Annotated in this window: 38 protein-coding genes, 1 pseudogene and 1 riboswitch (1 of these 40 cut by a window edge); of the genes and pseudogenes, 11 read left to right on the forward strand and 28 right to left on the reverse strand. The window is 64.9% G+C overall.

The features are described from left to right. The 9 genes from VH499_RS19245 to VH499_RS19285 all read right to left on the reverse strand — a co-directional run. Positions 1-321 carry the 5' portion of an alpha/beta fold hydrolase gene (locus VH499_RS19245; RefSeq protein WP_332054370.1) on the reverse strand. The gene continues 399 nt to the left of window position 1, outside the view, so the window shows 321 of its 720 coding nt (coding positions 1-321); the start codon lies at positions 319-321; its stop codon lies beyond the left edge, outside the window. A 2-nt stretch (positions 322-323) separates the two neighbouring features. Further along, positions 324-1178 carry an NAD(P)-dependent oxidoreductase gene (locus VH499_RS19250; protein WP_332054371.1) on the reverse strand — a complete coding sequence of 285 codons (855 nt, stop codon included), beginning with the start codon at positions 1176-1178 and terminating at the stop codon, positions 324-326. A gap of 227 nt (positions 1179-1405) precedes the next feature. Then, entirely contained in the window at positions 1406-2374 is a 969-nt protein-coding gene (locus tag VH499_RS19255) for a tripartite tricarboxylate transporter substrate-binding protein (protein WP_332054372.1), read from the reverse strand. A 13-nt stretch (positions 2375-2387) separates the two neighbouring features. Continuing rightward, entirely contained in the window at positions 2388-4253 is a 1866-nt protein-coding gene (locus VH499_RS19260; RefSeq protein ID WP_332054373.1) for an acetyl-CoA carboxylase biotin carboxylase subunit, read from the reverse strand. Next, positions 4250-5068 carry an enoyl-CoA hydratase/isomerase family protein gene (locus VH499_RS19265; RefSeq protein ID WP_332054374.1) on the reverse strand — a complete coding sequence of 273 codons (819 nt, stop codon included), beginning with the start codon at positions 5066-5068 and terminating at the stop codon, positions 4250-4252. The genes VH499_RS19260 and VH499_RS19265 overlap by 4 nt, the downstream gene beginning before the upstream one ends. Further along, positions 5068-6228, reverse strand: coding sequence for an acyl-CoA dehydrogenase family protein (locus VH499_RS19270; RefSeq protein ID WP_332054375.1), 1161 nt, complete (start codon positions 6226-6228; stop codon positions 5068-5070). The genes VH499_RS19265 and VH499_RS19270 overlap by 1 nt, the downstream gene beginning before the upstream one ends. Positions 6229-6238: 10 nt before the next feature. Then, a complete protein-coding gene (locus tag VH499_RS19275; RefSeq protein ID WP_332054376.1) occupies positions 6239-7399 on the reverse strand; it encodes an acyl-CoA dehydrogenase family protein in 1161 nt (386 codons plus the stop codon). Between the two features lie 2 nt (positions 7400-7401). After that, positions 7402-9018: an acyl-CoA carboxylase subunit beta gene (locus tag VH499_RS19280; RefSeq protein WP_332054377.1), complete on the reverse strand. Its 1617-nt coding sequence runs from the start codon at positions 9016-9018 to the stop codon at positions 7402-7404. Positions 9019-9021: 3 nt separating this feature from the next. Continuing rightward, on the reverse strand, positions 9022-9885 hold the full coding sequence (locus VH499_RS19285; protein ID WP_332054378.1) for an SDR family oxidoreductase: 864 nt from the start codon (positions 9883-9885) through the stop codon (positions 9022-9024). Between the two features lie 103 nt (positions 9886-9988). Here VH499_RS19285 and VH499_RS19290 point away from each other — a divergent pair, with 103 nt between their 5' ends. After that, positions 9989-10285, forward strand: a complete 297-nt coding sequence (locus VH499_RS19290) for an SCP2 sterol-binding domain-containing protein (RefSeq protein WP_332054379.1) — start codon at positions 9989-9991, stop codon at positions 10283-10285. A gap of 15 nt (positions 10286-10300) precedes the next feature. On the opposite strand, the gene VH499_RS19295 is transcribed toward VH499_RS19290, so the two are convergent. Next, positions 10301-10978 (reverse strand): isoprenylcysteine carboxylmethyltransferase family protein, encoded by a 678-nt coding sequence (locus tag VH499_RS19295; protein WP_332054380.1) that lies wholly within the window; start codon positions 10976-10978, stop codon positions 10301-10303. Between the two features lie 14 nt (positions 10979-10992). Next, a complete protein-coding gene (locus VH499_RS19300) occupies positions 10993-11547 on the reverse strand; it encodes a CGNR zinc finger domain-containing protein (protein ID WP_332054381.1) in 555 nt (184 codons plus the stop codon). 88 nt (positions 11548-11635) lie between these two features. Between VH499_RS19300 and VH499_RS19305 the strand changes: the two genes are divergently transcribed. Next, positions 11636-12007 (forward strand): VOC family protein, encoded by a 372-nt coding sequence (locus VH499_RS19305; protein WP_332054382.1) that lies wholly within the window; start codon positions 11636-11638, stop codon positions 12005-12007. Between the two features lie 72 nt (positions 12008-12079). Here the strand turns inward: VH499_RS19305 and VH499_RS19310 are convergent, their stop codons facing one another. The 5 genes from VH499_RS19310 to VH499_RS19330 are packed head-to-tail and all read right to left on the reverse strand — an operon-like array spanning position 12080 to position 17831. Beyond that, positions 12080-13126: a hypothetical protein gene (locus VH499_RS19310; protein WP_332054383.1), complete on the reverse strand. Its 1047-nt coding sequence runs from the start codon at positions 13124-13126 to the stop codon at positions 12080-12082. A 2-nt stretch (positions 13127-13128) separates the two neighbouring features. After that, positions 13129-14727: a gamma-glutamyltransferase gene (gene ggt, locus VH499_RS19315; RefSeq protein ID WP_332054384.1), complete on the reverse strand. Its 1599-nt coding sequence runs from the start codon at positions 14725-14727 to the stop codon at positions 13129-13131. A 13-nt stretch (positions 14728-14740) separates the two neighbouring features. After that, on the reverse strand, positions 14741-15334 hold the full coding sequence (locus tag VH499_RS19320) for a hypothetical protein (protein ID WP_332054385.1): 594 nt from the start codon (positions 15332-15334) through the stop codon (positions 14741-14743). Between the two features lies 1 nt (position 15335). Then, the gene (locus VH499_RS19325; RefSeq protein WP_332054386.1) at positions 15336-17057 is read right to left on the reverse strand and encodes a long-chain fatty acid--CoA ligase; all 1722 of its coding nucleotides are present in this window, start codon (positions 17055-17057) and stop codon (positions 15336-15338) included. A 24-nt stretch (positions 17058-17081) separates the two neighbouring features. Further along, complete coding sequence (locus tag VH499_RS19330; protein WP_332054387.1) at positions 17082-17831, reverse strand: GNAT family N-acetyltransferase; 750 nt, start codon at positions 17829-17831, stop codon at positions 17082-17084. Positions 17832-17901: 70 nt separating this feature from the next. Here VH499_RS19330 and VH499_RS19335 point away from each other — a divergent pair, with 70 nt between their 5' ends. Further along, positions 17902-18690 carry a DUF2272 domain-containing protein gene (locus VH499_RS19335; RefSeq protein ID WP_332054388.1) on the forward strand — a complete coding sequence of 263 codons (789 nt, stop codon included), beginning with the start codon at positions 17902-17904 and terminating at the stop codon, positions 18688-18690. 22 nt (positions 18691-18712) lie between these two features. Here the strand turns inward: VH499_RS19335 and VH499_RS19340 are convergent, their stop codons facing one another. The 7 genes from VH499_RS19340 to VH499_RS19370 form a co-directional block, all read right to left on the reverse strand. Then, positions 18713-20305, reverse strand: coding sequence for a choline dehydrogenase (locus VH499_RS19340; protein WP_332054389.1), 1593 nt, complete (start codon positions 20303-20305; stop codon positions 18713-18715). An 11-nt stretch (positions 20306-20316) separates the two neighbouring features. Further along, positions 20317-21075, reverse strand: coding sequence for a DUF2272 domain-containing protein (locus tag VH499_RS19345; RefSeq protein WP_332054390.1), 759 nt, complete (start codon positions 21073-21075; stop codon positions 20317-20319). A gap of 1 nt (position 21076) precedes the next feature. Continuing rightward, positions 21077-22126 carry an ABC transporter ATP-binding protein gene (locus VH499_RS19350; RefSeq protein WP_332054391.1) on the reverse strand — a complete coding sequence of 350 codons (1050 nt, stop codon included), beginning with the start codon at positions 22124-22126 and terminating at the stop codon, positions 21077-21079. Further along, on the reverse strand, positions 22123-24318 hold the full coding sequence (locus VH499_RS19355; RefSeq protein ID WP_332054392.1) for an iron ABC transporter permease: 2196 nt from the start codon (positions 24316-24318) through the stop codon (positions 22123-22125). Before VH499_RS19355 ends, VH499_RS19350 begins: the two co-directional genes overlap by 4 nt. A gap of 28 nt (positions 24319-24346) precedes the next feature. Further along, on the reverse strand, positions 24347-25381 hold the full coding sequence (locus tag VH499_RS19360; protein WP_332054393.1) for an ABC transporter substrate-binding protein: 1035 nt from the start codon (positions 25379-25381) through the stop codon (positions 24347-24349). Between the two features lie 64 nt (positions 25382-25445). Next, a complete protein-coding gene (locus VH499_RS19365) occupies positions 25446-26183 on the reverse strand; it encodes a VOC family protein (RefSeq protein ID WP_332054394.1) in 738 nt (245 codons plus the stop codon). 14 nt (positions 26184-26197) lie between these two features. After that, positions 26198-26722: a gamma carbonic anhydrase family protein gene (locus VH499_RS19370; RefSeq protein ID WP_332054395.1), complete on the reverse strand. Its 525-nt coding sequence runs from the start codon at positions 26720-26722 to the stop codon at positions 26198-26200. Positions 26723-26790: 68 nt separating this feature from the next. On the opposite strand from VH499_RS19370, the gene VH499_RS19375 reads away from it, so the two are divergent. From VH499_RS19375 to VH499_RS19395, 5 genes are all read left to right on the forward strand, one after another. Further along, positions 26791-27228 carry a MerR family DNA-binding transcriptional regulator gene (locus VH499_RS19375; RefSeq protein ID WP_332054396.1) on the forward strand — a complete coding sequence of 146 codons (438 nt, stop codon included), beginning with the start codon at positions 26791-26793 and terminating at the stop codon, positions 27226-27228. Positions 27229-27238: 10 nt separating this feature from the next. Further along, entirely contained in the window at positions 27239-29026 is a 1788-nt protein-coding gene (locus VH499_RS19380; protein ID WP_332054397.1) for an acyl-CoA dehydrogenase C-terminal domain-containing protein, read from the forward strand. Between the two features lie 117 nt (positions 29027-29143). After that, entirely contained in the window at positions 29144-30439 is a 1296-nt protein-coding gene (locus VH499_RS19385; RefSeq protein WP_332054398.1) for a hypothetical protein, read from the forward strand. Between the two features lie 296 nt (positions 30440-30735). Then, entirely contained in the window at positions 30736-31770 is a 1035-nt protein-coding gene (locus VH499_RS19390; RefSeq protein ID WP_332054399.1) for an FkbM family methyltransferase, read from the forward strand. Next, positions 31767-33065 carry a hypothetical protein gene (locus tag VH499_RS19395; protein WP_332054400.1) on the forward strand — a complete coding sequence of 433 codons (1299 nt, stop codon included), beginning with the start codon at positions 31767-31769 and terminating at the stop codon, positions 33063-33065. Before VH499_RS19390 ends, VH499_RS19395 begins: the two co-directional genes overlap by 4 nt. Positions 33066-33340: 275 nt before the next feature. Here VH499_RS19395 and VH499_RS19400 read toward each other — a convergent pair whose 3' ends face one another. Continuing rightward, positions 33341-33763, reverse strand: a complete 423-nt coding sequence (locus VH499_RS19400) for a cyclic nucleotide-binding/CBS domain-containing protein (RefSeq protein WP_332054401.1) — start codon at positions 33761-33763, stop codon at positions 33341-33343. 591 nt (positions 33764-34354) lie between these two features. Here VH499_RS19400 and VH499_RS19405 point away from each other — a divergent pair. Beyond that, positions 34355-36580 (forward strand): peptidoglycan-binding domain-containing protein, encoded by a 2226-nt coding sequence (locus VH499_RS19405; protein WP_332054402.1) that lies wholly within the window; start codon positions 34355-34357, stop codon positions 36578-36580. A gap of 39 nt (positions 36581-36619) precedes the next feature. Here the strand turns inward: VH499_RS19405 and VH499_RS19410 are convergent, their stop codons facing one another. Next, positions 36620-36940, reverse strand: a complete 321-nt coding sequence (locus VH499_RS19410; protein WP_332054403.1) for a hypothetical protein — start codon at positions 36938-36940, stop codon at positions 36620-36622. A 63-nt stretch (positions 36941-37003) separates the two neighbouring features. Next, positions 37004-37354: a hypothetical protein gene (locus VH499_RS19415; RefSeq protein ID WP_332054404.1), complete on the reverse strand. Its 351-nt coding sequence runs from the start codon at positions 37352-37354 to the stop codon at positions 37004-37006. Then, positions 37355-37454: riboswitch (SAM-I-IV-variant riboswitch) on the reverse strand. 96 nt (positions 37455-37550) lie between these two features. Between VH499_RS19415 and VH499_RS19420 the strand changes: the two genes are divergently transcribed. Together VH499_RS19420 and VH499_RS19425 are read left to right on the forward strand one after the other, a co-directional pair. Then, positions 37551-38642, forward strand: a complete 1092-nt coding sequence (locus VH499_RS19420) for a Zn-dependent alcohol dehydrogenase (protein WP_332054405.1) — start codon at positions 37551-37553, stop codon at positions 38640-38642. Continuing rightward, positions 38643-40601, forward strand: coding sequence for a peptidoglycan-binding protein (locus VH499_RS19425; RefSeq protein WP_332054406.1), 1959 nt, complete (start codon positions 38643-38645; stop codon positions 40599-40601). A 32-nt stretch (positions 40602-40633) separates the two neighbouring features. On the opposite strand, the gene VH499_RS19430 is transcribed toward VH499_RS19425, so the two are convergent. Further along, positions 40634-41206, reverse strand: a complete 573-nt coding sequence (locus tag VH499_RS19430) for a hypothetical protein (protein WP_332054407.1) — start codon at positions 41204-41206, stop codon at positions 40634-40636. Positions 41207-41689: 483 nt separating this feature from the next. Then, positions 41690-42025: pseudogene (locus VH499_RS19435) on the reverse strand (transposase family protein); the annotation flags it as partial. Positions 42026-42188: the final 163 nt, after the last annotated feature.

Below are 42188 nucleotides of genomic sequence, written 5' to 3' on the forward strand. Positions count from 1 at the left end.
CTTGCCCGAGGGCGGCATCAGTCCGCAGAGATAGACCAGGGCCTTGATCTTGCGCCTCCGCGCCTCCGCCACCTGGCTGATGGTGACGCCGCCCAGCGCATGACCGACGAGCACGACGGGCTCTTCCATCTTGCCCAGGAGGCGGGAGATCCTCTCGACATTGTCGGCCAAGGTGACGCTCGCGGGCGGTGTTTGATCCTTGCCGAGCCCCGGGAGGTCCGGTGCACAGACGGTATGATTGTGGCCTTCCAGGATCGGAGTGACCTTCTCCCAGCACCAGCCGCCGTGGCACGCCCCATGGACGAGAATGAACGTCGCCATCCTCAGCGTCGTCCGACAACGGTGTGCGCGCCCGGAGCGGGCACGAAGAAATCGGGCATCAGCGGTGTACCGGGGGAAACGGCATATCTCTCAAGGTCTGTGATGCCATCTTCGGCCAGAACCTGGTCGTCGATGAAGAAATTGCCGGTGCAGTGTCGGGCCGGTCGATTGAAGATTGCACAGGCCGCGTCACCCATGATCTCGGGCTTGCGACAGCGCTTCATGCTCTCCTCGCCGCCGAGCACATTCTGGATCGCCGCCGTCGCGATCGCCGTGCGCGGCCACAGGCAGTTGAAGGCGATACCCTTGTCCCTGAACTCCTCGGCCATGGCCCAGGCGTAGATCGACATCGAGTACTTGGCGAGGGTGTAGGCCGGATGCGAAGCAAACCACTTCACATCGAAATCGAGCGGCGGCGAAAGGTTCAGGACGTGCGGGTTGGAAGCCCTTGCCAGATGCGGGATGCACTTTTGTGAAACGAGGAATGTGCCGCGGCCATTGATTTGATGCATCAGGTCGTAGCGCTTCATGGGCGTGGCAAGCGTGCCCGTGAGGCTGATCGCGCTGGCGTTGTTCACCACGACGTCGATGCCGCCGAACGTGGCGACCGTCTCGGCGACCGCCTTCTCGACGCCCTGCTCGTCGCGGATATCGCATGACAGGGGCAGTGCCTTGCCGCCGGCCCGTTCGATCTCGGCGGCCGCGGTGAAGATCGTGCCGGGAAGCCGTGGATCGGGCTTCGCCGTCTTGGCGACGATGGCGATGTTGGCGCCGTCGCGGGCGGCGCGCAAAGCGATGGCAAGGCCGATGCCGCGACTTGCGCCGGTCACGAACAGCGTCTTGCTGGCAAGGCTCATGCGATCCCCGACTTTTCCCCGCGCTCTATACCCGGGCAGCGGGTGCGGCGGCTAGCCTCGGCACGTCGCAAGGGAGGCATGCACGATTGCCCTGCTTCGAGACCGGCGTTCGGCCTGCCCGCGCGATACGAAACGACCGGATCTTCCTCGCAAAGCGAGCGACTCGCATCTTCAATATGTCGCGCCCATCGATGGCCACACAATGCATCGGTCGTCCGTCACGCCTTTCATTCGACCTTGACGGCGGCGTCCCCGAGAATCTTCTTCCATTTGGCGAATTCGGCGCGATGAAAGTCGCCGAAGGCGGCCGGCGCCATTTCCGCGGGCGTCGGCAGGTCCTGGCCGAGATCCTCCATGCGGGCGCGGATGGCCGGATCCTGCAAGGTGGCGATGGCCGCCCCATTCAGCTTGGCGACTATCTCTGTCGGCGTGCCTTTGGGCGCCCACAGCCCATGCCAGATGGCTACCTCCATCGGATAGCCCGCCTCGGCCGCAGTGGCAATGTCGGGCATGGCGGCAGACCGTGCTCTCGCCGTCACGGCATAGGCCCGGATCTTTCCTGCGCGCACATGCGGCAGGGAATTCGACGACTGGTCCACCATCACCTGGATCTGGTTGGCGATCAGGTCCTGCACGGCGGGGCCGGTGCCGCGATAGGGCACCAGCTGGTACTTCGCCCCCGTCGCGCCAAAGAAAGCCAGCGCCCCGAGATGCGAGCCCGAGCCCATCCCGGCCGTGCCGCCCGAGATCCTGTCCGGATTGGCCTTCAGATAGCCGACCAGCTCCTTCAGCGTATGAGTTGGCATGGCGTTGGCGGTGACGATCAGCATCGGGTTGGATGGCAGACGCGCAACCGGCACGAGGTCGGTGAGAAGATCGTACGAGAGATTCCTGTAGATGCTGCCGTTGGCGACATGGGTACCGAGATGGCCGATGCTGATCGTGTAGCCGTCGGGGACAGCGCGGGCGACCTTGCCGACGGCGATGGTGCCGGCGGCGCCCGTCGCGTTGTCGATCACGAATTGCTGACCCAGCTCCCTGGCCATGTGCTCGCCTACGATGCGCGCCATCAGGTCGGTGGGCCCACCGGCGGCAAAGGGCACGACCAGGCTGATCGGCCGGCTTGGATAGGTATCGCCAAAGGCCGGTGCGGCGGCGCTCGCCGCCAACGAAGTCACGACCGTCCTGCGCAGCATCTCGCTCAGCCTCCTAATCGTCGGACGCCATCGTCATCAGGACCGCGCGGTTGCTTACCTGCTGGCCTTCCCTGACGTCGATCGACTCGATCGTCGCGTCGAGTGCCGCCTTGAGTTGATGCTGGATCTTCATCGCCTCCAGCACGATCAGCGTCTGGCCGCGCACGACCTTCTGGCCGGCATCGACCATGACCGAGACGATCCGGCCATCCATCGGCGCGCGCACCTTACCGTCACCGCTGGCGGCGGCCGAGGCCGGCGGCAGATAGGTGCGGTCCTCGAAGCGTACCGCATGCCCATCAAGATCGACGATGATGTCGTTGCCGTCGATGTGGAACGGCGCCCTGGTCGCCACCGCGTCCTGCGGCGCAACATGGAGCACGCGCTCGGTGGTCCCGACCGCCAGCTTGATCGGCGTCGGTTCGGGATTCGAGTTGCGCCAGCCCCGCAGTGCGGCAGGGTAGCGCTCCGCGGAATGCCGCCACAAAAGGCTGGCAGCCAGCCTCCAGTGATCTTCGTTGACCGCGGGTGCTGCAAACGAATGTGTACCGAGGAAGGCCGTTGTCGCCTTGCCGGCGGCGAAGTCCGGATGCTCCAGCAGGCGGAGCAGGAAATGCCGGTTGGTGGTCGGTCCAAGGACGACCGTGTCGCGCAGCGCCTGAATCAGGCGCACGCGCGCCTGCTCGCGGGTGACTCCGTGCGCGATCAGCTTGGCGATCATGGGGTCGTAAAAGGGCGAGATGACGAGCCCGTCCCTCATGCCATGGTCGGTTCTCACGCCGGCGCCGGTCGGCGCTCGCCACGCCTCGATCCGCCCCATCTGCGGCAGAAAGCCGGCATACGGGTCCTCGGCGTAGAGCCGCAGCTCGATCGCATGGCCAGTGAGATGCACCTGATCCTGTGCTAGGGGGAGCGCCTCGCCGCGCGCGACTCGGAGCTGCCACTCGACGAGATCGAGCCCGGTGACCGCTTCCGTAACCGGATGCTCGACCTGCAGTCGTGTGTTCATCTCCAGGAAGTAGAAGGCGCCGTCGTTGCCCAGCAGGAACTCGACTGTGCCGGCGCCGCGATAGCCGATGGCCTTGGCCGCAGCGACGGCTGCATTACCCATGCGATCGCGCAACTTCTCGTCAACGGCCGGAGAGGGCGCCTCTTCGATCACCTTCTGGTGGCGTCGCTGGACAGAGCAATCGCGCTCGCCGAGGTGAATGACGTTGCCGTGACTGTCGGCAAAGACCTGGATCTCGACATGGCGTGCATCGACGACGGCCTTTTCCAGGATCAGCTCGCCCGAACCGAAGGCGCCTTCCGCTTCCGTTCGCGCCGTCCGAAGGGCCTCGAGAAGATCGCCGTCGCGTTCCACCAGGCGCATCCCGCGTCCACCGCCGCCTGCGGCCGCCTTGACCATCACGGGGAAGCCGATTTTTCTTGCCTCACTCTCTAGATTGGCATCCGTCTGGCCGGCCCCTTGATATCCGGGCACGCACGCCACCCCTGCATCGATCATTCGACGCTTCGCTGCCGCCTTGTTGCCCATGGCGGCAATAGCCGGGGGAGGAGGGCCGATGAAGACCAGACCCATCTTCTCGCAGGCCGCCGCGAAGGTCTCGTTCTCCGACAGGAAGCCGTAACCGGGATGGATGGCGTCGGCGCCCGAAGTCCGAGCGGCATCGAGAACGCGATCGATGCTGAGGTAGCTCTCGCCGACGGGTGGCGGACCGATCCGCACGGCTTCGTCGGCGAAAGCCACGTGTGGCGCGTCCTTGTCGGCATCGGAGTAGACGGCAACGGTGTGATAGCCCATTGCCTTGGCCGTGCGCATGACACGCCAGGCGATCTCGCCGCGATTGGCGACCAGGATCTTGGCGAAGAAAGTCATTCGACCGCCCACCTGGGGGGTCGCTTCTCGGCGAAGGCGCGCAAGCCCTCCGCCGCCTCCGGACTGCGTCGCGCCTCGGCGAACTTGTCGGCGGCAAAATCGAGCACGGCGGCGAGCGGCTCGGCGCCGACCTTCATCACTACCGCCTTGGTCGCGGCATTGGCCGATGGCGCGCAACGGTCGATCTGCTTCAGGACCTCTTCGAGCTTGGCGTCGAGCGCCGGGCTGTCCTTCACCAGATGATGCACGATGCCCAGGCGATAGGCTTCGCGCCCCTTGAAGCGCGCCGCGGTCAGGGCGAGGTGCCGCGTCTGCGGCACGCCGATTCGGGCGGCGACGAAGGGCGCGATCTGGGCGGGCACGATGCCGATCGCGGTCTCGCTCATGGCAAAGCCCGCGTCCTCGGTGCAGATGGCCACGTCCGACACGCAGAGGAGCCCGAAGCCACCGGCGATGGCGTAGCCCTCGACCGCAGCGACGACGACTTGCGGCGTGGTGTTCACCATCTCGAGAAAGGTGCCGTATTCACGATTGTTCAGTGCGATCGGATCCTTCTCGCCGGGCTGCGGCTTCTCGGTGAAGCTCTGTTCCATGTTCCTGAGGTCGGCGCCGGCGCAAAAGGTGCCACCTGCGCCGCGCAGGACCACGGTCTTGATATCGCGCCGCTCGCGCAGGTTCCGGAACACCGCGCGCAGCTCGCCGATCAGTGTCGGATTGAGGGCGTTCTTCACCTGCGGCCGGTTGAGTGTGACGTGGAGCTGCGAGCGCTCGCGGCGCAGCAGCACAGTCTCGTAGCTGGAGGCAAATTCGGCCATCAGCGATTCTCCAGCCGGGGCAGCGTGCCCATCATCTTGGAGATGATCTGGAGCATGACCTCGTCGGCGCCGCCGCCGATCGAGGCGAGCCGCGAGTCGCGGAAGGCGCGCGCTGTCGGCGACTCCCAGAGATAGCCGGCGCCGCCCCAGTATTGCAGGCAGCCGTCGGTGACGAGGCGCACCATCCGCCCGGCCTTCAGCTTGGCCATCGAGGCGAGCGTCGTGACGTCCTGGCCGTCGAGATACTCCTCGCAGGCGCGATAGCAGAGCGAGCGCACCAGCTCGACTTCGGTCCGGAACTCGGCCAGCTTGAAATGGATCACCTGGTTGTCCAGAAGCGGGCGGCCGAAAACCTTGCGCTCGCGCGTGTACTCCACCGTCTCGTCGATCAGGCGCTCCATGCCGACCACGGCGCTGATCGCCCCCCACAGCCGTTCCTCCTGGAACTGCTGCATCTGGTAGACAAAGCCCATGCCCTCCTGACCGATCGTGTGACGCACCGGCACCTTCACGTTGTCGAAAAAGATCTGTGCCGTGTCGGAGCTGCGCATGCCGAGCTTGTCGAGCTTCTTGACGATCTGCACGCCCGCGGTCTTCATGGGCAGGCAAATCAGCGACTTGTTCTTGTGCACGGGACCTTCGCCGGTGTTGGCGAGCAGGCACATCCAGTCTGCCTGCGTGCCGTTGGTGGTCCACATCTTGCCGCCGTTGATCACCCAGTCGCCGCCAATGCGACGGGCCGTAGTCTTGAGCGAGGCGACGTCGGACCCGGCTCCCGTTTCTGAGACACCGAGGCAGGCGACATAGTCGCCGGCGATCGATGGTGCAAGGAACTCGCGGCGCAGTTCGTCGCTGCCATAGCGGGCGAGGGCCGGGGTCGCCATGTCGGTCTGGACGCCGATCGCCATGGGCACCGAGCCGCAACGGATGTGGCCCAGCTCCTCCGCCATGACCATGGCATATGAATAGTCGAGCGCCATGCCGCCATACTCGGCCGGCTTGTTGATGCCGAGCAGGCCGGCATCGCCCAGCTTCTTGAAGACCCGATGCGCGGGAAAGATGCCTTCCTCTTCCCACTGATCGACATGCGGATTGATGTCCTTGTCGATGATGGCGCGCAGCGTACGGCGGATCTCTTCGTGCTCCTGCGTGAATTGCACGCCTGCCTCCCTAACGGTTGCCCAGCCGCGGCATCGTGCCCATCAGCTTGGAAATGATCTGCAGCATCACTTCGTCGGCCCCACCGCCGATCGAACCCAGACGGCCGTCGCGGTAGCTGCGCGCGACGGGGCTGTCCCAGAGGTAGCCGGCACCACCCCAATACTGCAGGCAGGCATCGGACACCTCGCGGCGCAGGCGACCGGCCTTGAGCTTGGCCATCGAGGCCAACATCGTGACGTCCTTGCCGGCGAGGTACTCCTCGCAGGCGCGATAGACCAGCGCACGCAAGGCCTCGACCTCGCTCTTGAGCTCGGCGAGGCGGAAGTGGACGACCTGATTGTCCAGAAGTGGCCGGCCGAAGACTTGACGCTCGCGCGTGTAGTCGATGGTGGCATTGATGATGCGTTCGCAGCCCATCAGCGTGCCGGCGCCGGCCCACAGCCGCTCCTCCTGGAACTGCTGCATCTGGTAGATGAAGCCCGAACCCGGCTGCCCGATCGTGTAGCGCACCGGCACCTTCACTTCGTCGAGGAAGGTCTGCACCGTGTCGGAGGCGCGCATACCGAGCTTGTTGAGCTTCTTTACGATCGAGATGCCCTTGTTCTTCATCGGTACGACGATCAGCGACTTGTTCTTGTGCACCGGCCCGTCACCGGTGTTGGCCAGCAGGCACATCCAGTCGGCCTGCGCGCCGTTGGTGGTCCACATCTTGCCGCCGTTGATCACCCAGTCACCGCCGACGCGTCGGGCGGTGGTCTTGATCGAGGCAACGTCGGAACCGGCGCCTGTTTCGGAGACACCGAGGCAGGCGACGTAGTCACCACTGATCGAGGGCGCGAGGAACTCCCGGCGCAACTCGTCGCTGCCGTAGCGGGCAAGGGCCGGCGTCGCCATCGAGATCTGGACGCCGGTTGCCATCGGAATCGAGCCGCCGTTCACCAGGCCGAGCGATTCCGAGCAGATCATGGCGTAGGAGAAGTCGAGTCCCGAGCCGCCGAACTCCACCGGCTTGTCAACGCCCAGCAACCCGGCGTCGCCCATCTTCTTGAACAGCTCGTGGGCCGGGAACTGGCCTTCCTTCTCCCACTGATCGACGTGGGGATTGACCTCGCGATCGATCAGCGTCTTCCAGGTCTGGCGCAGCGCCTCGTGCTCGGGAGTGAACTTCATGGCTACATCCTCGCGACGCCAAAGGTGATGGCATTGAGCGGCCGCACCATCGATTCCCGCGCGATGGAGAGCGTGAAGGCGAGCACGCGGCGCGTGTCGCGCGGGTCGATGATGCCGTCGTCCCAGAGATGGGCCGTGGCATAGAGCGCGGTCGACTCGCGGTCGAACTGATCGACGATCGACTTGTACATCTTGTCGATCTGCTCCCTGGGGGGATCCTTGCCCTCGCGCAGGAACTTCTGCTCCGTCACGGTCTTCATCACGCCGGCCGCCTGCTCGCCCCCCATGACGGCGATGCGGCTGTTGGGCCAGGCGAAGATGAAGCGTGGATCGTAAGCGCGGCCGCACATGCCGTAGTTGCCGGCGCCGAAGCTGCCGCCGATCACAATGGTGATTTGAGGCACCGTTGCATTGGCGACCGCCTGGATCATCTTCGAGCCGTGCTTCACGATGCCGCCGCGCTCGGCCTCGGTGCCGACCATGTAACCGGTCGTGTTCTGCAGATAGACGATCGGGCTGCCCTGCTGGCAGCAGAGCTGGATGAACTGCGCGGCCTTGACTGAACCCTTGGAGGTAATGGGCCCGTTGTTGCCGATGAACGCCACCGGCTCGCCCTCGATCTCGGCCCAGCCGCAGATGGTCTGCTGGTCGAACAGGCCCTTGAACTCAAGGAAGTCGGAGCCATCGACCAGGCGAGCGATCACCTCGCGCATGTCGTACGGATCCTTGTGGGAGGGCGGCACGATCCCGCAGAGATCGCCGATGTCGTACAGCGGCTCCTTGAACGGGCGTACCGTCTTCGGCGGCAGCCTGTCGTTCCAGTGCCACCGGGCGATGACCTCGCGCGCCATGCGGATGCCGTCGGCGTCGTCCTCGGCCATCCATTCGGCGACGCCCGAGACGGTCGCGTGCATCTCCGCACCGCCGAGCTCCTCGTCGCTCGCAATCTCGCCGGTGGCGGCCTTCAAAAGCGGTGGGCCGGCCAGGAAGACCTTGGCCTGGTTGCGCACCATGATGACGTAGTCGGAAAGGCCGGGAAGATAGGCGCCACCCGCCGTCGAGGAGCCGTGCACCACCGTGACCTGCGGGATGCCGCGAGCCGACATGCGCGCCTGGTTCGCGAAACCGCGGCCACCCGGCACGAAGATCTCGGCCTGGTAGAGCAGGTTGGCGCCGCCCGATTCGACGAGGTTCACGACCGGCAGCTTGTTCTCCAGCACGATCTGCTGCACGCGCTGGCCCTTGCGCTGGCCGGAAGGGGCAACCGTGCCACCCTTGATGGCCGAGTTCGAGGCCGCGACGACGCAGCGTACGCCCTCGACATAGCCGATGCCGGCCACCGAGCCTCCGCCCGCGCTCGACCCGTCCTTGTCGTCGTGCATGCGGTAGCCGGCGAGCGGCATCAGCTCGAGGAACGGCGCGCCGCGGTCGAGCAGCAAGGCGATACGCTCCCGCGGCATCAGTTGCTTGCGCTTGTGGAAGCGCTGGCGTGCTCTCTCGGCCATGGCCTGCACACTGGCTTCGGCATCGCGGAATTCCTGGACCGCCGCCAGCATGCGCTCGCGATTCCGTTTGAAGTCGTCGCTGTTGCGATCGATCTGGCTCTCGATGACCGGCATGGCTCAGCCGCCCAGGACTTTCGGCGTCACCGCAAGGTGAAAGCCGTTGAACGGCTGCGACCTGTCGGTCGCCGGCAGGTCGACCGAGCGGTTGGCAAGCGGCACGCCGCCGTCGATCCGAATTTCCGTGCCGGTAATGTAGGCAGCGGCCTTGCTCAACAGGAAGCACACCGCGGCCGAGACCTCGCTCTCGGTGCCGAGCCGTCCCAGCGGGCAGTGGCCCTTGAGCCTGGGGATTTGCTCCTTGAATTCACCCTTGTAGGTGTCCATGCCCGAGGAAGCAATCCAGCCCGGTGCCACCGAATTCACGCGCACGCCCGAGACCGCCCATTCATAGGCGAGCGTCATGGTGAGGTTCGCCATGCCGGCGCGGGCGGCGCCCGTATGCACCATGTTTGGGAAGCCGTTGCGATAGTCGGCCGTCATGTTGACGATCGAGCCGCCATGCTGGTGCATGGATTGCGAATAGACCTCGCGGCTGACGAGAAAGCCGCCAGTGAGGTTGTTGCGCACGACGACCTCGAAGCCCTTGGCGCTGAGGTCGGCGGCCGGCGAGGGGAACTGACCGCCGGCATTGTTGAACAAACCGTCAATTCGGCCGTTGTTGGCGACTATCTTCGCCACCGCTTCCGTGACCTGCGCTTCCTCGCGGATGTCGAACGCGTGCCGCTCACAACTGCCGCCGCCAGCCTCGATCTCGGCCTTCACCTTGTCGAGCTTTTCGATCTTGCGGCCCGTGATGGCGACGTGCGCGCCCAGCGAGGCAAGCTCGTGCGCCGTGCAGCGGCCTATGCCGCTGCCGCCGCCAGTGACGATGACGGTGTGGTCCTTGAACAACCCCGGCGCGAAGACCGAGCAATACGACATATTTCCTCCGCACGGCCTGAACAGCCGTTTACCGGCCTCTAGTTGACGTTTACGTAAAGGTCAAGTAAGCCCCCAAGCGATTGGCCGACAGGAGGAGCTCGCCATGACCTTGCAGGAAATCACCGCGAAAATGAAGGAAGGCGCGGCGAAGAAGTCGTCCTTCGGCAATACCGTGAAGTTCACCACCGACCAGGGCGTCGTCTATATCGACGGCAATGCGAATCCGCCAGCCGTCAGCAACGACGACAAGGCGGCCGACTGCACCATCAAGATGGACTTCGGCGACTTTGCCGACCTGGTCGGCGGCAAGCTCGACGGCATGAGCGCGTTCATGACCGGCAAGCTCAAGATCGAGGGCGATATGGGGGTCGCCATGAAGCTGCAGAGCATCCTGCGCTAAGCACGGACCAACGGATCACCACAGGTGCGGTATCAGGCGATACCGCACCTTTTCTTTGTAGGCGTCGTAGCCTGCAAGGTGTCGGGCGAGGAAGCGCTCCTCGTCGACCATTCGCCACGCCAGTGCGGGCGCAATGACACCGAGTGCGATCAGCCCCCACCACGAGCCGAGCGCGATTGGGACACCGAGCAGCATGACGAGCGATCCCGCGTACATCGGATGGCGCACAAGAGCATAGGGTCCGGTCGAGACGACTCTCTGTTCGGCTGCCAGCTCGATGGTGGCGGAGGTGAAGGTGTTTTCGCGGAATACCAGGAAGATCGCAAGCCAGCCCAGCGCCACCAGCGCATCGCCGGCCAAGGCGACGGACGGCGACATCTGCGACCAGCCGAACCGGCGATCGAACGCGGGCAACAGCAGAAGACCCAGGAAACCGGCCGAGGCGAAGAGCATGATGACCCTTTGCGCCGGTTGTCTTTCCGCCAGCGGGCCGCCCCGCATGCGCCGTTCCAACAGGTCGGGGTCATTCCGGATCAGGTAGATCGTGAGTGCGAGTGACGAGGCGAAATAGACCGCGAGGAAGGCCCATGCCTGCCAGTAGTCGAATGTCCAAGATGGTCCGAAGAGCAGCGCCGCCATCGCAAGGAAGAGACAGCCGAGGCCGATGAACGCTTTCCTGGCGAGTCTTTGCATTGGACTGCGCCCGGTCAGGCCTCTTCCTTGCTTCTATGATAGTGACGTCGCGCCTTGGCGCGGTTGCCGCAGGCCGACATGGAGCACCAGCGGCGCTTGCCGGCGCGGCTGTCGTCGAGAAACAGCCAGCCGCATTCGGGGTTGGCGCAGCGCCGCACGCGATCGAGCCGCGGGCCGGCCAGCAGGTCGCCCGCCGACCATAGGACAGGCGCGAGCAGCCCGACCGCGCTGCCCAATCTGACGTCGACCTCCCATTCGTAGCCGTTCCGGGTGCGCTTGAGCGACGCGCGTGCCGGAGCGGCCGCCAGCGCCTCGTTCAGGACCGCAAGATCGCGCGTCGGCGCGGGTTTTGCCTGTGCCTGGGCGTCGAACAGGCGATAGATCGTTTCGCGCAAAGCGAGGGCGCGCTCGAAGTCCCTGGCCGGCAAACCCTTCTCGGCCTTCGTTCCGGCCTTGGCGGTCGCCCACTCGATCACGTCCTGCGGTCCGTTCAGCGTCTCGGTGGGCGTGGCTTGCCCGCGCCAGTATCGGGTGTTGGCGAATTCGAGACAGAGGTCGGGACGGATCATTGTCAGCAAATAATAACCGGTTGACGGGTTGACAAGTTTGGGCAAGCGCTTTAACCATATAACCAGTTATCCAGTTATGGAGGAAACGATGTTCGACCACGTTTCGATCGGCGTCAGCGACATCAAGCGGACGGGCAAGTTCTACGATGCGGTGCTGAGGCCGCTCGGCTTCAGCCGCCTGTCGGACGGTGAGTCCTCGCTGGGCTACGGCAGCAAGGGCGTCCAGCTCTGGATCTCGGCGACCGCGAAGCCGGTGAAGGCCGACACGGACTCGGGCCTGCATTTTTGCTTCAACGCGAAGGACCGGGCGGCCGTCGACGGATTCCACGATGCGGCGCTTAAGGCCGGCGGCAAGGACAACGGTAAGCCCGGCATCCGTGCCGACTACAGCCCCCACTACTACGCAGCCTTCGTCATCGACCCCGACGGCTACCGGCTCGAGGCCTACTGCGGGAAGTAAACTCTCCTTCGGGCCGCTGGCCTCCGGCATGCATTCGAGAAGCGGGCCGGAAGTCCGCGGTCCAGAAGAGGCTCACGGCCCGGCGCCGGTAATCTCCTTCAGCAGTCCGAAGAAGGCGCGCTTTCGCGCTGACGCGATGCGCCAGTCTACGGGCAGCGACTGGAAGCCATCCTCGAAGCGTTCACGACTCCGGCGGTAGTCGAAGAAACCCCAGCTCGCGCCGCTTTCGACGGCTGCGATGAAGTGGTTGTCAGGCTTGCCGAAGTCGTAATGGTCGTCCTCGTTGTAGACAATTGGCTGGCCTCGATAGGCCGGCGACGCCTTCCAGCGTGCGACCTGCAGACGGATGCCGTGGGGACTTGATTGCTGGGGGCCGTCGGGACCGTGCACGCGATTGCCATGCGGCAAGAGGAAGTCCGAGGTGGCAATTGTCGCTTCCGGAGGCGCGTCGAGCGCCAGAAGACTGGTGCTGACCAGCAGCTTCCCTTGTCCGCGCACCCGCGCCAGATCGATCAACTCGTGACAACGTTTCGCGGTGATGATCGGGTGGACAAAGACGGGCAGGTCGACCTCGTTGCCGATTTCGAGCAGTACGTTGGTCACTCCCAGTCCGAGCAACCAGTCGACGACGTGGGTGACAGCAGCTTTGACGGCCGTTTCATCTTTCAGCATGCCGCTCTGCTTGCCATAGAAGAGGCCGAGGATGACCACCATTCCCAAGGCATCGCAGGCCGCGATCACCTTTTCGAGCCGGCCTGTCCAGGCGGGCTTCAGTGCGCCGTCGGCGGTGAAGCCGCAGATCTTCCAGGGCTGATGCCATGAATAGCCTTGCGGACTGCCGCCTTGCAGGTTGAGGCAGACCGCCAGCAGTCCGTGCGAGCGATAGTCAGGCAGATTGGCGATGAATTCTCGCGTATTGCGCTCGGCATCCCAGTCGCCGTCGGCGTAGGCCCAGGCGCCGCGGGTTGTCGGATTGTCATCGTCGACGATCGCGTTGGCCATGCGGCTGTTGAAGAGGTGTCCCTCGATCCGGTGGCCTCGCCAGCTTCGCCCGGCGTAGGTCGGTATTCCGTTGATCGCGAAGCAGCCGTCGGCGATAGAGACGAGGGTGCGCGCCATCGCTAGAACCCGACGGCGGCGCCGTCGCGACGGCTTTCGGAGGCGCCAAGATAGGGGCCGCCTTCAGGAAAGCGCCAGATGATCTGGCTCGAGCCGAAGTCGAAGCTCGGCCAACTTGTGCGCGTGAGCCTGTGACCGCGTGCCTCGAGGCCGGTCGCTGTCTCGGCCGGCATGTGATCTTCGATCCACACGGTCTTGTCGACTTCATGGACGCGCCAGCGCGGGCCGTCGATCGCCGCCTGCGGGTTCTGTCCGTAGTCGACAATGCGCGAGAACACCTGCATGTGGCCTTGCGGCTGCATGGCACCGCCCATCAGCCCGAAAGTCGCGACCGGCTTGCCGTCCTTGGTGATGAACGCCGGAATGATGGTATGGAACGGCCGCTTCTTCGGTCCGACCTCGTTGGGATGTCCCTTGGTCGTGACGAATCCCGTCGCGCGATTCTGGAGCGCGATGCCGGTATCGGGTACGACGATACCCGAGCCGAACCCGGTATAGTTCGACTGGATCAGCGACACCATCATGCCCGAGGCGTCGGCCGTGCCGAGATAGATCGTGCCGCCGTCCCTGGGCGTGCCCGGACCGAAGTCCTTCGCCTTCTTGGGGTCGATCAGCCTGGCGCGGCTCTTCAGATAGGCCTTGTCCAGCAATTGCGAGGGCGTCACGTCCATGAAGCGCGGATCGGCGACATAGCGCCAGATGTCGGCGAAGGCGAGCTTCATCGCCTCGATCCTGAGATGTGCCACCTCGGGTCCATCGCAGTCGTGACCGGCGAGGTCGAAATTCTCGAGAATGCCCAGCGCCATGCAGGCGGCGATACCCTGGCCCGAAGGCGGGATCTCGTGCAATGTCGTGCCGCGATAGCCGAGGCCGATCGGATCGACCCAGTCGGACCTGTGCTCCGCGAGATCCTTCTTGCGCAGCGAACCTCCGGTCTCCCGGGCGTACCTGTCCATCGCCTCGGCGAGCTCGCCGCGATAGAAGGCCTCGCCCTTGCTTTCCGCGATCTTGGTCAGCGTCCGCGCCTGCTCGGGAAACTTCCAGAGCTCGCCGGGCTTCGGCGCCCGGCCGTTGGGCAGAAAAGCCGTCACCCAGCTCTCTTCGCCCTTCAGCCGCTCGATGGCGCGATCCCACTGACGTGCGATCATGTAGGAGACGCGGAAGCCGTCGTGCGCGTACTTGATGCCGGGCTCGAACAGGTCGGCGAAGGGCAACTTGCCATAGCGACCGTGCAGCTCCATCCAGAGCGAGACGGCACCGGGTGTCGTGACGCTGCCCCAGCCCGTGCTCGGCATTTTGGTTTCGCCTTCGTACTGGTCGGGCGTCATCAACGCGGGCGAATGGCCGGAGCCATTCAGGCCCACAAGCTTCTCGCCGTCCCACAGAATGCAGAAGGCGTCGGCGCCGATGCCATTCATGGTGGGCTCGACGACCGTGATGGCGATCGCCGCGGCGACCGCGGCATCGACCGCGTTGCCACCCCTGGCGAGCATGCGCAGCCCGGCGGTGGCGGCCAGATGCTGGGACGAGGCGACGACGTTTTCGGCGAAGACCGGCAGCTTCCTGGCGCCGTAGGGGAACGCGTAGGTGAAAGACGGCACTCCGGAAGTCCTTTCATTTCTTGCCCGAGGCGGAGAGCGCCTCGAGGCGCGCCACGAAGCGCGGCGACTGCAGGAACACGCGATTGCTCGCATCGCTCTTGCCGAACAGGCGTGAGAGATCGAACAGGCCAGATCCCGCGATGGCGCCCATTCGTCCCGAGAGCTGCACATGCTGGCCGAGCCGGAAGGTTTTTAGCGCTGCGACGGCTTGGTCGGAAAGGCCGGGCGGCGGCGCCTCGCGCGATCGTGTGGCGAAGAGATCGGCGAAGGCACCGGCCATGGCCAATGCCCAGTCGTTGAACGCATAGAGCGAAACCTGTGGCCCGACCTCGATCGTCACCGCCACGTTCTCGGCGTTGCCGTCGATTGCCTTCAGGGTGCCGCACCAGTCGGCGAAGGCGCCGACCGACTCCGACAGCGTCAGGCTGCGCTTGACCGCGTCTTCGATCGCCAGCGGATTGTTCGAGGCCATTGCAGGCTTGGCAATTGCCGCCAGATCGCTCACGAATTTCTTCTGCTGTGGATTGGACTCATAGCACGATGCTTCGAAGCAGCCGCCAAGGACCAGTCCCGCGGCGCCGAGCAGAAGGCCGCGCCGACCTTCCATCTCATGCGGCCTTGGCGGTGGCCTTGGCGCGCTCCTCTTCCTTCAGTTCCTTCTTGGAGAGCTTGCCCACCGGCGTCTTCGGCAGCTCGGGCCGGATCTCGAGCGCGACCGGCATCTCGTGCTTGCCGATCTTGCCCTCGAGGTGCTGCTTCAGCTCCTCGAAGGTAAGCGAGGCGCCGGGCTTCAGCTTCACGAACACCTTGGGCGCTTCCTGCCGATAGGGATCGGCAATGCCGATCACGATGCACTCGTCGACTGCGGGGTGCTCGTAGACCGCCTCCTCGATCACCCGCGGATAGACGTTGTAGCCAGATGAGATGATCAGGTCCTTCGAGCGATCGACGAGGTAGAGCCAGCCGTCGACATCCATGTAGCCCATGTCGCCCGTTCGCAGCCCCTTCCACCTGCTCGCGGGATGATCGAACAGGACCTTTTCCGTTTCCTCCGGCTTCTTCCAATAGCCCTTCATGATCTGCGGGCCGATGATGCAGACTTCGCCGACATGCTCCTTGCCGGCCGGCAGAACGCGGTCGGGATTGTCCATGTCGCGGATCTCGATGATTGTGCCGACGATCGGTACGCCGCACGAACCCGGCCGCCGCGCGCTCTTGTCGATCGGGCAGATTGCGCCGGTGGGTGAAGTCTCTGTGAGACCGTAGCCCTCGATCAGCGTGGCGCCCGTGAGCTTCTCGAAACTCTGCTGAACCTCGACCGGCAGCGGAGCGCCGCCCGACATGCAGATCTTGAGCGCCTTGAGATCGAGACCTGTCGCCTTGGGGTGCTTGTTGATGGCCGTGAACAGCGTCGGCACACCCGGCAGGAAGGTCGGCTTCTTGCGCGTCAGGTCCTCGACGATCAGGTCAATGTCGGGACGCGGATAAAGGATGAGCTGATTGCCGTTGCGTACCGCGCCCAGCATGATGCCCGACAACGCATAGATGTGAAACAAGGGCAGCACGCAGACCACCTTTTCGGTGCCGGGCGTGGTGTAGGGCGTGGTCCAGGCCTCGCCCTGCGCCATGGCCGAGACGACACAGCCATGGGTCAGCATGGCTGCCTTCGGTAGCCCCGTCGTGCCGCCGGTGTACTGCAGCAGAGCCACCTCGTCCCAGAGGTCCTTCGGCGCAGGGTGAGTAGTGTATTTGCCGTCGTTCGCCAGCAGGTCCTTGAAGGACATATGCCAGTCGTCGCGCGGCCAAGCTGAGATCTCTTTCTTCTTGGCGATCGGGTAGAGCCAGTTCTTCGGGAAGGGCAGGTAGTCGGCGATCGAGCCCACGATCAGCTTTCTGAGGCGGGTCTTGCCGCGCATGGCGGCCATCTTCGGGTACAGAGCGGCGACGTCGAGCGTGACCAGGATGTCGGTCTCCGAATCGCCGATCTTGAATTCGAGCTCGCGGGAGGCATCGAGCGGGCTGTAGTTCACCACCCGTCCGCCCGCCTTCAGGATGCCGAAGAAGGCGATCAGGTAATGCGGCGTGTTGGGCAGGTAGAGTCCGACGTTGACTCCGGGCTTCACGCCAAGCTTCTGGAAGCCTGCCGCGGCGCGATCGGAAGCCGCCTTGTAGTCGCCGAAGCTCATCACCTTGTCGAGGAAGTCGGTGAACGGCCTGTCGGCGTATCGCACGCAGCTCTCCTCGAAGATCTGGTGGATCGTCTTGGTCGGGATGTCGAGTTCCCACGTCACGCCGGGCGGATAACTCTTCTCCCAGGGATAGTGCGCCATCTGTGTCGTTCCTCCCGAGCCGGACTATGGCACACGATAGGCGTAGGAGTAGACGGTCTCGAAGCCGAGATCGGAATAGAGCGGCCGCGCCGCCACATTCGTCGCCACGACCTGAAGGTAGGCGAAGCGCGCGCCATGGCGGCGCCCCCACGCGCCAATGCTTTGCGTGAGGCGCCGCGCCAGCCCGCGCCGCCGCGCCTCCGGTGCCACCAGTACATCGAACAGACCGACGTGGTCGCCATCGACGACTCCCAGCGCGAAGGCAACCAGTCGACCGGCCTGCTCGACCTCGGCGAAGCCCACGGGGGCGGCGATGGAGGCCAGCATGCGCGTCATGGTCGGGCGATGGACAGGCGCAACGGGGCTCAGCTCCGCAAACCGTGCCAGCCAGGCGCCGGATGGGACAGAAGCAATCATGACCTCGGCATCGGCCGCAAAGCGCGCATCGAGGACAGCGACCTGCACCAGGCTCTCGTCGATCCGTCGATAGCCGAGCCGCGCCAGGGCCTGATCGGCTTCCGCCGGCGCCAGCGGCGTCAAGCGCCAGATCGGCGGCATCCCGCGTTCCCGATACGGACGTTCAAGCGCGTCCCTGAGGTCGGCCGTGAACGAACAGTCTGGGTCTAAGGCATTGATCGAGTTCGCTCTTTTCGTATAGCCATCGGCGAAGCGCTGCGCCCAGCCCGCCAGCATCTGCGTCCGCAGTGCGGGCCAGGCGCGAAAGCCGCGGCTCTCCAATTCGCGAATGCGGCCGAGGTCGACAAGGCGTGACATTTGTAACTGCTTATGCTAGAATTTTTGAACAATAAAAACAGTTCATTAGATTACGAACTGCAAGTGCCACATGAATTTGCGCCTCCCCTCCGGCGATGTTCGTGTTTGCTGGCAGCCACCCGATCTTCCCTCCTCCCGTTCGATCGGCGCGTGGCTGCCAGCGATACTTCTGTTCATCCTTACCCTTTGCAGTTGTTCCGGTTCACAACGCGGTGGCTACGGCTACGCGGACAATCCGCCGACCAATCGCACAGCGCTCGTCGCGTGGCAGGAATGGACGCGCTTTGGCCGATCGACCGTCGTCTATGGCGGCCATGCCGGCGGCTATACGAATCGCAGCGGACTGAACGAACATAGCGAACCGCTGTCGAGCCGCGTCGGTGACTATTGGGGGAGCTGCGGCCATCCCGAATGGAACGGCAACACGGGCGGCCGGCCATGGTCCGGCGCCTTCGTCTCCTGGGTCATGCAGCAGTCGGGCGCCAGCAGCTTCCCGACCGCAGGCCGTCACGGCCAGTATCTCGCCTCGCTCTACGATCGCGAGTATCGCGGCCACAGCACGGCCTTTCTCCTGCATGCACCCAACGAATATGCGCCGAAGTCAGGCGACCTCGTCTGCAGCGGCACCGCGGGTGCGAGCTGGCGCTATGCCAGCGCGGCCATGGCGCACCGGCGTATCGACAATACCGCCAGCCATTGCGACGTGGTGACGGACGTGCGCGGCGGCTTCGTCCAGGCCGTTGGTGGCAACGTCAAAAGCAGCGTCACCATGAGTCTCTACCCGATCGACGGCCGCGGCCATCTCGCACCAGCGCCGGGGAAACTCTGGATGATGGTCGTCGAGAACCGTTCCACCTGACTGCGTCCAAGCCGCCCGGTCCTCAGCCCTTGCCCTGCATGTAGCTCGCCACGCGCTCGGCAATCATGATGGTGGGCGCATTGGTGTTGCCGCCGATCAGGGTCGGCATCACCGAAGCGTCGACCACGCGCAGGCCCTCGACGCCCCGGACGCGGCACTCGTGGTCGACCACGGCCGTCGGATCGTTGTCCGGGCCCATTTTGCAGGTGCCGACCGGGTGATAGATCGTCTCGCATTTGGCGCGGATCCACTGCTCGATCTCGCCGTCGCTCTTCACCGAGGCGCCGGGCTGGAATTCGTCGGCCCGATAAGGATCGAGACCCGACTGGGCGAAGATCTCTCGACCCATCTTCACGCCGTCGATCAGCGTATCGAGATCCTTGCGCTCGGCGAGGTAGTTGGCGTGGATCAGGGGATGCTGCTTGGGATCCTTGCCCGCCAGCCGGATGGTGCCCTTGCTCTCGGGCCGAAGCGTGCAGACGTGCAGACTGTAGCCGTTCCTCTTCATCTTGGTGCGGCCGTGATCGACCACCAGCACCGGCAGGAAATGGAGCTGGACGTCGGGCGCGGAAAGTCCGTCGTGCGTCCTGAGGAAGCCGCCCGACTCGGCGATCGGCGAGGTGCCGGGGCCTTTCTTGTGCTTCCAGTACCGGTAGAGCGAGACCAGCTTGTTGGCCGTGTCATACGTGTCGCGCGTCTTGCAGAATTGCAGGATCGCGGCGTCGAGATGGTCCTGCAGGTTGCCGCCGACGCCGGGGATGTCGAACAGCGGGTGGATGCCGACTGATTTCAGGTGATCCGCCGGGCCGATGCCCGAGAGCATCAGGAGCTGCGGCGAATTCACGGCGCCGCCGGCGAGGATGATCTCGCGGCTGCAACGGGCTACTTCGTCCTGGCCCCTGTGACTGTAGCGTACGCCCATGGCGCGGTTCTGATCGAGAATGATGCGCTCCACCAGCGCATCCGAGATGACATGAACGTTGTTCTTGTTGCGCTCTACTGCCGGCCGCAGATACGCCGAGGCAGTGCTCCAGCGCTGCTTGTCCTTCTGAGTCACCTGGTAGTAGCCGACGCCCTCCTGATCGGCGCCGTTGAAGTCGGCCACGCACTTGTGGCCGGCCTGCTCGCAGGCTCTCAGGAACGCCTCGTTGAGCTTCGCGGGATCGGCCTGATCGGCGACGTTCAGCGGGCCGCCGGTGCCGTGGAAGTCGTCAGCACCGCGCTCGTTGTTCTCCGCCTTCTTGAAGAAGGGGAGCACGTCGTTGTAGCTCCAGCCCTGGTTGCCGAGCTGCCGCCAGTGATCGTAGTCCCAGGCGTTGCCCCGGACATAAAGCATGGCGTTGATCGAGGACGAACCACCCAGGGTCTTGCCACGCGGCCAGTACATGCGGCGGTCGTTGCAATGCTTCTGCGGCACCGTCTCGTAGCGCCAGTTGTAGGGCGAGTTTTCACCGAGGCTCGCGAAGCCCGCGGGCATCCTGAGCATGAAGGATGTATCCTGCGGCCCCGCCTCGAGGATCAGAATGCGCAGCGCATAGTCCTCGGCCAGCCGGTTGGCGATCGTGCTGCCGGCCGATCCGGCGCCGATGATGATGTAGTCATACGGCCAAGACATCGTGGTTGTTCCTAGGGCAGCCTGTTCTCGATCACGGTGAAGAATGTCCGGCCGGAAATGGGCGACAAAAACCCCGAGTCGTCCAGTGGAAATACGCTGCGGCTGACGGAGTCATCCACATTGCCGCCGATCGCCTGCACCTCGCGGGATCGTACCTCGACCACGATGTCGCAATGGCCGGGCCCCCGATCGAGATTATCGAGCGTCGTTCTCCCGCCGTCGCGCGAGGCGCAGATCAGATCGCCGACTTCCGGTTTGCGCTCGTCGAGTCGGCGTGGAACGAAGCCAGCGCCAGGCTGGCGGGCGCGCTCGACCATGCGCTCGATGTAGACCGTGTGCCGTGCATCGGGACAGAACTGGTCGCGCGGCACGCCCGCGCTCTCGATGTCCCAGGAGATGAAGGCCGCGGACCACGGAACTTCGTGGTTGACGCCACTGAGCGTGGGCCGGCCCACGCTCAGCCAGTAATCGCGCACGCGTTTGGAGGCAAAGGCATCGCCTTCCTGCATGCCCCGGCGCTCGATCTGCGGTTTCGCGCCGTGGTTCGAAAAATCGACAGTCTGGCTGCCGAAGCGGAACCACTCGGCCACTGCGAGCAGCACCATCGACGTCTTTTCGCTCGCCGTCGGTGGGGGCGCCTCCGGATGCCATGATGCGGCCGGACAGGGACCGAGCGGCGCCAGCGCTGCGGGAGCCCTGGATTGCGGAGGCGCCGGCGCGCAGGCCGTCACTGCCAGCAACAGCAGCGTGATCGGAAGCAAACGACGCATGTCAACTTTCTACGACAATCACGCCTCTCGACGCGAGGATCAGGGCCACCTTGTCCCCCGGAGCGAGCGGCCGCTCGACGCGCGGACAAGTGGCGAACAGGAGGCCCGCCTCGGTGTCGATGGAGTATTCCATATGTGTGCCGAGATAGCTCGTCCTCGCCACCGTGCCGGTCAATGCGTTCGTCGGGCCAGGCGCCGTCTCGACCACGATCGCTTCCGGCCGTACCGCGACCGTCGCCTCGCCGTCGGATGCGGTGGCATTTTCGATGTCGATCTGCGCCTGACCGAGCTGCACGCGGACCCGCTTCGGATCGAGACGGTGCACACGCCCACGCGCCGGATTGGATTCGCCCATGAAGCGGGCGAGGAAAGGGGTCGCCGGCCGCTCGTAGAGATCGCGCGGCACGCCCTGCTGTTCGATACGGCCCGCGTTCATCACGATGATGCGGTCGGATACCGCCATGGCCTCCTGCTGGTCGTGGGTCACGTAGACCACCGTGAGGCCGAGCCGCTGCTGCAATTCGCGGATCTCCTCGCGCATCTGGCGGCGCAGCCGCGCATCAAGATTGCTGAGTGGCTCGTCGAACAGCAGCACCGAGGGCTTTAGTACCAGCGCGCGCGCCACCGCCACGCGTTGCTGTTGACCGCCCGAAAGCTCGGATGGCTGGCGCCGGCCATAGCCCTCGAGTCCGACCTGGGCCAGCCCGGCTTGCGCCAACCGTGCTGCCTCCTCCCTTGCCAGCCCGGAGCGGCGCAAGCCGTAGGCGACATTCTCGAGCACGTCCATATGCGGAAACAGCGCATATGACTGGAACACCATGCTGACGTCGCGCTGGGTGGCTGCAAGGGCGGTGACGTCCCGGCCGGAGATTTCGATGCGACCTTCGCTCGGCAGCTCGAGCCCGGCGATCATACGGAGTGTCGTGGTCTTGCCGCAGCCGGAGGGACCGAGCAATGTCACCAACGTGCCGGCCTGTACCGTGAAGCTGATGCCCGCCACGGCAGTGACGCTGCCGTAGCGCTTGGTGACATTCGTGAACGTGACGCTCACGCGCGTCCTCCCTGCAGCGCTATCGGCCGGCGGCCAAGTCGCCGGTCGCCGACCAGGAACTGGATCAGCACGATCGCCGCCAGCATCAACGCGATCAGCGCGCAGCTGTAGGCGATGGCGAGGCCATAGTCGCCATTGATGACGCGCAGGATGATGTAGGTGGTGGCGAGATCGTATTCCGCCGTCACCAGGAACACTACGGCGCTCACCGTGGTCACGGCGCGCACGAAACCGTAGACCAGCGCGCCGACGATCGCCGGCCGCATCAGAGGCATGACGACGTAGAACAGCGTTTGCGGGACGCCGCCGCGCAGCGTGGCCGAGGCCTCGTCGAGGCTGCGGTCGATCTGGCTCATTGCCGCCATGCCGGCGCGCACGCCGACGGTCATGTTGCGGAACACGAAGCAGAGCACAATGATCAGCGCTGTGCCGGTGATCTCGAACGGAGGCACGTTGAATGCGAAGACGTAAGCCACGCCGATCACCGTGCCCGGGACCGCGAAGCTGAGCATGGTGGCGAACTCCAGCGTGGCACGGCCGACGAAGCGCTGGCGTACCACCAGCCATGCCGTGACCAGACCTAGTGCAGCCGTAAGCGGAGCGGCAATGGCCGCGAGCTTGACGGTGGTCCAGAACGAGTTCCATGCCGCGCCCGACCAGATCAGGCCCTCGGCCGAGCGTTCGATCGAGAAGGCCTTGACGTAGTGCGCCAACGTCGGCGTGTAGTCGCGTCCCCACACCGTCACCAGCCCGCCCACGAAAGTGAAAGCGTAGAGCAGGAGAGTGAAAGCCGCCCAGGGCAGTGCGATCCACCGCGCAGTGTGACGCGCCGCATCGGGCAGGGGTGTCGGCAGACCGGCGTCGCCCTTGCCCGAGATCGTGGCGTAGGAACGTCTTCCGACGAGCTGTCGCTGCAGGTAGAACGCGGCCAGCGCCATTGCGAGCAGCAGGAGGGCGAGTGCCGCCGCTTGTCCGTAGTCGAGCTGGGCCCCTACGACGGCGAAATAGATTTCGGTCGACAGCACGCCGAAATCGCCGCCCAACACGATGGGATTGCCGAAATCGGCAATGCTCTCGATGAAGCCGACCAGGAAAGCGTTGGCCAGCCCCGGCAGCATCAACGGCAGCGAGACTGTCGTGAAGGTCGCCCAGCGGTCGGCCCGCAAGGTCTGCGCGGCTTCCTCGAGGGTGGGGCTCACACCCTCGACCACGCCGATCAACACGAGAAAGGCCACTGGCGTGAAGGCGAAGAGCTGGGCCAGCAGCACGCCGGGAAAGCCGTAGATCCAGCGTGTCGGCGGGATGCCAAGCGACCATTCGAGGAAGTGATTGACCAGGCCGGAACGGCCGAACACCAGAATCAGCGCCAGGCCAATGACGAAAGGGGGGGTGATGATCGGCAGCACCGTAAGCACGCGCAGCGTTCGCTTGAAGCGGAAGGCGGTACGAGTGGCGACCAGCGCGAAGGCAAGCCCCAGCGCCGTCGATCCGGCGCCGCAGCAGAGCGCCAGGAACAGCGTGTTCCATGCAACGCCACAGCCACCCCGGCCGACGAGACAGCGCAGGCTCCAGATCTTGGCCGCCGCCAGGCGCTCGATCAGCAGCAATGGCCGAAAGACGCCGTCAGAGTCCTGGAAGGCCTGTACAAGGATGTGCAGGATCGGCCATGCGGTGAAGAGAAGGATCGAGGCGGCTACGGTCGTCACCGCGCCGGCGACGAAGGCGTCGCCGCCGAACGCGCCTCGCTGCGCCAACCCGATCGACAACAGCGACAGGAGCGCAATGAGGGCCAGAGCTCCGCCGCCACCCAAGCCGCCCTGTCGGCTGCCCAGCTCGCCGAACAGCGACGCGAGCCAGCCGGCACTCCAGCCGTGCAGGCCAATGGCGAGGGCCTGCGCAGCAAGCAGCACGAGTCCAATGCCGCTCGCTGTTGCGAGAAGGATGCCGCGCCGCCGTCGCGGCAGCGGCGCCAGCGAAACGACGAGACATGCGACCAGCACCACCAAGGGCGGCGCCAGCCACCATTTGCCGTGCTCGACTGCCTGGGCGACGCCCGACGCGTAGTCCTCCGACATCCACAGGCCCGACTGCCAAGGGACTGAATCGAGTCCGGTCTCGATCGCGTACCAGGGCAACAGGAACGCGGCGAGCAGGCCTGCGGCCGACCACGCCAGCGGTGCGCGCACGTTCATCCCCGACGCAGCACGGGCAAGACGGAGATCAGGGCTTGGGCAGACTGCCGATCTCCGAGTCCCACCGCGAAATCAGGCGCTTGCGCTCCGCCGACTTGCCGTACTTGGCCTGATCATAGTCGATCAGCTTGATGTCCGCGAACTTGGGTGCCTCGGGCGGGACGGGCGTCGCCTTGTTTGACGGCACCTGGAATTGCTTGGCTTGCGCGCCAAGCTTCTGTGCTTCGGGCGTCAACGCCCAATCGTAGAACTTCTTGGCGTTCGCCATGTGCCGCGCGCCCTTGACGATGCTGATCGAGCCGATCTCGTAGCCCGTGCCCTCGCACGGCGTCGTCACCTTCACAGGGAAGCCGGCCAGGGCCTCGGTGACGCCGTCATGGATGAAGCTGATGCTGACGCTGGTCTCGCCGCGCGCCACCGCCTTGATCGGTGCGGTGCCGGAGCGGGTATAGGAATTGATGTTGGCGTGCAGCTTCCGCAGGTAGTCGAATGCCTTGTCCTCGCCCCAGAGCTGCACCAGCGTCGCGATTTCGACATAGGCTGTTCCGGACGAGTTGGGATTGGCGACCTGGACTTCACCCTTGAACTCGGGCTTCAGGAGGTCGGCCCAGCAGGCCGGCGCCCTGGCGCCCTTCTTGGCAAGCAACTCGGTATTGTAGCCAAAGCCCAATGCGCCGGCGTAGATGCCGACCGTGCTGCCACCCGAGTCGGTGTTCTGCTTCACCGCCCACGGATGCAGCTCGGCGAGATGCGGCGACTTGTAGGCCTCGGTCAGGCCGTCTTCGGCGGCCTGCAGATGGGGATCACCGGTACCGCCGAACCAGACGTCGCCCTTGGGGTTCTGCGCCTCGGCCTTGAGTTGGGCGATGGTCTCGCCCGAACCCTTCTGCGTCATCGAGACCTTGACGCCGGTCGCCTTCTGGAACTCGTTGGCGGCGAGCGTGCACCACTCGACCTGCACGGAACAGTAGACGTTTACGACCGCCTGCGCCGATGCCGGCGTCGTGCAGGCAAGGCCGGTGGCGCTGGCCACGATCGCGGCGAATGGCAGGCCGATCTTCATTGTCCCCTCCGAGTATTATGATGATTTTTGTTGCAGCATCGCATGCGGTGCCATGCGGCTGCAATCACCAGCGTCCAAGGCCGCCGATGACGATGGTAGGTACATTGGCGGTATGGCTGAGTACGGTGAAGACCTGTGTTCCGGACCGGCGACCGTCCCGTGGGACCGATAGCTCGACGCCGGCCTTGCTCAGACGTGCATGGCAGCGCGCAACATCCGGGGTGCGCCAGCTCAGACCCCAAATCCGGTCGGGCTTGTCGGAGACGCCTGCGTTGAGATCGTGCGCGATCTCGACCACGAGATCGCCGCAACGGAAAAACAGCAGGCGCGTGTTCCATTGCGGATTGCTGCGATCCAGTCTCAGGTCGAGACCAAGACGACTGCCATAGAAGGCAATGGCTCGTTCTGGATTGGGCGAACGTATGACCATGTGGTCCAGCGCGACGATGGAAGCCGCCTCGTCGGCTCCCACGAGCGATGACGGTTGTGGCTCGCCCGCACGCTCGATCAGGGCGATCGGCACTTCGTGCGTCGCAGCGCGGGCGAGTACCAGCCGCTCGGCCTCGCGCTTGCCCGGCACGCCGCGCCGTTCGAGCAGGCGGGCTGCGTCGTCGAGCGACTCGGTCGCGAACACGATGGCCGACAGATGCGCCGTCGCTGCCTCGTCCTCGATCACAAGCCCGACATTGCGGAGTCGAAAGCGACCGTCCTGCGCGCGTCGTCCAAACATCGTCTCGTAGGCGCTAACCGCCCCGTCAACGAACGAGGCGCGCAACACAACATGATCGAGCGCAGTGATCATTGGCCGCGCCCGCTTCACCCGATCCGCTTCAAATTCGCCTTGTAGTTCTGGCCGCGCTTGACGTAACTCTCGGCGCTCATCGCCAGGCGCAGCGCATTCTCCTCGTTGAGTTCGCGCACCGCCTTGGCCGGCGAACCGAAGATCACCGAACGGTCGGGGAAGCTCTTGCCCTCGGTCACGACGGCGCCGGCCCCGACCAGGCAGTCCTTGCCGATCACCGACTTGTTCAGCACCACGGCCTGGATCCCGATCAGCGCGCCGTCGCCGATCGTGCAGCCATGCAGCATCACCTGGTGTCCGACCGTCACGTTCTTGCCGACCGTCAGCGGCGCACCGGGATCGGTATGCAGCACGCAGTTCTCCTGGATGTTGCTGTCGTCGCCGATCACGATCGGCTCGTTGTCGCCGCGCAGCACGGCGCCGAACCAGATGTTCACGCGCTCGCCCAGGATCACCGAGCCGATGATGATGGCTTCCTCGGCGATGTAGCAGGAGTCGGGGATGACCGGCTTGCGGTCATTGAGCTGATAGATCGCCATATCGCTGCCTTCCGGTTATTTAAACGCCAGTTGACGTTTACGTAAACGTCAACTATGAGTTCTCCGCCATGCCCGTCGCCGCTTCCGCAGCTCCCCAGACCCAGCGCGACCCTCAGCGCATCTATAGCATCGCCGAATTGGCGCGCGAGTTTGGCATCACCGCCCGCACCATCCGCTTCTACGAGGACGAGGGCCTGATCAAGCCGCGTCGGCAGGGGCTGACGCGCCTCTACAGTGCCGGCGACCGCACACGGCTTTCGTGGATCCTACGCGGCAAGCGGCTGGGCTTCTCGCTGGCCGAGATCAAGGAGCTGCTCGATCTTTATCAGGTCGACCGCACCGGTGTGCAGCAGCTCCGTGAACTGTTGCGCCGCAGCCGACTGCACATCGATGATCTGCAGCGCCGCCGTCGCGATCTCGATGCCCATATTCAGGAATTCAAGGACGTGGAGACCCACGTGACGGCCGAGCTCAGGAAGCGCGGCATCGATCCCGGGAGCGAGTGAGGAGGAGACCATGGCCGTCTACAAGGCGCCGCTGAAGGACATCCGGTTCGTGCTGAACGAGGTGCTGGACGTCTCGAGTCTCGCCAGGCTGCCAGGCTACGAGGACGCGACGCCCGACACGATCCAGGCGATCCTCGAGGAAGCTGCCCGGCTCTGCGAGAACGTGCTGTTCCCGTTGAACCGCAGCGGCGACGAGGAAGGCTGTACGTACGAGAACGGCGTGGTGCGCACGCCCAAAGGCTTCAAGGAAGCCTACCGGCAGTTCCGCGAGGGCGGCTGGACCGCCACGACTTGCGATCCGGCCTATGGCGGACAGGGACTGCCGGCCACGGTGGGCTTTGCCATCACCGAGATGATCACCGCGTCCAACCAGTCGTTCGGCATGTACCCCGGCCTGAGCCACGGCGCCTACGAGGCGATCGCCATGCACGGCTCGGACGCGCTGAAGAAGCTCTACCTGCCCAAGCTCACTGACGGTACGTGGTCGGGCACGATGTGCCTCACCGAGCCTCAGTGCGGCACCGATCTCGGCCTGATCCGCACCCGCGCCGAGCCGCAGGCGGACGGTAGCTATGCGATCACCGGCACCAAGATCTTCATCTCCGCCGGCGAGCACGACCTCACCGAGAATATCATCCATCTCGTGTTGGCGCGGCTGCCGGACGCGCCGGGCGGCACCAAGGGAATCTCGCTTTTCCTGGTGCCCAAGTTCATTCCGACAGCCGCCGGGAGGGTTGGCGAACGCAACGGTATCCGCTGCGGTGCCATCGAGCACAAGATGGGGATCAAGGCCTCCTCGACCTGCGTCATGAACCTCGATGGGGCCAAGGGCTGGCTGGTGGGCGAGCTGAACAAGGGCATGCCCGCCATGTTCGTGATGATGAATGCCGCGCGTCTCGGCGTCGGCATGCAGGGGCTGGGCATCGCCGAGTGCGCCTATCAAAGCGCCGTCGCCTATGCGCGCGACCGCCTGCAAGGCCGCTCCCTCACCGGCCCGAAGAACGCGGGCGGGCCGGCCGATCCGATCATCGTGCATCCCGACGTGCGACGCATGTTGATGACCCAGAAGTCGTTCACTGAAGCAGCCCGCGCGCTGGCGCTCTGGGTCGGCATGCTGATCGACGAGGCGCATCGCCATCCCGATGAAAAGCAACGTGAAGCGGCGGACGATCTGATCCAGATGCTGACGCCCATCATCAAGGCCTACTTCACCGACATGGGCTCCGAGTGCGCCAACCTCGCGGTCCAGACCTACGGTGGCCACGGCTTCATCCGCGAGCATGGCGTCGAGCAGCTCGTGCGCGACGCGCGGATCACCCAACTCTATGAAGGTACCAACGGTATACAGGCGCTCGACCTCGTCGGCCGCAAGCTGCCGATGAAGGGCGGACGGGCGGCGCAACGCCTGCTGGGCGAGATCGCGGGCTTCATCGCCGCGAACAAGAACGATGACAGGATGAAGGAGTTCGTCGAGCCGTTGGAGAAGGCCATGGGCCGCGTCCAGGAGGCCGCGCTGTTCCTGATGCAGAATGCGATGAAGAACCCGGATGAGGCGGGTGCGGCCGCAAGCGATCTCCTGCGCCTGATGGCGCTCACGGCGATGGCTTTCATGTGGAACCGCATCGTGGTCGCCGCGCACAAGGGCCTCGCCAACGGCGGCGACAAGGCCTTCTACGAGGCCAAACTCGCGACCGCGCGCTTCTACATGGCGCGTGTCCTTCCGCAGGCGACCTCGCTTAACCACCAGATCAAAGCGGGCGCCGCGACGGTGATGGCCCTGCCGGCGGAAGCGTTCTAGTCGCAAGAACATGCCTTGCCAGGTTTCGGAGACCGCGGTTCATGGACTCTTCGGGACCCAGGTGATTTGCGCCGCCTTCGATGATCGTCGATGCTCCCTACGGGTGGCGGAGGCAGCTTGAAGAAGCGCGTTTTCTGGGCGGTTTACGGCTTGATCCTCGTTGCCGTCACCATTGGCGGGCTCGAGTTCCTGGCGTCGTTCCTCACCCCTTCGTGGCCGGCCTACGACTTGCGGCCGATCGGAATTTCCCAAGCCTCGGTCGGGCAACTCAAGGCGTTGGCGAGCACGCCGGACCTCATCCCGCACTACAACAGTTGGGGCCTGCGCGACCGGGAACGCTCGATCACCCGGCCCCCGGACACGCGCTTCCGTTCGGTACTGGTGGGCGACAGTTTCCTGGAGGGAATTTTTGTCCGCGCGCCGCTTGGGGAAGTCGTCGAAGCGGACTGGGCCGCACAGGGCATCCATGACAGCGAGGCGATCAATCTCGGCATCTCGGCGACCGGACCACCGCAATACTATTATCGCCTGAAGTCGATTGCGCTGAACCTCCAGCCCGACGTGATCCTGGAGCTGGTATGCTCCGCCAACGATTTCGTATCGAACGACCTTTCGCCCTGGGCGATTCCGCCCGTCGTCGCCGAGCGGCCTGAACCGTCCCTGTTGGGCGCTGTCGCACCGCATCTCGATTGGCTGATCGTGAATCGCCTCGGCCTCTCGGAGTTCGGCCGCAGCAACAAGCCGATCGCGAACGAATTCGACATCCTGAACGATGTTCTGAACAAGCCAAGCGGCCAGCGCGCCGGGTTGCTGGCCGAGTACTTCAAGCGGCACTACTTCCCGGACAAGGACCGCGACACGATGCGCGAGATCCTGGGCCGCGGCGGCGATGCGTTCTGGGCCGCCTTCGAACGCAAGGGGAAGGACCCGGAATTCCTGGCGGGTTGGCTTCTTGCCAGCATGATCGACTGGGAAACCGGCACGTGGCCGGTAGCGCACGATGCCGCCGAGGCTGACCGCATGGTGAGCACGTCCGAGATCGAGGCCACGCTGACGTGGCTGCTGGGGGCACGCCAGCTTGCACTGTCGAGTGGTAGCAAATTCCTGATCGCGATCGTGCCGATGGGCTCGGTTGACCCACGCTTTGCCGAGTTCTGGAGCCCGTGGCCGCGCTTCTACAGCATCAACTTCGCGCGTGAGGCGGCCCGGCGACGCCTGCTCGCCGAACTGCGGAAGCGCGGGCTGGCGCCGATCGACCTGGCGGAAGATCTGGCCGGTATCGGCGGCACCTATCGCCTGAGCGACGGCCACTGGACCGAGCTCGGCACCTCCATCGCGGCGAAGCGGATCGCGGCTGAGCTGCTCAAGGCGAGAGGACAGTCCTCTGCGAACAAGCGAGCGACCGCGCGCTAAGCCGCTATTCGGCGCGCAAAGCGACGGAAATAGTATCACGCGCGAGCGTATGGGCCGTGCAAAAGGCCGCGTCGACCACGGTGCAATCGCGCCGACGCGGCACGCACTTTGCACGCCAGCACGCCTTCGGGCCTCGCGCTCCAGCATGGCTCGTAATCCTCGTTACGGCCGAGGGCGATGGCGTCGATGATCTTGCTCACCATGTGCGATTGCCTGATCGGGGGAGGGAAGCGGTTCATGGCGGCGGCGGTCCGCGCGGCGACCGGGCGCGAACGCGCGCCCGCCCTTGGAGGGCCATGGTTTTCATGTCAAACAGCGGCGCAATGGGCGGGAAGCAATCGTTCTGGCTGTGGGAATGGCTGGGCTATCGCCTAGGCCTGTGGCTCGACCGGCTGGGTCCGTGGCTGCTGCTCAATGCGCCGCCGATCGGCCGGCTCTACGCTTGCGCGATACGCGGCCGCGCGCCTCGGCTCGGCGTCGTGCCGGGGTGGCGATTCGCACTCGAATACTACGTCACCTATCCATGGTGGGTGATGCGGCGCGGCGCGTTGTGGCGATGTGCGCTCGAGCATCAGCTCGAGGTGCCGATCGTCGTGCCGTGGCTTTTGGGTACGCGCGTGCGCGTGACGCTGGGCAATGACAGCAGTCTCTGCCTCTATGTGTCTGGTTCGTTCGAACCCAATGAATTCGCCTTCTTCGACCGTGTGCTGCGTCCCGGCATGAGCGTGGTCGATATCGGCGCCAACGAGGGCCTTTATACCCTGTTCGCGGCGCGCCGTGTCGGCGCCTCCGGGCGGGTCGTCGCGGTCGAGCCGAGCTCACGCGAACGCGGCCTTCTCGAGGCGAACCTTGCGCGCAACAGGCTGGGCAACGTTACGATCGTCCCGCACGCGTTGGCGGAGCAATCGGGTGCGGCCGAGCTGCAGATCGCCCCCAAGCGGCATGGCGGGCACAACACGCTCGGCGGGTTCATCCATGAGGGCGAGACGGCGGTCGCGCGCGAGACGGTCACGATCGAGACTCTCGATGCCCTCGGCGCGCGCCTCGGCCTCGCACGCATTGACGTCGTGAAGATCGACGTCGAAGGCGCTGAGCTCAGGCTGCTCTCGGGCGGCCGCACACTGCTGTGCCAGCACCGGCCGATCCTGTTGATCGAGGCCAACGAGGAAGCGCTCAAGCGCCAGGGCACGGGCACCGCAGCACTGGTGGACCTGCTGCTGTCGCTCGACTACCGGATCCATGTCTTCAACACGAGCGGCGTGACCGAGGCCTGGATCCGGGGCCGGCCATTGTCGGAGAATATCGTCGCCCTGCCCGGCGAGGGAAGATGAAGAAGGCGCTCTTTTGGACGATCTACGGTCTGCTGCTCGTTGCAGTGACGATCGGAGGACTGGAGTTCGCGGCAACGTTCCTGACCCCGCCGTGGCCCGCCTACGAGCTGCGGCCGATCGTGGCGTCTTCGGCCGGGATGAGGCAGATCAAAACGCTGGCCAACGACCCGAAATCCATTCCCTTCTACAATAGTTGGGGACTCAAGGACGAGGAGCGCTCGGTCGAACGACCGGCCGACGTCCGCTTCCGTTCGGTGTTCGTCGGCGACAGTTTTCTGGAAGGAATGTTCTCGCTCACCCCGCTCAGCGAGCTGGTGGCGAAGGATTGGAGCCAGCGCGGCATCGAGGATAGCGAGGCGATCAATCTCGGCATCTCGGCGACCGGGCCGCCGCAATACTACTATCGCATCAAGTCGGTGGCACTCCGCTTGCAACCCGATGCGATCCTCGAGCTGTTCTATTCCGGCAACGACTTCGTTTCCGACAGGCTGTCCTCGTGGTCGATCCCGCCGCTGGTCGCCGAGCGGCCTCAGCCGTCGCTGCTGGGCGCGGTGGCGCCGCATCTCGACTGGCTGATCGTCAATCGCCTGAGCCTCTCGGAATATGGCCGTGGCAACAAATCGATCCCGAACGAGTTCGATACCCTGAACGACATCACGAAGAAGCCGCTTGCCGAGCGCGCGGGCCTGCTCGCGGACTATTACAAGAAGAATTACTTCCCCGACGCGAGCCGGCAGGCCCTGCAGGAGGTGTTTGGGCGGGGCGGTGCAACGTTCTGGAATCCGTTCGAACGCACCGACGACGAGCGCGAGTTCCTCCAGGGCTGGCTCTTCGCCAACCTGGTCGATTGGGAGCTGTTGCACCCGACCTGGCCTGCGCCGAAGGACGAGGCCGAGGCCGAGCGCATGGTCGATCCAGCGGAGATCGAGGCGACACTGTCGTGGCTGCTCGGCGCCGACCGGCTTGCGCTGTCGAAGGGAGTCAAGTTCCTTATTGCGGTCGCGCCGATGGCGGCGGTCGATCCGCGCTACGCCGCCTACTGGCAGCCTTGGCCGCGGTACTTCAGCCAGAACCGCCGTCGCGAGGCCGCGCGTCGCGTGTTGCTCGCCGAGCTCAGCAAGCGGGGCCTGCATCCGATCGACCTTGCTGAAGACCTGAAAGGTATCAGCGGTACCTATCGCCTGACTGACGGCCACTGGACCGAGCTCGGCACCGCAATTGTCGCCAAGCGCCTCGCCGCCGAGCTCCTCAAGGTGCGGGATAGCGTTCCGCGTCAAGCCGACCAGAAACGCTAGTTGAACCGGGTTGAATGCTGGACTTGCTGGCTGCCGGCACCTCGACCTGAATCAGACCCAAAAATGAGCCCGCCTGGCTGATCGGGCCAGACGGGCTTCAGGTTCGAGAGGCTTCAACGCTCGGTGGCCCACAGGGGAGAATGTAAGTGGGCCACTTCAGGCCGCAGTCTCCGATGCGGCCGCGTTCGTTTTAAGTCCGGCTGAGGGGCGACTCCATTGGCAAACGATTTCATCGCCGACGTCTTTTTGTTTCGTGGGTTTCGTGCCACGCCGACTCAGCGCATATGCTCCCACAGGTCGCGCTCGTCTTCGTGACGGCTGAGTTCCAGGCCCCTGAAGTCGCCGCGTGACACCACGCCCAGGATCCGTCCGGCTTTGTTGACCAGCGGCACATGGCGAAAAGCGCCGTCCCACATCAGGCGTAGCGCGTCGATCGCGGATTGATCGGGCGACAGGGTCGTGGGCTCGGGCGTCATTGCTTCTGCCAGCGTGCAGCGGGTGGCGTTCTTGCCGAGGGCAAGCACGCGGCAGACGGCGTCCCGGCCGGTGAAGATCCCGACCAGGTGGCCCGTCTCGTCACACACCAGCACGGAGCCTGCGCCGCGGTCGCTCATCCGTCGGCAGCCTTCCTCGACCGATTCGGTAGCCTTGAGGATAAGCGGATCCTGCTCGAATGCGATATCGCCAAGCTGTCTCATGCCGCACCCCACAATGCTTTGATCAATGGTGACGCCAACTAACGCGATTCTGGATGAGAACGCAGATCATCAGGGCGAGGGCATACCGAAGAACACGACGACATCCGTGGCGGCGAGAAAGTCGAGGAGATTGGTCGGCATTGGCGTCCTCCTTGCCACAACGATGCCAGCACGCACGGCCACCAACCGCCTTGCGCTGGATCAAAATCTCGATCGGCTCTGTCTCCCGGGCCATGCTTCGACGTGGGTCACGGTGCGGCTTCCCACAGGGGGCCACGGCCCCGATCGCAAGATGCGGCCGGACACCGGCCGCTCGGGATGCAGGCGGCATGGGCATGAAGTTGAGCAGCGGCTGTCCGGGCACCGCATATCCTGAGCTGAAAGAAACGGCAGGCGGTCGCTGCAGCCCGCGAGACGCAAAGGCCAGGCGCCCACGGAAACAGTTCATACAAAAATCAGAGGTCCGCTGAAACACACTTTGCAGGCAATCGGCCTATGCTTTCCCCGCGCCGAAGGGGGTTCGGCGTGTGGGAAAAGTGGGACGCGGGTCGTGCGGAGGGAATCGCCGGCCTGGCGATAGTGGGTGCATCAATGCGCATCAAGAGAGACTTGCCCGCCGCGCTCTACATGTCGCGCGGCTCCGTTGGCCCGACCAAGTATGGCCCTGATCCTGTGGTGCCGCTACGTGCGATCGGGAGCGCGCCGGGCCGGCGTGTTGCCTTCAGGCAAAGCACACCCGTCTTCGGCAGCGGCGACGCGAGCACGGCACCTACGCAGCCGTCGGAACTCGCCGACAAATATGCCTTGCTGCTCAAATACTCCGACAAGGCACGTGCCGCGGAAGAGCGCCTGAACGAGCTCCCGGACGATCTGCGCGACAGATTCAAGCAGGAAGTCGTGGCGGATCCGGCCCGTATCGAAGACATCGTCGCCGCCCTCCTTGCCGAAGCGCGCAAGCGACTGAGCCCGTTCGACGATGCGGAGCTTGATGCCCTTTACCAGAAGCTCGCGGCGCATGGCCCCGATGCTCAAGCGGAGTTCAAGCGCGTACTCGAGCTGCTGAAGGGTCAGGTCGATGCAGCGAAGGTGTTCGCGCAGATCTCCGAAGACCATCTGGTGCGCGAAGCGCAAGAGAAGAGCCGGCGTTCCGCGGACCGCGACCTGGCCGCCGCGCCGCACGAGCCCGAAACCGCGGAAGAGATGGAGGAACGGCGTCGCCGGGCGGCAAGGATTGCCCGCGAGATCGAAGAGTTGAGGCGCACGTTCGAAAGCCGGTCCCTTGCCACGGGATCCGATACGCCGAAGACGGCCGAAGGCGCCCTGCCGGCGCCGCCTACCCAGACTTCGCATCGCGCTGGCGAAGCCGGCCAGCCGGCCGCCGCAGCCGGAGATCGCGCGATGGCTCTGCCGGTCGAACTGCCGGCGACGGTCGCAAACCCTTCCCAGGTGACGGGCGACGATGCGCCTCGCCTTGGCGCCGAGCTTGGCGCGGTGTCGGCAACGCCAGCCATTCCGGCAACGCCACAACAGGACCAGTCAGTGGCGGCAGGCGGCAGCTTCGCAAGACAACGGAAATGGGCGCCGGCCCTGACGGCGGCGATTGTCGTGATTGCGGCAGCGTCCGGCGGTGCCGTGAAGCTGACGGTCCCGCCGCTCGAGATAGCCGACGCAGGGCACCGCCGCGCCGTCGCCGAACTGCAGCGTCAGGCGCAGCAGGAGGCGGCGTTGCGCGAGGCTGCCGTGAAGAAGGCCGAGAGCGAAGCTGCGGCGCGCAAGGCCGCCGAAGCCGCGCTTGCCGCTGAAGCCATGACTCGCCGCCACGAGGAAGAAACCCGGCAGGCGGCTGCCCGTCAGCGAGAAGATGAAGAAAGGACCAGGATCGAGGCAGCCCGGGAACAGGCCGAAGCAGAAGCGCGCCTCGCCGCCGAGGAAGCGGCCCGACGTCAGGAGGCCGAAGAATCGGCCCGCCGGCAGGCGGCCGAAGATGCCCGGCGACAGGTTGTCGAGGAGGCGCGCCGCAAGGCGGACGAGCAGGCGGCGAAGATGGCTGAAAGCCGCCCGAGGCCCGAAGCCGACGTCCGGCAGCAGGCTGAGAAGGCGGAGGTTGCCCTGAACCTGTCCGACACCGAACGCAAGCGGGTGCAGGCGGCGCTGACGGCGCTCGGCCACGAAGTTCCGGCGACCGGCTACTTCGGACCGATCACGCGGGCGGCGATCACGGCCTGGCAGAAGATGCAGGGCTTGCCGGCAACAGGCTTTCTGGATGAAGCGCAGCTCGTCTCCCTGAACGTACGTGCTGTGTCGTCGAAGGGCGCAGAGGAGCAGACGAAGCTCGACCCGCAGCGAGCCGAGGCTGCCCTGAACCTGTCCGACGCCGAACGCAAGCGGATACAGGCGGCGCTGACCGCGCTCGGTCACGAAGTTCCAACCACGGGATATTTCGGACCAGTCACGCGGGCGGCGATCACGGCGTGGCAGAAGACGCAGGGTCTGCCGGCGACCGGCTTCCTCGATGCCTCGCAGCTCGCGGCGCTGCAGGCGCAGGCTGCCACGGTAAAGCGCGCCGACGAGCCGACCAGGCTCGATCCCGCGCAGGCCGAGGCTGCCCTGAACCTGTCCGACGCCGAACGCAAGCGGGTGCAGGCCGCCCTGACCGCGCTCGGTCACGAAGTGTCGGCTACGGGATACTTCGGGCCAGTCACGCGGGCGGCGATCACGGCGTGGCAAAAGACGCAGGGTCTGCCGGCAACCGGATATCTGACGGACGAGCAGCTCACGACGCTCCGCCAGCAAGCCGCGGCCGTCGCTGCGAAATAGGACGAGGCGGCCGGCGGCGACCTCGCCCTGCCGGCCGTCCTACGGTCTGCCCACCTTGCCGAAGGTGCCGAGGTAGCCGTTCACGTTCAGGACCGGGATATCCACCCAGCCGTCGCGGGACAGCGATCGGCCGCTGATCTGGCCGAGATACACGGCATCTCCCACCTTGATGTTGTAGTAGGTCGTGAGATAGAGCAGCCCATCGTCATCGAAGTGATCGATCTTGCGGAATCCCTTGGCTTGGACCGTGATCGTCTTTTGGTTGGAATGTCGGAGATCGAACAGGCCGTCCGAGTCGCCTTCGAACGAGCCCTGCAAAAGCTGCAACGTCAGCGGCTCGTCAGACAGCGATGCACACATCCACGTCCTTGCTGTTCTCCTTCTCGAAAGCGGCGAGATAAACGTTCTTCAGATCGGTATCCTTCATTTGTCGACTCTCATCGCAAAATCCATGGCGCGCAGCAGCGCGGCCTCCCTGATCGTCTGCATCACCAGTTGAGCCGACCCGGGCTCGACCAGCCTGAAAGGATCGCTGGCGCGCGATTCATTTTCTAATACGGCGGCAATTCCGTAAGTCGACAATCCGCCTCTTCGCAGCGCCATGATTCGCGGCAGGATGCGCGCGATGTACCTGCGATCGTAGAGTCCGATCCGCGCCGGCAATCTCACATGGAACCTGCTTCTTACCGGCATGAGGTTTCCCGAGTGCACGATCGCCGGCGCACAGCCGGCAATCGCAACAGCGCGCGGGATCAACTCGCGGCGGGTGATCATTGGGAATCCCTTCGTTGCCCTTCGGCCTCATCCCCTCTCGGGAACCACCTTGCCGGGATCGACAGGTTGGTATGGGCAAAACCCATTCCTGATGATGCAAAACCGATGTGGTGCCCGCGGCGCACCGATTCAAGAGTCGTTGAGCCGAACGCGGCCGAATCGTAGTGTGGTCGGCAAATCCGGGAGGGCCAAGATCATGAAAGCTGCCGTGCTGCACGAGGTGAACAAGCCGCTGGTCATCGAAGACGTCGGCGTGCGCAAGCCGGGGCCGCGCGAGGTGCTGCTGCGGACGGCGTGCGCGGGGCTTTGTCATTCCGACCTGCACTTCATGGAGGGACTCTACCCGCATCCGCTGCCGGCGGTACTGGGGCACGAATCGGCCGGTATCGTCGAGGAGGTCGGCTCGGACGTCACCTACGTGAAGAAGGGCGACCATGTGGTCACCTGCCTCTCGGTCTTCTGCGGGACCTGCGAGCAATGCCTGTCGGGCCGGCCGGCCATCTGCACCAATACCGAGGTCAAGCTGCCGCCTGGCGTGTCGACACGCATGACCTGGAACAAGACGGGCCCCATTCACCAGTTCCTCAACATGTCGTCCTTTGCCGAACAGATGCTCGTGCACGAGAACGCGATCGTGAAGATCCGCGAGGACATGCCGCTCGACCGCGCCGCGCTGATCGGCTGCGGCGTGATCACCGGCGTCGGCGCCGTCTTCAACACCGCCAAGGTCGCGCCGGGCGAGACGGTGGTGGTGATCGGCTGCGGCGGCATCGGCATGGCCGCCATCAACGGGGCGGCCATCGTCGGCGCCGGCCGCATCATCGCTGTGGACAACAACCCGGTGAAGCTGCAGCTCGCGACGAAGCTCGGCGCCACCGACATTGTCGATGTCAGGAACGGCGACCCAGTCGAGCAGGTGAAGGAGCTGACCAAGGGCCAGGTCCATCACGCCATCGAGGCGGTTGGCGCCAAGGTGACGGCCGAACAGGCGTTCCAGATGCTGGGACCGGGCGGCGTGGCGACCATCATCGGGATGATCCCCTTCGGCACCAAGATCGAGCTGCACGGCTTCGAGTTCCTGCGTGGCGAGAAGAAGATGCAGGGATCGTCGATGGGCTCGAACCGCTTCCGCATCGACATGCCGCGCCTGGTAGAGCACTACCTGAAGGGACGCCTGCATCTCGACGACTGGATCTCGGCTCGCATCAAGCTGTCCGAGATCAACGAAGGCTTCGCCAGCATGAAGTCCGGCAAGGTGCTGCGATCGGTCATCATGTTCGACGCGTAGGTGGCGAGCATCAACGCGCGACTTCCGGTCCCGCGTCGACAGATACATTTGATACAAAAGAGCCAAGCCGCCGAAGGACGCTTTGTCGGCAATGGGTTTATGCTTTTGGTGCACCGGCCGAATTTCGGCGCGGGGGGAAAGTTCGGACGCAGGCCGTGCGGAGGGCAGCCGCACGCTGCGCCAGCGGGTGCACAGATGCGCTCCAGGAGAGAATTGCCAGTCGCGCCCCACATGTCGCGCGACGTTGACTCGTCGATGTCGTCGCGTCCTGTCGGAGCCGCGCCGGACCAGGCAGCCGCGCGCGCCATTCTCGACAGGGCTGGCGGCAGCCCCATCAGCTACTGCAGCGGTTGCGGCAAGCCGCGCGGCGCGACGATCGCGAAATGCCTTTTCTGCGGCAACACAGATGCCGTTGCGCCGGGCCCGATGCCGTTGGACGCCGATTCGTCACGCGTCGACGACGTCGCGACGGCCATGCTTGTGGAGGCGTGGGAGCCGCCGAGCGCGTTCGACGATCCGAAGCTGGATGCGCTGTATCGAAAGTTCGGGCCCGCCGGCGATGAAGCGCAGGCGGAATTCCGGCGTGTCCTCGAGCTGCTGAAGGGTGATGTCGACGCCCGGAGAGTGTTCGCCCGAATCATCGAGGAACATCTGGTCGAGGACGCGCAAGAGAAGAGCCGACCTGCCGGCGACGCCGAGCCGGCTTCGGAAGGCGGCGACCACGCGTGGCCGTGGACCGTCGCCGTCCAGCCCGATGCCGCATCGGCGGACGCGGAATTGGTAGACAGGAAGATGTCGGCGATGCCGCACGATGCGCTGTCGCCGGCGGCGGCGGTCCTTACCCATGCCTTGCAAGGCCGATGGGTGCCGTGGCTTGCGGCGGCCATTGTCGTGATCGCGATGTCCGGCGCCGCGATGCTGATGGCGCCCCCCACCGGCCCCGCCGACGGAACGTTCCGCCAGGCCGTGGCCGACATACAGCGGCCGTTGGCGCAGAACGGAACGATGCCGCGCGAGGCCAGCGCGAAAGAAACCGAGATCGAGGCTACCTTCACGCGTGCCGCGGCCCAGGAAGCCGCCCGGCGCCAGGTCGAGGATGCCAGTGGGCCGGTGGAGGAGGAGGCGGCGCCGCCTTCTGCGGAAAGCCGGCCGGACACGCAGGCCGAGCTCCCGACGAAGCCGGCCGATCAGCAGTCCGAGGCTGCCATGAACCTGTCCAACCACGACCGCATGCTGGTACAGGCGGCGCTGACGGCGCTTGGCGATGAAGTTCCGACCACGGCCTATTTCGGGCCGATCACGCGAGCGGCAATCACGGCCTGGCAGAAGAAGCAAGGTCTGCCGGAAACCGGCTTCCTCGATGCCTCCCAACGCCTGGTCTTGTACGCACAGGCCGCGTCCGTGGAGCGCAAGGTGGAACCGACGGTCTCGGCCGCTCAACAGTCCGAAGCCGCCATGAACCTGTCCAATCACGATCGCATGCTGGTGCAGGCGGCGCTGACGGCGCTTGGCGATGAAGTTCCCACGACGGCCTATTTCGGGCCGATCACGCGAGCGGCGATCTCGGCCTGGCAGAAGAGGCAAGGTCTGCCGGAAACGGGCTACCTCGATGCCGCCGAGCTCGCGGCCTTGTACGCACAGGGCGCGGGCGCGGAGCGCAGGGCGCAGCCGGCGGTGCCGGACGCCCGGCAATCCGAGGCGGCGGTGAACCTGTCCGACCAGGACCGGAAGCGGGTGCAGGCCGCCCTGACCCTGCTCGGCCACGACGTTCCGGCGACGGGCTACTTCGGGCCGATCACGCGAGCAGCGATCTCGGCCTGGCAGAAGACCAAAGGCCTGCCGGAAACCGGGTACCTGTCCGACGCGCAGCTTGCGACCCTCCAGCAGCAGGCCGCTGCCACGCTGGCGAAGCAGGACGAAGCCCAGATCCGGTCCAAGGACCAACGGGCGAGTCGGTAGGGGATTGATCGCGGGAGCTGGCGCGAGCCCGTCTAGGACCGCATTGCCCCCGCATCGGCAGCGAGCGTTCTCGCGGTCTTCTCCAGGCGATGCGCTTCCTGGAATGTGCGAACGAAGTCGGCTTTTGGCATCGCCCGCAAGGCCGTCGCCGTCGTCGAAGGAAGGTTCAGCGAGAACACATCGATCATCGTGGAAGCCGGATGGTGCAGACAGAACCACGTCCAATAGGCTGCCTGCAGTCCGTTGAATCTGTGACCCATGCCGCGCAGGCCGCGCAAGGTGAACATCAGCAGCACTTCCATGGATTCAGGATTGAACTCGAGCTCTCCGTCCGGGTCCTCGTCGGCATGCTTGAAAAAGATGCCATCGGAAACGACCATCTCGTTCCATCGCTTGTGAAACTCGTGCTTCACCATGTTCGTGCCGAACAACAGGTCGGCGACGCCCTTGCGCTTCGCCAACGCGTGAACGATTTCGTGAGAAGCCGCAACCATCGTATGAATGGCCACCGGATCGCGATCGAAGAAGAACATCTCGATGGCGGTGTCGATTTGCCGACAGGCCGCCTCGATTTTGGTGATTCTCAGCTTTGTCGGAACGTTCACGCCGTTTTCCTGTCAAGCATGACGACATTCTGCGCCGGCGGGGTGACGTACATATCCTTCCCGCCGCCATACCAGCCGTCACGGCGCCGGAATGCACCCGGCGCGTATATCCTGATCCACTTCGCCGACACCCAAACCCTCTGCCGGAAACGCCACGACATTGACGTTCGGCTGCTGACCCCACCCGAGCATGCCTCGACTTTGCGCCGAGAGCAAAGGCCGTCTAGCTGCCGACAAGCAGGCAAATGCGGCTAACCCGAACGTGGTAAGGGCGGCAACGCACCGGATCGGTCGGAAAGATGGTGCTGCCGGACAGGATTGAACTGTCGACCTCTCCCTTACCAAGGGAGTCATATGACATTGTATGTCAATAACTTGGAAGCTTGCCTACTGTCTTGCCTACCAGATCTGCCTATCAGGAAACCGCTTGAGTTCTTCCGACTAGGGCTATGGCTAGTGACGTGCTCCCCGATATGACCTCGTTCAGAGGGAGAGTCTGTTCCGGTTATGCCCCTCGCTGGGGCGGGCTGCAAACTCCGTCGGCGCGAGCCCATCGAGGCTCGAGTGTGGTCGCCTTGTGTTGTAGTCGATGCGCCAGGCCTCGATGATCCTGCGTGCTTCGGCGAGACTGACGAACAGATGCTCGTTGAGGCACTCGTCACGCAGCCTGCCATTGAAGGACGCGATGAAGCCGTTCTGCGTTGGCTTGCCGGGCGCGATGTAGTGCCACTCGACCCTGTGATCCTGCTGCCAGCCAAGGATGGCGCGCGAGGTCAGTTCCGTGCCGTTGTCGCTGACGACCATGCAGGGCCTGCCACGCTGCGTCGGCTGCGGCGCAAAGGACATGGCGAGAGATAATCCAGCGCAGTGCGACCTTCGGACGGGGTCATCACCGTAGCCGGCATGCCCGGATAGAGATGAAGGCCCGCGACCTCGTCCTCGTCCGGTTGGACCGAGACGACAAAGTACAGGTTGTTGGTCT

This window comes from Reyranella sp. (genome assembly GCF_036558665.1).
Lineage (GTDB): Bacteria > Pseudomonadota > Alphaproteobacteria > Reyranellales > Reyranellaceae > Reyranella.

Coding starts and splice junctions, on each gene's coding strand:
- VH499_RS19370 (WP_332054395.1), bottom strand. CDS start 26,722: ATGGCGATCTATCAGCTCAATGACCGCAAGCCGGTCATCCCCGACTCC.
- VH499_RS19380 (WP_332054397.1), top strand. CDS start 27,239: ATGGCCGTCTACAAGGCGCCGCTGAAGGACATCCGGTTCGTGCTGAAC.
- VH499_RS19285 (WP_332054378.1), bottom strand. CDS start 9,885: ATGTCGTATTGCTCGGTCTTCGCGCCGGGGTTGTTCAAGGACCACACC.
- VH499_RS19330 (WP_332054387.1), bottom strand. CDS start 17,831: ATGTCACGCCTTGTCGACCTCGGCCGCATTCGCGAATTGGAGAGCCGC.
- VH499_RS19280 (WP_332054377.1), bottom strand. CDS start 9,018: ATGCCGGTCATCGAGAGCCAGATCGATCGCAACAGCGACGACTTCAAA.
- VH499_RS19355 (WP_332054392.1), bottom strand. CDS start 24,318: ATGAACGTGCGCGCACCGCTGGCGTGGTCGGCCGCAGGCCTGCTCGCC.
- VH499_RS19420 (WP_332054405.1), top strand. CDS start 37,551: ATGAAAGCTGCCGTGCTGCACGAGGTGAACAAGCCGCTGGTCATCGAA.
- VH499_RS19305 (WP_332054382.1), top strand. CDS start 11,636: ATGTTCGACCACGTTTCGATCGGCGTCAGCGACATCAAGCGGACGGGC.
- VH499_RS19340 (WP_332054389.1), bottom strand. CDS start 20,305: ATGTCTTGGCCGTATGACTACATCATCATCGGCGCCGGATCGGCCGGC.
- VH499_RS19260 (WP_332054373.1), bottom strand. CDS start 4,253: ATGACTTTCTTCGCCAAGATCCTGGTCGCCAATCGCGGCGAGATCGCC.
- VH499_RS19250 (WP_332054371.1), bottom strand. CDS start 1,178: ATGAGCCTTGCCAGCAAGACGCTGTTCGTGACCGGCGCAAGTCGCGGC.
- VH499_RS19255 (WP_332054372.1), bottom strand. CDS start 2,374: ATGCTGCGCAGGACGGTCGTGACTTCGTTGGCGGCGAGCGCCGCCGCA.
- VH499_RS19360 (WP_332054393.1), bottom strand. CDS start 25,381: ATGAAGATCGGCCTGCCATTCGCCGCGATCGTGGCCAGCGCCACCGGC.
- VH499_RS19375 (WP_332054396.1), top strand. CDS start 26,791: ATGCCCGTCGCCGCTTCCGCAGCTCCCCAGACCCAGCGCGACCCTCAG.
- VH499_RS19395 (WP_332054400.1), top strand. CDS start 31,767: ATGAAGAAGGCGCTCTTTTGGACGATCTACGGTCTGCTGCTCGTTGCA.
- VH499_RS19300 (WP_332054381.1), bottom strand. CDS start 11,547: ATGATCCGTCCCGACCTCTGTCTCGAATTCGCCAACACCCGATACTGG.
- VH499_RS19265 (WP_332054374.1), bottom strand. CDS start 5,068: ATGGCCGAATTTGCCTCCAGCTACGAGACTGTGCTGCTGCGCCGCGAG.
- VH499_RS19365 (WP_332054394.1), bottom strand. CDS start 26,183: ATGATCACTGCGCTCGATCATGTTGTGTTGCGCGCCTCGTTCGTTGAC.
- VH499_RS19345 (WP_332054390.1), bottom strand. CDS start 21,075: ATGCGTCGTTTGCTTCCGATCACGCTGCTGTTGCTGGCAGTGACGGCC.
- VH499_RS19320 (WP_332054385.1), bottom strand. CDS start 15,334: ATGGAAGGTCGGCGCGGCCTTCTGCTCGGCGCCGCGGGACTGGTCCTT.
- VH499_RS19325 (WP_332054386.1), bottom strand. CDS start 17,057: ATGGCGCACTATCCCTGGGAGAAGAGTTATCCGCCCGGCGTGACGTGG.
- VH499_RS19410 (WP_332054403.1), bottom strand. CDS start 36,940: ATGTGTGCATCGCTGTCTGACGAGCCGCTGACGTTGCAGCTTTTGCAG.
- VH499_RS19295 (WP_332054380.1), bottom strand. CDS start 10,978: ATGCAAAGACTCGCCAGGAAAGCGTTCATCGGCCTCGGCTGTCTCTTC.
- VH499_RS19390 (WP_332054399.1), top strand. CDS start 30,736: ATGGTTTTCATGTCAAACAGCGGCGCAATGGGCGGGAAGCAATCGTTC.
- VH499_RS19335 (WP_332054388.1), top strand. CDS start 17,902: ATGAATTTGCGCCTCCCCTCCGGCGATGTTCGTGTTTGCTGGCAGCCA.
- VH499_RS19415 (WP_332054404.1), bottom strand. CDS start 37,354: ATGATCACCCGCCGCGAGTTGATCCCGCGCGCTGTTGCGATTGCCGGC.
- VH499_RS19290 (WP_332054379.1), top strand. CDS start 9,989: ATGACCTTGCAGGAAATCACCGCGAAAATGAAGGAAGGCGCGGCGAAG.
- VH499_RS19275 (WP_332054376.1), bottom strand. CDS start 7,399: ATGAAGTTCACTCCCGAGCACGAGGCGCTGCGCCAGACCTGGAAGACG.
- VH499_RS19310 (WP_332054383.1), bottom strand. CDS start 13,126: ATGGCGCGCACCCTCGTCTCTATCGCCGACGGCTGCTTCGCGATCAAC.
- VH499_RS19405 (WP_332054402.1), top strand. CDS start 34,355: ATGCGCATCAAGAGAGACTTGCCCGCCGCGCTCTACATGTCGCGCGGC.
- VH499_RS19400 (WP_332054401.1), bottom strand. CDS start 33,763: ATGAGACAGCTTGGCGATATCGCATTCGAGCAGGATCCGCTTATCCTC.